This window comes from Enterococcus sp. DIV0660C (genome assembly GCF_017316125.1).
Lineage (GTDB): Bacteria > Bacillota > Bacilli > Lactobacillales > Enterococcaceae > Enterococcus_B.
The window spans coordinates 1-42,373 of record NZ_JAFLWA010000013.1; the positions used below are offsets into that span (position 1 = coordinate 1).

The following is a 42,373-nucleotide window of genomic DNA, read 5'->3' on the forward strand; positions in this document are numbered from 1 at the left end:
GTAAATGGTCAAAAAAAACTGTTTCTAGAAAAGTCTTGCGCCCCAACGGGTTAGCCCGCCTTTTTATTTTTTGTCATAAACAACTCATGAACATCTCAAGAACAAGTCATAGACAGGTCAAGAACACCTCAAGAACAGCTTATATCAGTTTTTTATTGTTGAAATTCCCACTAATTTCTCTTCTTTTTCTTCTCCGTTTTACTCGTTTCATCCAGGAAAATTATTCGTAATTTATCTGCTAATTTATGGTGCACTCATGGTAATTGAGTAGGTTCATTCCCCACCCAACTACCACTCTGACAATGTCTCAAGCGACTAATTCACTGGTAAATCACGTGTATTCTTACCATCATTTATCCCCCTTATACTGGGTTGCGGACATAGACTTTACGTATCGGTTCATGACTATTTTGTCCTTTTCTATAGAAGTAAAACTCACCTGTTCGTAAACTTTTTAGATCGTTCGGGTGGATATTGAACTTGTCAACCATGCGTTTTGTTCCACGTTCACCTGACCACGAAGTCCGATTCAAATTGTTAAAACCATCCGCTTGTTCAATCATTTCAGTGAGTTCTAAGTCACGATAAGTACCGAAAATTTCCGCCCAATAGCTTGCTTCGTCCTTCTCATTTACCTGTCCAACCATGTACGTATTGACGTTTCCGACGAGCTGTTTCATGAGTGATTCATCTATTTTAGCAATGTCTGTCATAGTTTGTGGACTGAAGATGGCGTGAACGCCTGCCCCACGTGCCTTGTTTGCAATCGCTATAAAGGACTCGTCCAGATAACTTGCTGGTTCATCAAATAGTGTGAGAATTTCCTTCTTTTTTTCGGCTCCTTTATATATCTCTGCTGTTAAATGTTTCAAGTCTCCAATGATAAAATGTGCCAATTGTTTGATAAATTCTTCATAGATTAACCCGTTCAATGATAAGTAAACTAACTGATTCTTACGATAAATTTCTTTGAAATCCAGTTCCAATTCACAATGTTTTGTATCGAATAACTGCCCCACTTCACTATCAATCAACATGTTTATATTGGTCTGAAGTGACTCTGAAGTCGCATACAAATAGAACGGACTTTCCTTATATTCGTACCGAATGAATAACTGATTGAATAGCTTGCGATGGGTTTCTGATAACTCGTCAAACTGTTTACGAACCAAAAAATAATAGTCTTCCAGTGATATTGCATCGGGATCGTGGACGATTCTTTCCCACACTTCTTCCATCGCAATTTCATCTGAATCGTTGTTTGAACCTTCGTCTGCATCAGTCATTTCTATATCTAGAAGCACTTCTTTTGTTGTACCTTCGTCCTTCTCTTTGGGTCTGATTGGCTGTTGACTCTTGTGATAAGTAACGAAAACTTCTACCTCATTTTCCTCTAATGCAGTCGCAAATAACCTCAACACATTCCGCGGTAAGGTATACTCTGACAGTGTCTCAAACGAGCGTTCAATACCAAAACAATCCATTAATTGTATGGTATTCATCAGTAAAGATTTGGCTGCACTTGAGTAAAATACACTCTCTGTTTCCGCGATTGTTACGAGTCGGTCCTTAATCTCTGTACTGTTTCCATACTTCAATGGGTTGTAGCCAACCTTGTGTTCGTCACTAAAAGCAACGACACTCTTGCCATACTTCTTGGCAATTCCTTCCATTGATTCGAGTGTTTCCTTCGCTCCTTTTCCGTCGATAAGCACACAAGGAATGTTAAATTTTAAGCAATGCTCCATGAAGATTTGTTGTAAAGTGGTCTTCCCACCACCTGTTGTCGCAGGCATTAAACCATGTTGATTCAGCTCTTTTAGCGGTAAAACATAGGACGAACCAAACTCATCAGTCCCTATAAGAATTGATTGTTTTAGTCGATTGAACTCCTTTTTGTATGCTTTATAGTCGGACATTTCTAACATTTTTTGGTACTCATCTTCATAGTTTTTCGTGTATTTTTGCGATTCTTTGAACTTATTCTTATGACGTTTTCGATACTCTTTTGAGTTCTTCACTTGGTTTCGCTCTTCTTCTTTACTCGTCACACGCAGTCGGTCAAAGAAGATAGACCCACTTAATAGTAAGAAGCAGACCCCTATTCCACCCATTAGTAAGGCAAGAATGGATTGGTAATTGAAGACTAAATCATTGGTAATGATATTGAAGGGAAACAGTAAATACGTAGCTAGATACCCTCTTGGTATATAGAAAAAAAGGATAACGTTTATAGGTATCCACATGATTCCGGCACTGATAAACCACCAACTTTTTCGATTCAAGAACCCTTCATAGTCCATATTTTCAATGTGTTGGTATCGGTCTTTCCTGTTCAAATAGCGGATAATTACAAACGGAATCGCACCACAAAGCACAAATGGGTATAGTAGCGTTAACCCCACTACAAGTAGTACGTTTAATACATTCCATAGAGTTCTTCGTCCTTGTTCTTCGGAAGAATTCTTGCTTTTCTTTGGACTAAATAGTCCTTCTTCCCATATATTTTTAGCCATTATTCTCCTCCCTCAGACAAAATAAAAAGCGAATACTACATCTGTATGAAGTAGTACACGCTTCTTTTTATTGGTTAATTTAGGTAGTTCGCTTAGTTCTTATTGTGACTTTGGGCGAAACTTTATTTGATCGTTTATGTCTACTTTCTGGTTTTGCTTGCCGTCTAATATTCACCGTAGACATATTTTTATTGTGTTTTATACGAGGCTTCTCTTCCCGTGGCTTACGAATATTAACCGCAGTTGGTGCTGTTCGTAGACCACTTCGAGTAGATACATTTGTTTGTTGAACTGTACGATTTTGTAGTTTATTCTGCATAGGTTCAGAAGTTCTCGATAGACTATTTTCTTCATTGGTTCTTACTACATTTATAGTTGATTGTACTTGTTCCCTTTGTGCAACTCCGCTATGCCCTTGCTTATGTCTAGGTGTCACCCTGCTTCGTCTTGGGCTCATCGGTACCTTTTCATCTGTTTGTTTATTTGGTAAACTCACTTTTTGCTTACGAATCTGTGGTGTTTGATACTGTTTTGGCACATTCACTTTTCGTGACATAGTTGGTCCATGAACGGCATTCGCTCCTGATTGTTTAGGTAAATCATTGCGTCGTTTTGAATGTATTGCTTCTTTTCCTTTGCGTTCTTTAATCAGATTTCCATTAGTTGATTCCTCTGGAGCTAAGTCGTTGCGTCGTTCGGACAACCGGCTTTCATGCGCATTTTTTGATATATTATGCGGAATATTTGATCCTTTCTCTGAAGCTTTCATCGGCTCTTTTTGCCTAGATAAATTATTTGAAGGGTTCTGTTCTTTATCTACTATATGTTTCTTCATGGAAGACGGATGTTTACTATTTGGAATAGCTGTATCTTTTCGTTTATCGGACAGCTTATTCTCTGAATTTTTCTCATTATTATTCTTCCTTAACCGATCATTTGATTCTGGTAAGTCAGACGGATCCTTATCATTCGTTTTGTCATCATTCTTCAAATTATGATTATCAGGCGAAATATCTTTTCTTCGCTGGCTCTCTTTAACATTCGGCTTCGTCTTTTTGAAGTCTGTTTTCTTCGTTCGCCCATTTTTCCGCTCTTCTTCTTGTTCTTCTTTTTTCCGTTGTTTTGCCTCTTCTTTTCGTTTTTGGCGTGATTCTTGTTGACTAGCACCTTTGTCTTTTCTAGTTTGTAAAAAGTCTTGGGAAGCTTTTCTAGGGTGCATTACCATACCTGGTAAATCTTTCATGCTTAATTGACCAGTGAATGCGGCAATAAAGATCCCTCGGAAAAGATAGACACCGATTGGAGACACTAAATAGACAAGAATCGTAATGATTTTTTGCCAAATATCGCCATTCATGGAAGCCTGTGTAAACCCAATCGATATATAACTTACGAACAAAATAAGAACAAATCCTATACTTGCTTTCGCAAACATGACAATGGCGAATGCCTTGGCATAGTTGAATAAGACATTATCCAATACTTGAAAGAGCGATAATATTAGTAGAATAGGCGCTAACGGAATTAAGAAAATTCCAATAACTGCCATAACTATTCGTACCACTCCTAAGACAAAGAATATGATTGTTTGAAAGAGATTGACGACTATATAAAACAATGCAAAAAAGGATTGCATCCAGTTGTTGTTATAGTGAATGGTGATATTATTAAACCCTTTTTTATCCTCTGTTTTTTCTTCTTTTTTTAGAACTTCTTCTTGTAAATCCTCATTATTTTCATTACCTAACACTGCACCAATGCGGTCATACTCTTTTTCCTTATACTCAATTGTTCCTTTGCCACGTATTTCTGATTGATTGGTTGTGCCGTAGTTCATCAATAAATAGGGTTCATAAACATTCGAGTAAAAGACAGTCGATGCCAAGGCATTTCCTGCATTTTGAATAAGCACTTTGCTATCTTTTTCTGCAGGTTGGTTTTCAACATTTTCGGTGGTGTAATTATCAATCACCGGATTCACATTGACAATGGCTGCGCTAATTGCCTGATCAACATCATATACCTTGTCGAATAAGGAGTTGCTGACTGTAGCATCTCGTAAAAAAGCGAGCCCAACAAAAATCATCACTGCCTTTAAAAAGACTTTTAATCCCGCTTTGATTTGTCCTGTGACGGCAAAACGAAAAATCATGACACCTGCCACGACACAAATACCGATAAGACTCGCCACGTTCGTTAAACTAGCCGCAAGAAAGCTCGCGATATTGACCATCGGTGTTTTTAAGCTCGTTGTCACATCTAAATTGAATAAAAATTTGACCATTTCCGCGTTAAAAGAACCCAACATACGGACTCCTGACCACATAAATTCTTTAATCGCAGTAGAGATACCCGGAACAATTTGTTTGAACTTTCCTAAACTATCCGTCCCACCTGTCATAAGTGGAAAGTTATTATCTTTGTAGGCTTTATAAATTTCTGTTGGGTCACTGATCACTTTCGTACCTGTTGTTTCAGCGTAAACTACCCAGCTTGTCCCCAAAAGCAGACACAAAAAAACACCTAGAACAACTAGGCGCCTTTTTTTTATTTCTTTCATCGATTCACCTTCCTAACACAATAAAAAAGACAACCACCTAAGCAGTTGCCTTCTCATACCTTTATTCTTCAATCTTTGTAAAAGTTTTATTTTCCCGATTTGCTTCGTATTTTCCTAAAATTTCATCCATTCTAGGCATATCCGCAGAGAAATAATCAGCGGACGGATTTTTTAAACTTAATTCTATATCATCTATGTCTTGCCCAGTATATCTAATACTGTTTATTTCATCTTCAACACTTTGCGATTCAATTAAATAATATGTTCGCCCTTCTGTTTTGTACTCTGTCACAGAATTTAATGCATACGGCTCATAATATTGTCCATCTTCAGCAAAAATCATCCACTCATCATACGTATAACCGAATGCTTCTTTTTCTTCTTTTGGAGAATTGCCACATCCTACCAACAAAAACACCAACATTGGGACAAATGCCCATAAAAATTTCTTTTTCATTGTTTCTCCTTTTATTCCTTCATAAATTTACTGATTATTTATAGGTAATACTATTACTTATTAGTATAACTTAAGTGATGACATATTGAAAACGCTAGCGTGAGTTATTATACATAATCAAATTCTTCTTCCATTTCAAGTGCGTCCATAGTCGCTTTATCCTGCTTACTCGTGGAAGAAATTGCGAGCATCCATGAATCAAATAGCACATCAATCGCAATAGGTTGATTTCGCCCTAAGTGATCTTGGAAAAGACAGGTTCCTGGTACTAAGGACTGAATCATTTCTAAATTAGCTTTATTGATATCCATACCGTAAAACTCCAAGACTTTCTCTTGTTCTTTCTTTTGTCGTGGTCGGAAGGCAAATTTATAAGAGATCAGTTCTTTTTTAGCTGGTGTATCATAATCAGAGAATGTCTGCGTAAGAATATAAATATCCGTATTATTTGCCCGTCCTTTACGCAAACTATCATCAATCAAGTACTCTCCTTGAGCTGTATCTTCAAACCCTTTTGCTTCATCAAAAATAATCGCGGCATCTTCTGATTTATCTGTGGAGAAAACATAGGTTAGTTTCATGACAGCCTCCATAATCATGACTGAAGCAATCTGTTCATTATTCATACGACCACTTGCTTCTGCTTTTTTAGACGGCAGATTAAGTCCCTGAAGTCCCAAAACATTAATTTGTGTATCGAACGATAACGGTTGACTCAAATCATTCCCGATTAAGATTTTACCTAGCCCATTTTGATACCCACTGATTAACTTCGCCAGTTCTTCATCTTGTTTTCTAATCTCCTCGATAACTTTGGTTAAATGTTTTTTACCACGTCCTTTTAGCACAGTTACGATTGCATCTGAAATGACTGCTTTTTTTGTAGCCATCGTTTGTGGGTTTACATTTACTTCTCCGAAGGTTTCTAAAATAGTTTTCGCTAAGGTAATCCCTTCTTCTTTAGGTAAAAACATTAGTGGATCTAACATTCCTCGATTTCGTTCGCTTTGAGAAAGTGATACAAAATTGATTCGTTCATACAATTGTTTGAATTCATCGTTCATGCCGTATTTATCAATTGCTTTTTTAAAAAACATTTCTGTCTCATTCTTTGGATCGACGTACAGTATTTTTTGACCTAAAAATGTTAACCATAAAAACAAATACTTCACTAGAACGGATTTACCTTGCCCTTGTGGTCCAGTAATTAAGGTATTCCCATTGGTATGTAAAGCCCCTTTAATCGCTTTTTTTGCCAAACTAGGGAAGAACCAAACGAGTTTTGAAGAAAACTCTAAAGCTTGTCGAACATCACGGTATTTTTTAGCGGTAATTACACGACCTAACGGTAATCCTACATGATTGCCAACTTCTTTATCTAAATCAAAACCAAAATCCATCAAATAACCTGTAGTTGTTTTTTGTTCAAATGCATGAAACGTATATGGACTACCAATCAAACACTGATTAAATAGAACCATTTGATCCGCAATGGGACGATACACTTTGTAGTCCCCATCTTCTAAAATAAATTCTAAATCACTTGCACGTTGTTCCATTTCTTTCTTACTTTTTCCAGAAATAACAAACATGATTGTCACGTTACATAACCGTTTTTCTCTTGATTTTAAGCGATTATTGAGGTCACGTAATCGCTCTTCTCCAAACAAAATAACTTCGTCATCATCCAAAATACCTGTGGCATCTTGTTGTTCATTATCTTGTTCAAAAATGCGTTTTCGCATTTTATGTGTATCTTTAATATCTTTTTTTCGGTGACTAAATCGGATTCTTGAATGGGTTTCTATCGGAAAAGACAAACTATCTTGTAAATTTTGAACAAATGCGCCACCTTCCATCGAGGCAGGCATACCGATTAAACAATAGGTTGTACTGTAATGGGTTCTCTCAAGCTGTTCAATTTCGATATATCCTTTGTGAGGCGTTACAATTCCCTCATTTAGCTCGTATGAATTTAGCTTTCTCGTCACAGGCTTTGGATTGGCACGATGGTAAAAGTAATAGAATAAACGACCGATTTTCTGTTCATTGATTCGACGTACTTGCTTAAAGTTTAAAAGATCACTGTAAACTTGTTTTTCTTCGCGTACATAAGAGCGAAGGATTTTGTTTGGCTGGTAATTCGTTCCCAATAGTTCATTTAATTTTCGTTCACCGACTTCCTTAAACAGCTCTATATATTCCATAGGATTATATACATCTCGAATCGTAGAGAAGCGTATAAATAAGAAAGTATCATATTGATCTTGTTGTACTTCTTCGTCTAAAATCTCCTTCGCTTCATTAAAATAATACTCGCCAATATCCGCATTATTTCCTTGCACTATTTTCTCAATCGTTTTCTCTACATGCTGATCTAACGGGAATTTCTTAGGAATGTTACAGATATGATATTCGTAGTTATCATTCCCCAAAACTCCTTCTCCATCCTGGAGATATTCTGTAAAAAATTCAAGGTCATTTAACGGGTACACTTGGTGTGAAATCTGATAGCCAGCCCATACTTCATTTGTATTCGTTAAGATAAAGTTTTTTGCAATCGCTGAAACTGGAAATTCAAATGTTTTTTCTTTTACTTTCACCTTCGTATCATCCTCCCTATTTTTTTGTATATCTTTCTAAAACTTGCGGCGTTGACTAAATTTTTTATAAGAAAAAGCACCTTTAGTTAAAGGTGCTTTCGCTGCGTGTTCAAACTGTTTGCCTTTGCTTTGTTGAAGTCTAACTCGTCCAGTCAAAAAACCAAGAAAGCTCTTTTTATCCCATGTCAAACTGAATAAAATCCAAGTGGCCAATCCAATACCAGATAAAATTAATCCCCAGTAGTGTGTTGTAAAAAAAGTTACTACGTTCCAGTTAAAGAAGAACGAAGCGAGTATTCCAAGCAGTGTAACCAAGCTTATCCCACTAAATACAATGACGTACTCTAAGCGTACCCCATCTGGAAAAAGAGGAATTGAGTGTCCCCCAAACCATGTATAAAACTTAATGGGTTGTTTGAATTCACGTGTATAATTATATTCCATTGTCCTACCTCAAAAAATGTGATAGAACAATTTGTCCTGAGTTACCAGTACTTACCAGTCCTTTGATCCATTCCCCAATTGCTTGAAGATTACCTAGCATGATAATAATCGCTGCAAATAAGAAAACTCCTGCTACAGCTCCTAATGTCCGACCGAACCCTTGGGTTAATACCCCTGCAATAATCAAAATAATCCCGATAATCGCTAAGATAATCAACGCTTGTTGGGAAATATTTGTCCATAATGGTTTTAAATCAATCATTTAACTTCCTCCTAGTTCATTTCGTCTACAAAATATGTGTTATTCATTTTAGATAGTTTTAATTGGTATGGACTACCTATCGTGCTACTTTCTCCAAATTTTATTTGATAACTTCCTGTTACAAGCACAGTATCTGTGTCTTGTTCAATAATTGAGTCAATCGTTTGACTGACTAATGTTGCGTTAGATAGCCCTTGTACCGCACTAATTAACTTTAATTTTTCGTCATTCGTCACGTATAGATCAAAATAGTTAGTGACAAAACTAGTTATTGCTTCTTTTTCTTCTTGTGAAACTGACTCGCCCGTTACTTTTTGAAGTGTCTCGTCATAAGTTGCTTCATTTTTTGTTTCAATTTCTTCTAACTGTGCAATTTGAGGAATACCAATCACTTTTAGTTGCCCTTTTTGATAGCTCACAGGGAAAGTTAGCGGTAATGACTGTTCTTCCTTATCCTCCGTATACGTTACTTCATAAGTTAATTGGAAGGTCTTTGCTTTTTTATCCAGCGTCTCCTGTTGAACAAATGTAACGCTATTTATTCGCCGTTCACCTGATGAAAAGCCTAATTGATCCACTGGATATTTCTTCGCTAAATAGGGCGCAATTGCCTCTTCCCATTCCTTTTGACCATCTGTTCCTTCTGTTCGACTGACAAGCGTTTGTACAAATCGGTTGCCCTGATAAAGCATCATATCCTGTGTTTCTAATGACTTTTGTACTTCTGAAACTACTTGTTTCTCATCAATACTCTGTGCGTGACTCGCACGCGCAATCGTATCTAATCGACCAAACAACATGATTAAGAAAAATAATAGACAGGCTAAGACAACATAAAAAAAGAGCGTCAACTTATTTTCGACTGATTTTTTCGCAAAACGAATCGTCCGAACTTGTCCTTCCAATTCTATTTGTTCGCGACTTGCTTTTTTCCCTTTTTTTAGAAAAGATTGCTGTGGCGCTTTTTGTTTGACCTTAACCGACACCTTACTCATGATTGATCCCATACCGTTCGATTAAATGTTTAGGCAACGTTTCTATGATAATGACCTCGTTAACAACCGCTCCTGCGCCTTCCAAAAATAGAAGTGCTTCTTTATAGTTTTGATCTTTCAACCTCAACACACTTATAATTTCTGACCTAAACAAACGACTGCCGATCACGTAATGCTTATTATAGATACGCCATAAAATAAAAAGCGCCACCTGAATTGCAGGGCGCTCTTGGCTGAAGTTTGTTGTGTATTCTTTTTTTGAGTTTAAATCTTGTTGGTGCTCTACCATTCTTACCCCTCTTTTCTTATTTTGCTTAAAAATTTTTGAATTTCTATTTTTTTCGTACCAGTATATCGTTGCTCTTGCTTCACAATAGTTGGTACTTCTGTTAACTGATACTCTTGAATGAAATGTCTATTTTGTACTTGATTCAGATTGACAAAAACAAGGTCATGATACCTAAGTTTTTGCCGAAACAGCATAGGAAATACTTGTTGACAATCTGAACAATCGTCTTTATAAAAGACGATGATCTTGCCATCTGTTTGTGCACTGGTAATGGTTATTTGTTCTTCTCTTATATGGCGCATGACTGCTTTTTCTCCAAAAGTAAAGCAAAACCCAAGTACTACTGCTCCTAAAATAAGTAAAAGTTTCTTAGTCTTATTCATCTTTAATTCCTACAATCACCGTTTCTAAAGAAACAATCTGTTTATCTTTCGTATTGTAGCTAACTCGAAGTAAATCAATCGCGCTATTCCACTCTCCTTCAGTTAACTTACTTTTATATTTAACGTGAACAAGTCCTTCTAGGATACTTTCTTCCTCTGTTCCTACGTAGATGTTAATATCTTCTATTTCAGACGTCACTCCGTTAGAATCTGTGTAATCACCTGTTTCATTAAAGAATTTATCCACTAGCTCTTTAGAAAAATGAGTGACTAACTCTTCTTGCCGATCCTTGAACGTTTTAGGCGTAAAATCGTACAGCGTAGTAAACACCTCTGTCACTACTTCTTGAAAATCGGTCGTAGTACTTACCTGATTGTCAGTTTCAGCTGTACTTTCGTGTTCTTTTACTTCTTGGTCACTTGAACGTTCACTACTCACTATTGATTCTTTTGTTTCTAATTCATTAATTTGCGTTTCTAAATCTCTTGATTGTGTTTCCAATTTTTGAACTTTCGTTTCATATGATTGAATGAGTTGATTTTGCTTCTTATTTTCGGCTGTTAATTGATAGTTTGTTGCCTTTTCTTGAAAATAAAGTCCGCCCATACCTGCTAAAGCAAGCAGACTAATTGTGACAATCAATGCACCTATGGTTTTGACTGATTTCATTTTTTACTTTCCACCTTTTTTACTGGTCTGGCATAACAAATATCTCCCCCACTGAGTAACGAGCCAAAAGAAAGGTTAATTTGGCCTTCTCCTACACCATTTTTTTGCATACCGCCTTGTTCAATAACTTTTGTCGTTTCGCCATGCCAATCCTCGGCTAAGACTGCTGTATGTCCGTTATTTCCTACACCAGCACCTTGGTTCACAATAATAATATCTCCTGCTTTCGCACTCGTTTCAGCCACTTCTTCTAACCATTCATGACTCCCTCTAGCATCTGCCGTCATACTACCAGTGAACCACCCTACATTTTCAGGCACACTGTAGCCTGCTTTAGCTAATACTAACCAAACAAAGCTAGAACAATCTGCATATCCATATTTATCTATATATTCTACCGTGCCAAATTGTGTGCGTTTTGGTTGAGAGTAAGTAAAGTAACCAATCAGGCTTTTGGCCACATCTAATACTTCCCCATCCGCAATAGTACTAGTCGTTCCACACGTTACCTCATTTGCCTCATTAGAAACCGCATTATCTAAAATTCCATTAGATATTAAATCACCCGAGCCAATGACTGAATACCAGTGATCTGCATAGGCATAACGTTGATCTAAGAACCACTGTTCTGGATTTTGAGACATTCCTTCAAACTTCATTAACCATTCTTTGGCAGCCTCATGCACATCTGTTAGTTGAAAGATCTCTTTACTACTCGCATAGTAACTACTTGCGAGTTCCTGATCCAAATATTCTAACTGCAAGCCCAAATTAGTGACTTCTTTTCCTTTTTCACTTGCTAGCGCTTCTAAATTTGTTTTACGGTTACCTAACCACTGCGCGATTCCTGTTGCACCAGAGCTTGCATTTACTGCAGCTGGATCTAATTGTGACTCCATTTGTAACGTTCCTAGAATGCCACTACCTGCTTGTGGTGTGGCATTATATTTCTCTTTCCAGTGCGCAAACATTGCCTTCGCATTTTCTTCCGTTGATTTTGAGTCAACATTCACAGTAATCGTTGATCCTGTATCAACACAACTCGTTTCGTCTTCTTGCCCTAAAATAGCGCCAATCGCACCACCAGCAAATATCGCAATGAATAGTACTAGTACTAGTGGCGAAAATAAACTGCTGAAGAACGAAAAAAAGACCACTTTCTTTTTCATTGTGGTCTCCTTACTTATTCGTTGTTAGTGCCATATTAGATACATTTATATCACTTGAAACTTGGTAACGACTAACTGCGGTTTCTTTTACTTTAAAGCTTATATTTTCAGTATTTCCTTTTGAATTTAAAACAAGATAGCTCATGTTGTATCCTGAATCTGATGGTTCACTAGACAATAAATAAAAATCTGTTGCATCGTTGTCAGGGGACTCTAATTTATCCAACGTGCCTTCTGCCACATAATTCGTTAATTGTTTCTTAAAGTCCTTCTCATTGTCTACTTTTGCATAATATTTTGATAAGAACACTTCAGAAAAAGCTTGTACTTCATTTTGTGTAGTCTGTGTAATTCGTTGACTAGGTTTAAAATTTTCTACTACCTGATAGATTGACGTCGCAGATACAAATGTAAGAATACATAGACACAAAACAGACACAAAAGAGACAAACATGGATCGCCATATTTCTATTTTTTCAAGAGATAATTGACCAAACTGTCCCTCAGGTAAACTTTTCTTCTCTTTTTTTGTTGACTCTAAGAGATTTTTCAATGTTTGTTTTTTCTTTTTTGAGGTAAGTAACGACTGATTCTGTGTCTTTTCCTCTTGTATCTTCTTTTTCTGTGTCTGAGATTTTCTTTCCCTTGTTTGGCTATTTTTATTTTTCGGAAAAGCTTCGTGAATAGAATCCAAAAACTCTTGTGCGCCTTCTTCTTCCATATCAACTTCTTGTCGAATTGTTTCATCAATTTCTTCAAGTAAATTAAACTCTTGTTTTGGAAGATCCGTTGATGATTCAACAATCACGTCACCTTCATCAATTAATTGATACTGAATTTCGCTTTCTAATCCTTCTTCTGTTAGTTCTGCATTTGCACGTTGAAATAGTTCTAATGCTTTATCAATGTTAAATTCTTTATCTAACGGTAAATCCACATTATCTGTAGTTATAAATTTAATCTTCATTGGTTAACTCCTTTATGATTGTAATTTAACCTTGTATACGACTTTGTATGGTTTTCGATTGGTTAATTTCACTAGATACTCTGTATCTTTCATTGATACAAGATACCCATTTTCATCGGGTATATACTCCAGGCTAAATTGATTTCTCTTTACTTGAAAGTTCTTTTCTATAGCCCGATAAATTAAATGATTTTTTCTAGATTCACTATTATTAATAAAGTTTGTTAGCAGACAACCTAACAATAATCCTATAAGTATTCCAATAACTAGCATTTTTCCACTCCTATTTATCTTTTGGTTGATCCTTTTTCAAATTTATTACCTCTCGAACATCTATTTCCACTCACTCTTCTTAAACATTACGTGGAATAATTAACTTATTCTTGGGGACTTTCTCTTCATCCGATACAAAAAACTCAAAAAAACCTTGTTGATAAACATTTTTATTGCCTTTTTTATCACGAGTTTTTTCTTGGCTAATCGATACTTTTTTATATTTCGTATCCCCATTGATTACCTGCTTTCCTCCAACTACACTAATATAAGTCTTAAAGTTGCTTTTAGTGATAAGCCCAATCACAGATACTTCAAATATGCTTTCTTCCGTCAATAGTTTATTGCTAAATAATTCTGCAATCTTATTTATAGATAAACGAATGCTATATAGATTATCTTGTGGATCAAAATTCAATTTGACTTCCTTGCCAATTGTCAAATAAAGAATTTTTGCCCTTCTGTCTTCTTTTTCCATATACTTTTTCCTTCCGATTAAAATTTGCATCTGCCTTTATTGACTTATTTTATTGCAATCAATCGACTAAAGAGCCTTGTACAACTACTCGATTAGTCGTGTCATAAATATTTTCACATGTAATTAATGTAACGACTGCCTCGTCTTGATCTTCTAAACATGACGTATCTTTATAGTTCACAATTTTTACAGACGTTGTTTGATAATGAAATGTTTTCCCTGATTCGTTATTTTTCAAATAAATATCATCGCCTTCGTTTACCTTGTATAACGAAGTAAACATTAGTCCTTCTTGACCCATGTTATGGCTCGCTAACGCATAGTTACCTTTACCCATTACTGAATCAGGAAAAATTGTTGTCGCCGCATACAACATTCTTTCGTATGTTGTACCTTCTAAAATATTGAGATCAAGGTTAATCGAAGGAATTTCAACAGTTCCAACATAAATTGCATTTAGATCATCTACGTGTGCTTGCGCTTCTTCAATTTCTTCTAACGTTGGGCGATTCATAGCTTCGTAATCAGCAAAGCCATTCTCATCCAACTCACTGACATCATTCGCTAATTGAATACGCTCATCTGTATTCATATCTTTTCTTGTTTTTAGTACTTCTACTGCTTCACTAGATACTGTTTCTTCTGTTACTTGAACGTTGTTAGAATCTGTTAGTGTTTGATAACCTAAAAAACTACTTACTGCAAAAATACTAATCAAAGCAATAAGTGTTAAAACTTTTCCCTTTTTTGTTTTTAAAAATTTTTTCATATATTCTCCTTAAAAATAGAAGAAGAAGAAGGAATAATTGCTCCTTCTTCTTCCTGTTTTATTTCATTGCTTTATTTCTTGAAGAATTTAGCAAAACCAAACAATGAAACTGTTGTACCAGCAATGGCTCCTAATGCTTTTGCAACACCTTTAGAATCTGATTCTTCTCGTACACCAGTTTTAGGTAATGTTGTTGGTAAGACTTTTGCTCCTGTATCTTCTTCAACAGGTTCTTTTGGTGTTTCAGAAGGCGTTGTATCTGGTTCTTTAGGCGTTTCTGGATCAACTGGAACCTCAGGTTCTTCCTCTTCTGGAACTAAACGATCTACTTCGTTTGTATCTTTGTCATTGTCACCAACTGTTTCAGTAGCCACATTTGGAACAATCGCATAGCCATCTTCTTGCTCTAATAATGTGTAATCCATATCTTCTTTCAGTGTGCCACTAAAGCTAAAACGATAGTGCTTGCCTGCTAACATAGAACTTTTTTCTTTCGATAACGTCCACTTGATTTTTCCTGTTTCTTTATCAGCGGTTAACGTACCTTCATCAGTAATATCTGTCCAAGTCGCATCTTTCACATCAACTGTTTCTTTGCTAGTAGACGTGTCTTTATCCTTATCAGAATCAACGTCTTCATCTAATACTTTGATTGCTGAAATCAACGCATCAATATCTGTTTGTAGAACTTTATCTGATACATCTTCTTTCGCTAAATCTTCTTTTGCTGTGTCTGTGAACTCTTGTAGTGTCGCAATTGCTGTTTCGTCATATTTCTCTGAATCAGCAAGATATTCTTCTGCTTTAACAATCCATTTGTTCAACGTAACTTTTAAGTCTTCATCTTCATCAGTAGACGTGCTGTTGTCTTTCCCTGTATTACTTTCAGTCACATTGTCATCAGTCACTTCGACCTTAGGAGAAGCAGGATCAATCTCAACATAATCTGAAACATTATCTGTTAATGAAAACTCTTTGCCTGCGATTGAATACGGTGCTTGATTACGAATAGAATAGCTTACGCTATCACCTTTTTTGCCTTTTAATGCATCAGTTGTTTCTTCACCATTTTCGTCAACATTATATTTTTGTGGATCAGAATCGTAGTCTTTCACGATTGTATCAGTTGGTGGTGTTGTCTTCTCTTCACCATCGATTACAGCTTTTGCTTCATTCGGAAAGTGATAGAAGCCATCTTCATTTAAATATTTAGACAAATCTGCACCAACTTTTACTTGTGCATCAAATTCAAAGCTGTATGTGTGAGCATAGAATTCCGAATCATTCATTGCATCGTCTTTTGCAACAACATGAATCTCATTTCCTTTTGATAGATCATTAAACCAGCTTGAACGATCTGTTCCTGTTTCATCTACAATAGTGACATCTGAAACACGTTCTAGTTCAGGAATGACTGAATCGAATAATTCATATGATTTGTGATAAAATTTTTCAAGCTCACCGGGAATAATTTGATTGATTTTATAGTGATACACTTCTTTCATTTCATCTAAAGTGTTACTCGTTACATCTAATTCATCTGAATCAGAAACTAATTTAGTTGGAGCTGGCACTTCTGACTGTGCAGGTTTGACTGCCGTATTTCCTTGCCAAGCATATTCCCAATCATTTTCCTCTGTCCATTCTTTCGATGGATCAGCATTTGTGCTGAATGTATAGCTGAAATCTGTCACATCTCGGAATAACACTGTGAACATCGCCCACGGGTCTAGATCATCACTACCTTCATTATTTACTTCTGCAAATTTTTTCGATCCATCTTCCAAAGTTTTCGTTTGTAACCAACTATCTGAAGAAACTAAAATACCATCTGACTTATCTAACATATCCTTATTGATCGTAACAGATTGTAACCAGTCAATGTCAGACCATGTATAGTAACCAGTAAGCGGAATTTGTTCGTTTGTACCAGCTTTTAAGAATTCCACATCAAACGTAATATCAACCATACGATTGATCCATGAACCGATTTGATCTTCTACATTGATCGCCAAAGTACCAATCTGTCCTTGATTATATCCAGTGAAATCTTTTACAGTCATTTTCATATCAACATCTTGTCCGTTAGCTGAAACGTGATGATAAATAACTCCTGTCTCCCCTTTTACAATGTCCTTTTCAGAAATATGAATTCCACGACTACTCAAAGACCCATCAGGTTGTCGTAAACCGTCTTCCCATCCAGCACCAATCGTTTCAACGGTTGTTTTTCCTTCAATGAATCCAGCAGAAAAATCATAATCAGAAGAAATGATTGTTTTATCATCTACAATCGTAGATTCTGGATCATCGAGTACAGAAACATAATCACTTGAAGCAAACGAACTGATTGCTTTTTTTGCATCTGATTTTCCTAGTGCTTTTTCATATTTTGTTGGACTTTCTACTTTTTGCTCATTGCCTTTTTCTGCAAGTACAATGGTACTTGTTGTCGCAACTCCCGCAATCGTTGCACCTAACATCATTGTTGCAGCAAGTCTTTTTTTCCATACCTTTTTTTGTTTATTGCTTAATTTACTCATTTTCCATCCTCTTTCTAAACCAAATTATTTTTATCTATATAAAAAAGGACATGAAATTCATGCCCCTTGTGTTTTACCTATTTATTTTTTGATTCATGGATCACCACGAATACGAATGTTACACTCATCTATCATGTGTTCCTCCTTACAAATAAAAAAGCAGTGAATGATTGATTCTCCGCCTTTTTTCTTAGTAATATTTTTATTTCACCTCTACGCAAATTCATTATTTAGAGTAAATAAAGTGAGCATAGAGTTCGATACCTAATTCAACTAGTAACCCAATAACCAAAAGACACATTATAACGAAAATAACGCCAACAATTTTATCGCATACACAAAGAATTTTTTTTCTCCTGTTTGACTCCTGAAAAAAATTAGCCAGGACGATAACTAAGACGGCATACATAAGTATTATCAACATTACAATTAATATTATCCCTATCAATTCCATCTATTTACCTCATCTAAGTTAGACTCATCAAATCGTCTATGCTGACAATCAAGTTCTAAAATTCTCTTCACTTCTTCTGCATTTGATTTACTATTAAATATCATATGTGGATAGAGTTCACTATCTATAAAAATTCCCCAATCACATACAATTTCTTTTACTTCGTAGTTCATACTATTCTTCTTTCTTCATTTAATTGCAGTACCTCGCTTATTTTTCACTAAACCTCTCCTTGTTCTGTCATCGTTGTTACAAGTTCAAAAAAGTGTTCTGCTTGTTCTTTTAGTTCAAAATATTTATAAAGCTGATTACAATAGTAAGGCTTTTGAAGTTTAGTAATACAGATACTCACTACAAATTCCTTCCCTTGTTGCATGAATAGAACCTCTGTATCTTTTCCAATCGCTTTTCTTGCCAGTAACATTGGTGTTTCTTTCATCTTACCCTCCTTGAATATGACTAAACATCAGATTTATTTTTTATTCGATTCGTTTATGGTAAACTCATTGGATAATGAATGTATACATTCATTACCATATACAAGCGGAGTTGCTTGACGGAAACAGGCAACTCCATTCTTCAATATTCTGTGAGGTAGCGAGTGGTCTGCTATCTCTTTTTTATTTTTGCAAATAAAAAAAGCAGTGAATTATTCAATTCTCTGCTTAATAAAAATTATTTTTGTGTATTAAACGTTAATTTACTACGAGTTGACGATCAATTGTGGCTTTTCCTGTTGCATAATCAAATATTACTTTAGGCTGTACGTTAAACTCATAGACGTTAAAGTCCAGTGTTTCGTTTGTATCTTTTGCTTGTAACCAATATCCTCGAGGCATTAACTCGTCTTCTCGAAAGATTGTAGTAATTTGATAAACAATTTTGTTTTCATTCAATTTTTGTGCGTTACGAACCATTTCTTCATACTTTGTTTGTACTTTTTGATTTGAATAAGCTGTTTGTGTTGCTAAATTTTTAGGATTATCTTCGCTGCCATCTTCGCCTTGTACATAGTTTCCATCTAAATCAAAATTGAAGCTAGACGTATACGCAAGTAAATGTCCTCGATTATGAATGGTCTCACCATCAATTGTTTTTTGATTCCAACCTGTTGGTTGCCATACTTGACGTGAACGGCCCTCTGACTTCCCAAGGTTATTCTTATCAATATAGGCAGTAACTGTGGTTGTTCTGTTTAAATAGTCTAAATCACCATAATAAACACGATTTTCTGTCCATTCATTCGTATCTAGCGTACTCTGTCCATTGTTAACCTCAATAACTGCTGAATCACCACTAGAAAAATCAAGATCTGAAAGCTGTTCATAGATGCCTAAATCTATTTCATTTCCTGTATCGCTATTAAATTGGTCACTCACTAATTCTAGTGTCTGATTTGTAGAATTTGAGTCATCCGTCAATAGTCCATCGTTTGAAACATATTCATAACCACCAAGAGCAAGTACAGCAATAGCTGTTATTAGTGCAGGAATTTTCTTATTTCTTTTTTTCTTCTTATTCATGATCTCCTCCAACTGATAGTCTAAAATTCTATTTTAACTTTTTTTATAGACACTAGAGATTAGCAATTCTTTCTAAAACCATTTCTATTTTACCTGCCTCATCTTTCACGTAATTACGCTGAATTGCTTTTGGATCTTTTAATCCGCTAATTATTTGAAACTCGGTGATTTTTAAACTCTCTGAACACTCTTTGACACTTAATTTCTTTCTATGATTTTCTTGCATTAGCTCTAAAATCTTCGTTTCCATACTGTTGACTTTTTTCATACTCATTTTTTTATTCCTCTCAATTTTTTGATTGTGTTTTTCTATGTCTAACTGATTGCAATTCTGTCATTCTATTTCATCGAAGCATCGATATACTATTTAATTTAGTACATATTTGATCCTTTTGTTTGTTAGCTTTTAAGCTACTTTTTTCTACAGGTTATTTTTTCGCAAGGTTTCTAGCGTCAGCAACCTCAAACTCTCGAAAAGTAACACGGCTCCCTTGAAATCGATTAGACAATAAAATTGTCATTTTAAATTTTCTAAAATCTGATCGTCGCACCTGTTCTTTTCTGTGTGTGCCATACCCATCAACATACCGCAAACTTCTACAAGCTCTAGCCGTACTTTTGTAGGTGATTTATCCTTACTAAGCCCTTGTTAGACACGCTGATTAACTTAGTAAGTCCTGTAGTTATCCAATTTTCAATGTTCTCCCGAAAACTTCAAATTAGTTGACGTGTATTGTTCAGGGTTCGAAAACTACTTCCTTCACCAGCAACATAAGGCACATTATACTTTATGCTGTTTCGTGTCCGTGTTCTAATTTTGTCTTTTTCTTCGGTAGCTTTTAACCAGCTACTAGAATTTGCTAGTAAAAACTAACAAACAAAAGGATCAAGTATTTAACTAAAAATTTAACTGACAACTTTTTTTATATGCTGAATCATATCCTTATTCCAGTTATACAATTCTTTTTGTTCTAACTTTCGATAACTTTTCTCAGATTCTACTAAGAGTAATTTTCGTTTTTTTAATTTGGCAAAATCATGATTTGAAATTTGTAAAGGTAAGTCAGAACAACCTCTGCAAGCAACTGTTTTCCCATCAACATAGATACTTTTTATTTGATCGAAAAATTTTTTAAGCTCGTGATTATTCGTTATTTCTTTAGTGCTTATGACTGTGACTTTCCCAGAATAATCGACGACTATTCTTTTCACTGTTTGATTTGAATATTTAACATGCTGTCGATTGAATAAAACAAATTCACACGTAATTCTTTTTAGATCCATTGGTTTTAACTCCATTTTTGATCATCCTTTCTTTTTTGCATTGCTGATCATTTGGAAACCAAGCAAACAAAAAAGAGGGGGCAATCACACATAAAGTGTAATTGCCCCCTCTTTAATTACAAATTTACTGCTCTCTTACGAGATACAGACAAAAACATCATAGCAAGGAATTTTAGATTCACATAACAGATTATAAGCAACAAATCAGTTGTGGAATAATAAAAATTCTTGTAAAAAGAATCGCATTAACATAAAAACATGTTAATTTCTTAATAAATCTATGTTAGAATATGCCTGTTGCAGTTAAATCTGCAACCAAAAAAGGGCGTTTACCTCTCAGCGTGTGTGTTACGTTGATTGGACGGCTGTAATTCTATGACCTTCGTTAAGAGCGCCAACTCTTAACTTAGCGAGAATTGCAGACGGTCGCCTTTTTTGTTGTTTTGTTGCTTGGTTTCCAAATGACCAGCAGTGCTAACTGCTGAGTCAACGAATTATTTTAAATTGATAATTTCTACAAATTCACAGTAGCATAACTTAAATTTTAAGACAAGCTTTTTCTTGAATGATTGTTAATTATTGAACAAATAAATAGTCAGCATTCCATTTTCTATCTTGTAGAAATCCTTTATCTAATAAGACTTATTCATTACATAAAGCTTGCGAATAAAATTGACAAAGAAGTTGTCATATGGTGAATTCTTGACATCATTTTTACCTCACCTCCGATTGAAAAATTCTTAGAAGTACTTCTGAAATAATTATATCAGAAAAAAAAGCTTTTTTTCTTCATTTGCAGAATACGCAAAAAAAAAACGGTTTTCGGACTGTTTTTATTCATGTTTTAATAAAAAGGCTTTTTTTTTTGCAAAATACGCAAAAAGTTTTTCTTGTATTACGTTTGTGAGTGTGTTAGAAAATAGCTTTTTTAATCAGCCGGCATTTTTTCTTGAGCTAATTTTAAATCTTTATCTACGATCATACTTTCTAACTGTGCTTCAATTCCTTTAGCGAATACATCCTCACCTAGATTTTTCAATGCATTGATATACAGTTCTGTCTCCGTAATAATTTTTCTATCTAATTTTTTTGAAAGAACTAAAAAATTTTCATTTATTTTTGTATTTAAGCCGAATCGTAAATTAGGAAAACAGTTAAGATAAGCGGTTAATTCGTTTAATGAATCTTTAGCTAGATCCAAATCACCATGATCAATAAATTCATCAAAAGAATTTGAAATAAATTCTCTAACAGCCGCTCTATCATCAGCACTTATCCCAAATATATAATCATATTGTAATGGAACCACCTTTTGATAGATTTCTTTCAAGAAATCATAAGGGACTTCTCTCGCAGTGCCTGCAAGAATATATAATTCTGTGGCTGTTACCAACTCACCATTTCCAACATTTTTGACGATAAATTCAATACAATCATCTGGTAATCCACTAAATGCTCTTTTTTCCAATTTGGGAATAATAAAGTTTTCAACCCGCACATATTGTAAAAAAGTACTTAAATTAGCAAAGCGTTTTTTTTTGTAGTAATTCACCATTTCTTTTGCATCAGTTTCATCACCATCTGACAATGATTTAATATATTTTCGGTATTTAAGTAGCATTTTCTCTTCTTCAGTATTCTTATTCAAAAAATAGCTAAATTCAGACATAGTAATCCCACAATAATCACAGAACAGACTAATTTCTCTAAAATCAGGAATGGATTTCCCGTTTAGTATTCTAGATAATCTCGAAGAAGAAAAAATATTCTCAGCTACAAATTCTTTTCCAGAGATATTTTTTATAGTCATCACGCGCTTACATGCTAATCCAATATTCTTAGAATTCATAGTCAAAAACTCCTTTTTAAACAACTTTGTTTACAATGACATCCTAACATTACAGCCTGCATTATTCTGTGCAAAAAGTGGAACTTAAAAGTGCTAATTGTGTTAATAACATGAATTTGTGAATGAACTATTTTAGTCACTCTTCTAGCCAGTTAGTCATCAAGACTGGATCTCCGTTTTTTTGTGTATCTTGCTGTTTTTTAGCAGCAATCGGATGTTCAATAAACCAGTTTTTTACATAAACAAAAATTAGATTTTGGATATTTTGAACTTTTTCTGTTCGTTGTTTTTGATAAGCTTTTAGTAATGTTGTGTATAGAGCTTGTTCTGCATTTATGCCGTAACTATCGATTTCCTCGAATACAACGATCGTATTCATTTCTTTTTCAGCTTTTGCTTTTGCATTGTGTATGGTTTTCACTGTTTGTTGTGCTTCTTCGTAACTAGAAGAAAAAGTTTTGATTAAGCCTAGCACATGTTCAGGAACGAATGTTCCAATGCTCGATTCCTGCATGATGGTTTCAAACTCATTGAGCAACAATTGATCTTGTAGCTGGTCTTTTTCAGTGTCTATATTGTGTCTATTAGTGTCTAAGTTATTATTATTAAGTTCTTTGGCAAATTTTGCTAGTCCGCTATTATCAAGGGATTGAGAGCCTTTCGAGTGGGTAGCAAATTCTGCTAGTCCACTATTATCAAGGGATTCGGAAGTTTTTGCTTCTTTAGACTGGGTAGCAAATTCTGCTAGTCCGCTATTATCAAGGGTTTGATCATAATTTTCTCTTTTCTGCATTAAATATACGTCTTGATTTGATACTTCTAGTTCAGCTAAATAGAGTCTATTTTTTTCATTTTTACCAGTAGTTTTGTTGAATCCCATAGGCACTTGTTTTAGAAGGCAAAAATCTTCTAATTCTTTTTTTATGCTTGTAATACGTCGCTCGCTGCAATTCATCATATTGGCTAATTCTTTTCCAGTAAATTCGAAATAGAGATTCCCTTGCTCGTCAATTTGATTTTTTATTATAGCAAGTTCACTTCTTGCTTTTAATAGCATGTATGCAATTTTTGCACCTTCCGACAATTCTTTATAAGTATCACTTTCAATAAAGACTTTTGGGTATTGATAGTATAATTCGTTATAAGCACGATTTGCTTTTAAATAATTAAAAGTACTCATTATTTGCCTTCTTTCTTAAAAATTTATATATCAATTCTCGATTTTCAACAATTGAACTATATCATGTATTTAGACTTAATAAAACAACTACCGCATTTAAGGTATAAGTTATACATTAAAAAAATAAGTATAAGTTATACTTTAAATGCAAATAATGTATAACTTATACTTTAAATATAATTATGATAATGCTGATTTAATAGCTAATATATTGGTAGATAATTAACTTATACTTTAAATATATAATGTATAACTTATACTTTAATTGCTATTTTCATGGTATAAGTTATACTTTAATTTGATGTTACAAGAAGAAAACTTATTTTGGTAGCTTATCAAATTCTTCTTGTATTTCTTCTTTTATATGTTCTTCTTTTGCGACTCCTAGTCTATGCTGGATATACGAATCTGCTAATGTGTTTACGATTTTTTCAAAAGAAATTCGTCCTTTTTCACTTTGCAACTCTGTCATATAATCTTGTAAAATTGATAGTTTACTATTTAATGCTGGAGAGATTTTCTTAGGAACTGATACTTTATTCCTTGTATCAGTAATTGAAACTGGTCTCCCTCTTTTTTTGAAGGATATATTTTTTGTGTTACTCAATGCACTATTGCTAAAGTTAAATTCACCGGATATATTTACGTCTTGTCGTTTGTTATTTGGTAATAATGGTTCAAACTCACCATTTTTCATTGTTTTAGGAATATCAAAGTCTTTAGGCATTACCTATACAACTCCTTTTATTTATTTAAAAACTCTTGTCTGGCATCTAGTTCTGCCAAAATATTTATAAATACTTGGTGTGCTTTATAATCCCATTGATCAAAATTTCCATTTTTATATTTCCTTAATTGTATGCCAATTTTAGAGTATCTTCTCAATCTCTTTTGATAGTGAATGAGATTTTTGGATACCACAGTTCCGTATTTTTCGATTGCTTCTTCTAATATTTCTTTATCAAAATCATCATTTGGTTCTACCATACAAGGTACAATATCTATAATTTGTAAATTAAGATTATATCTATCGACCATAAATTTTTGATAATTTACATATTTATTAACTCCTTCCAAAGATTCTTCGGCTGTCTGAAATGAAATTATCGAATAGTCTGAAGCTGCCATAGCATTATCGGAGAACTCGCTAATTGTCGGCGGAACATCAATAAATATTTCTTGATAGTTGTTCTTTATTGGTTGAAGTAATTTTTTTAAGACTGTAACTTGATCTAATTCATTTTCATGTTTGTTCGCAAAAGAAGAGAACGATCGAAAACTTGTGTCACATGCTAGTAGATCAAGGTTTTCATTTATATTAATAATACTACTTGCTAATTCTCCCTTTGCAATACCAGTTGTTATAGTAGTGTTGATAGTGGTTATACCAAAAGTTCTTGCAATAACTTGTGTTAAGTTTGCTTGTGGATCTAAATCTATAATGAGTGTTTTTCTATTTCTTATAATTGCATTGTCATAAGCAAGCATGCTGACAATCTTAGTTTTACCAACGCCGCCTTTGAAATTGCCAACTGTAAATGTAGTTCCCTGAAAATTATCCATATAAATCCTCCTAAGCTTTAATTGATATTTAAAGTATAACTTAAATATCAATGATGGTCAATAATAAAAGTATAAGTTAAATATTGCTCTATAAAAACGTTGGAATATAAGCAAAAAAAAAGTATAAACTATACTTTTTTAAAGGTATAAGTTATACTTTTAATCATTAAGGTATAAGTTATACCTTAATGATTTGTTAAAAAAATTTTTAATCTATTTGTGTCTTTAATTTTCGCTGCTGATTTGAAGTAAATTGATCGTATTCATTTTCTAGTATCAATAATTTTTCATAGAGATTAGACATGTTTAAGCTCGCCGCAAGCCCTAAGTCATAAATGAAACCTACAGGTAGTGATTCAACTCGTCGATTCCGTGTGATCCAACTGGCGACAGTCCCTTGACTATAGCCATAAGATTCACAAAATTGATCGACAGTAACTCCTAGATACTTGATAATAAATACATTGATTGGGTGGGAATAAACAAAAGTATTTCGAGACATGGTGGGTGAGCCTACCTCTCTTATTATTATTGCGTTCGCAATAATAGTTTAACGTTTATAACACGCTATTGTCTACTTCTTTTATTCACTGGGACTAATCCTTAATATCGGCATCAAAAAAATAAGCTTAACCCTTCTTGCTTTTCTATTCTTGCTTCATCCATACTAATGATTCGTCTTCTACAAAATATTCGCTAAATTCTTGTTCACTAATGACCATAAACGTGCCTGGAAAGAGCTTCAGAAGGACTTGTCCGTACTCTAATGCAATCATGCCATGCGCTGTTTCAAAAGCTACTTTCCCATTTTTTGAGAATTTCTTTGTTTTTTTAATCTCCGTATTCCCGCAAAAATTTATCAAACAGCTGTATTGTTCTTTAGTATACTTCAAATATTCAAATGGTTTTTCATTAAAACAATTCCCTGTTGCTTTTATTCTCGTTTGCTGTTTTTCTGCTAATAACCAACTTTTCTTAGTCGAATGCTCTCGCAAGCGTGCTTCTACTGAAATAATCGATCCATCTTCCTGTTCTAAATAAATGGAAGAATAATACTCCTTAGAGATAGGAGCTGCCTTACTTAATTCTGAAATCTGTCTCCCTAATAATCGACAACCAGTTTCCTGGGCGAACGTATAAACCAAATATTCTGAACCATCTTTGAACAAGAGAGAATAGACTTGATACACTTTTTTTGGCTTCGCTTTTTCCTTTTTGGGGACTGCGGCCAACTGTTGAATCACTGGTTGTTTCACTTCGTGTGTTTTTTCATACTGCATTAATTTTTTTACAGTAGGCTGTAGCTTATCTTGGATTTCTTGATACTTTTCACAGTATAGACAATAACGATCCTTACCAATCGGATGAAACAAATCCGGATCAGACATATGTTTCTTTTTGATTTCTTGCAATTTCTCCTCGTAAAAATATTTCATTGTCAGCATTTGTTTGTACTCTGATCGATTCAATTCTTTTACTCCTTTTGTATATTATCTACACATAATAAATTTTTCTTCAAATAGCTTTCTATTTATTCTATCACACATCAATTCTTTTTATTTTCAGTAGAAAAGGGATCACTAAAACAACTAAACAAAAAATAGTGTTAGATTTTGGAAAGGTTGATTTAGCATCTATTCGACTTTCCTTATCGCTATTTTTTGTACGGATGTTTCAGTGACCCCTAAATCCCAGTACTTATCTAACCTTCTTAATACGGCGCAATATAATAGTAGAAACTATGATACCCTGCGCTAGCTTCCACATAAAAGGTAAAGCATTCAACACTAACCTCGTTAATCAATTGTTGCCCATAACCCCAAATTTCCTCTAGTAATTCTTCATAGCAAATATAGCGCCATTCGTACTGCTGAATGATATTCATAGCTGACTCCATTTATCTAACTCCTGGATTTCAATGTAGCGAATTTCATCGTAATGGACCTTATGCTCTCCAATAAAAATACCTAGTTCATCATAACCATGAATTTCTCCCTTAATATCATCCGGATAGTAGCCTTCAGTATCACGTTCTTCCTTTTGGATACAAACAACTTTTCTTTTTTAGGACAGCAGCGTTCAATACTTCCGTAATCTCTTCAGTCGTCATTTGTTCTTTTGCAGTATTGATATTTGCCCGTTCTTTAGTGTCATTATCGATTTTTTCTGTATGATCTGATAAATAGAACCCATTCCATTTCATTACACCTCGGTCGTGATAATTGTCCATTATGTTAAGCCTCCATTTCCTCCAGCATGTCCACCAACCAATGAACTTCGAGCAATACTTCTTGCTCCTTCAAGATAAGAAGAAGCGTGGACGATTGAACTAAAACCATATTTACCACGAATTTTATCAATAATAAGATCTAAATTTTCTTCTTTTATTTGTTTTTCTGGATCACTGAATAAGTTTAACTGAGTTGTATCAGTATAAACAAGTTTACTGTAGCTGATAGAAACATGTCTTACTTCTTGGCCATCATAAAATTTGTTGAATAAGTACAAGCAATACATTTGAAGTTCTTTCGTGTTGTTTGTTAAAGGTATTTTCATTTGACGTGAGAATCCATCTTTTGTTTCTAGTATCGACGTGCCAATACCAACATGAACACAGCTGGTTTTACAGCCATGTTTTCTAATTCTTGCTGCTACTTGTTCCGCCATTTCCTTCACCACTATTTCTTAAAGAAAACAGGTTACCTTGAAGATACAAGTTTTTTAGATGAGTAAAAAGTTCAAGTAGTAAAAAACAAAGCTTAATAACAGAGTACGATTCATCCTTTCAAGAGCTTGTTCATAAATGATTATTCACATTTTTAAAAAGTGGTAATGATAAGTCGTCTATTATCTATTAATTGTATTTTTTAGAAGATATGGTATAATTGTTTTAACGAAAAGGTAATTCATGATACACCAAAAACCACTAGCTGGCGGGCTAGTGGTTTTCTTTTACGTTCTATTCAGATTAACGGGTAGGCTTACTGTCTTTTTTGGCAATAATTTTACAATCAAGCCATTTACAGATGTAATGCGCGGTTACTTCTGCTACGATTGCAAAAAACATATCGAAAAGGTAATTCATAATACAACCTCCTCCCCTTGCCAAAATAGGCCGGGGCAGCAGACAGCATAAATATTATACCATAACTGAAAATCTCATTTTAGTACATTTCTATATGTATTGATAACCATCACAAGAAAACACATCATGACTAAAAGAAAAACTCTTATTAAACTTAATATAACTTATAAAACATCCAACTATATAGAAAACACAAAATTTCTATATAGTTGGATGCTATCAAAGCTCTTCTTCAGTTAATTTTTTAAAAAGAAACCTCCTCGCTTCTTCTAGATTATATCTTGAAACAGATATGATTTCTGCTGTAAAATTATCTAAAATAGATTTTATGATTAATGATTCTTCACATAAAATAATTTGCTTCCAATCTCTTTTATATATTTTCACGTCAGCTAAAGAGTAATAAAGGCATTCATCTATTTTAACTTTATCACTCGGCATATAATCTAATACGTATTTTTTGAAGATCATATGAGAAATAGCATTTCTACCAACTACTGTGATAAAAATAGGTTTTCTTGCTTCTTCTTGTAACACAAAATATAAATCAAAACTCATTTGTTTTAACAATTCATTTGTTACTCGGTATTTATTGGTTTCTAAAGGAAAATTCTTTTTCCATTCTAACGTAATCTTCTTTAAAGTATTACACAAGACTTTTTGTTTGTTATTGAGAATCACATGCGGTTCAACTAAATAACTTTGCACATTGTAGTAAGAACATAATATAAAGTGTAAGATCGTTTTTAAAAAAACACTATTATCTGCTAACCTGATGCCAAAATAACTCTCACAAGAATAAATGTAATACTCAATTTCTGGAAATTGAAGAAAAATTCTTTTTTGTATTTCTAAATCCATGCTCATAATAGAATAGCTTGTATAGTTTGTTGGAATAAGATAGAACAGTACTGAAATATATCTAAATTCATCTTCATTTATCTCTATTTTATTAGAAATAAGATCAAATACTTCTTTTAACAGTGAACCAAAAGAAGTTTCTTTCAATTTCTTTTTAGACAAGTCATCTAATTTAGAACCAAATAACATTAAAGCAATTCCTTTAGTTAACATATCTTTTTCTCTAGAATTAACTTTTTTATCAGAGTAATTTAAAATATCTGTCGCTACATTTTCTGCTAAAACACAATATTCCTTATTTATATATTTTTCCATTAGCGAATTTCTCATCCATACAGACAATAAAACCAATCTTTTTTTAAACTCATTTTCTACCTTATTTCCGTTAGAATCAATTAAATTCATATCTTTTAAAAATGACTCGACATCATTTCGAATGTTAAAAGCTTTACTAACTGAAATAAACTCTTCTTCAACATACACCGAATAATCTTTTTCACCCATCAAATAGCGACAACATGTTTTAAGAAATAGCGAACTATCATATATTTCTCTAGCAAGTTGAATACTACTTTTTTCCTCTAATAGATAAAAATAGTAGATCCCTTTATTTCTCTTTTCAAAAGAGATCGTATCACCAAGAAGTTGTTCAAATTTAGAAAAATCTTTTAAAATAGTTTTTTCACTGACATTCAAATCATTTGAAAGCTCACGTGTTGTTAATTCCCTACATTCATAGAAATACTCTAAAATTTTAACTTGCCTTAGAATATCCTTTTCTATATATTTTTCTATCATATATTCGTCTCCTAAAACGTTTTTTTAGAATCAACAAAAATCGGTGACACTAGAGCTAATCTTTATGTAAATTCGGCTATTGAAGCCTATTAAAATTTATATAATTGAAAAATATAAAGAATGCGGAATAATATTATCTCCAATATCAAACGATTCTTTGATAAATTTTCTATAATCTTTTCTTGAAAATTCTATTACCTCTTCTTCTGTAAGAGATGATAAAATATCATCATTGTCAGATGGTAATAATGCAATTATAATTTGTAAGCGAGCATCTAGGCCCATCAATTCTGAATGAATGATAAAGAAATTTTGTGAATTTACTAGTTCAATTTTTTTCTTCATTTGATCACAAATTGATTTTACCTCTGCTACAATTAATGGATACTTGTTATAAAAAAATTTATCATTACATTTTTGTTCAAAATATAAGAAATAATCTTCTTCGTTTAAAAAATAAGTTGTATATGTCATTATTATATCACCTCTCTAAATAATAATTCTACTATTTATATCTTCAGTCTAATCGGTTAAAAAATAACCTTTTTTTTTAATTCTTCTTTTTTTACTACTTCTCTAGTATAAAAAGTTCTAATAATAACCACATTACACAAAATTTTCTCTATTTCTCCAGTTACTTCTTCCCCTGAAACATTATTTGCAGTTATTAAAGAATTAATCTTAACATTCAACCTTTTGTACCTCACTAATCCTATTTTTCCCGCTACTCAAAACAGCTAAAAGATTACTTCTACTTTCTTTCATGTTATACCTTGAAATAGGAATGATCTCACTACCTATATTTTGGATGACCTTTTCAGATATTAACGACTCTTCGCATACGATGACGTGCCTCCACTTTCTTGGATAACACTTAACATCTGATAACGAATAATACAAAACATCATCAATAGTAATTTTTGTACAATTCATACATTCAATAATATATTCGCGAAATAAAATATGTGAGATATCATTTTTTGCTACGATCGTGAGCAATATCGGTTTCTTTTGATGTTCGGATAAAAAGAAATCCATATCTAAAGTCATTCTTTTTAATAAACTTTCTGTTACGTTGTATTTGCTTGTTTCAATAGGATAGCTTTTTTTCCATTCTAAGGTTAAACCTTTTATTTTATTGAATGTTTCTTTCTGTTCGTGAGTAATTATTATATGTGGTTCTAGTAAACAACTCTGTATATCATAATAAGAACACAATACAAAGTATAGCATTACCTTAATGAAAACATTTTTATCAGATAATCTGACTTTGAAGTATTTTTCAAACAACTGAATATATTCAAATATTTCTTTGTGTTTTAATAGATAATTTTCTTGTATTTTTAGATCCATTGTTATTACTGAGTAATTACTGAAATTACTAGGTAATAAATAGAATAGAATCATTAAATATTTGATTTCTACTTTTTCTATAAAAATGATATCCTCAAGTAACAAACTTAAATCTTCTAGTATCGGATCATCTTCATCAATCTCGAGTACTTGCCTCGAGATCGTATCTAGACCCGAACTGTTAAGCATCAAATAAATACCTTTGATAAATAAATCTTTCTCTCTTAAATTCGTGACCTTATTAAAGTATTTCAAAATTTTAGTTGCTATTTCTGTAGCCATTAAATATTTTTCATTTAAAATATATTTATCTAATAAATTAGAACGCATCCATATCGAAAGGAGAAAAAATCTTTTTTTTAATTCATTTTTTGTCTCCCTGTCTTCTTCATTTAGATAGCCACTCACTTTTAAAAAATTTTGCACTTCTTTTCGCAGTTTAAAAGCTTTGCTAACTGAAATATACTCTTCTTCTACGTAAGTAATATACTTTTTTTCTCCAATTAAATATCTGCAACATGTTCTAAGAAATAATGATCGATTGTAAATTTTTTTCACTAACTCAAGGCTACTTTTATCTTCCATCAAGTAAAAATTTATTTTGCCTTTATCAGTTACTTTAAAACAAGCCATATTTTCAATACTTTGCTCAATTTTACTGAAATCTTTAATAATAGTCTTTTTATTGACATTAAGCTCATCAATTAATTCCTGCATGGTTAATTGACGTCTCTCATAAAAATACTCTAGTATCTTCACTTGCCTTAAAATATCTTTTTCAATATATTTTTCTAACACTTGTGAATTCGCTCCTAGTTACCAATAAGTCTCTTTCTATAACTGATTTTGAATATTTACATACAGCATCACAGCTACTATAAGAATTGCAAAAGAAAATAACATGGCCATTATTGAAGTTAGAAGACTTTTCTTTGTAATTTTTTGTTGTACATAAAATTTTATACGTTTAAAAAATAAATATCCATTGATTGTTAAAGCCAATATTCCTAATAGCAGAGTACAAATGGGATAGATATACATATTAGATTTCCTTTCTTTTAATGAATAAAACAATAGAATAAACGGATAATATTAAGAATAATCCAATCACAGCAATTGTTTGATTAAATATATCTCCTGTTTTAGGAAGAAACTTAAAGTTATTATTACTACTTGTGACTTTACCTGTATTTAGATTTGACTCTAAAGAATTAACATTACCTATATATCCTGGCAATTTATTTGGTTCCCTAGTTCTGTAAAAGTTGACGTTAACTGTAGTTTGTTCACTCATACTATCATTTGCGTAAGAATCGATAGTAAATGAGCCTATTCCAATTAAGCAAATGATTAAATAAAATATTTTTCTCATAATTTTAATTCCCCTCTGTATTTATAGAAATGTACTGTTGTTAATATTAAGGTTATTATTATTATGCAAAAATTTAGTGTCGCTAAGTATGAAGGTATTTCTACTTTGAAAACTGATTTTTCATTAATACTTTTTGCCTCTTCAGCCTTAATTACAAAATTTTTCTCAAATTTCCATTCTTTTCCATCTGTATCAATCAAATTGCCTTTAAAAATATAATTTCCTGATTTCAGATCAGCCTTTCCCCAATCAAATTGTACAGGAAGTGAAGAATGAGGAGCTATGCTTATATTTTTTAGAGAAATTTCATTTACCAAATCATTATTTTCTTGACTATATATTTTTGCTTTTAAACTCTTTCCAGAAAAAATATATGGATTATCGTTCAAAATATTTGCTTCGACCGTCTTTTTACCATCAAACAATTTTGGAGAAACTTCTTCTAGTATTAACGATATATTTTTTTTAATTACATTATCATCCTGATTAGTTAGCACTACGCCCATAGTATATTTATATTCGTTATTTAATGACAGACTCTGATCGTCTGTTTTTGATTCATTTTTTTCTGCTACAACAATACCTCCAATAATAACTCCATCAAATTTTTCAGAAGGCATGCTAATATCAAATTGTTGATTGACTGAACTCTTAGCAGGTACCTTTACTATTTTCTCTTTACAAGTAAGTATAGAAGTTAGTGGTATTTTTAAAGAGGCATGATCTGCTCTAGTTCCCGTATAATCCATAAGTCCGTTTAAATTGGTATTTGCATTTGTTATAGAAGTTTCAAGCGAAATCTCTCTATCAGAATTATTTATCAGCTTAATAGTTATTTGATCTTTCTCACCTGGCTCCTCTTTTAAATGATAGTAAGGAACATTTTCATCGATTTGCTTATCATTAGGTAATCCTTCTATTGTAAAACTTATATTTGAATCATTTTCGTCTGCGTTCACATCTACATTTATAAAACACAAATAGCTAATGATAAGTGAAAAACACAAAATTATTTTTTTCATTTAATATCATCTTCCTCCGCTAGAATGAAACTAAAAGGAGAGTGCTAAACGCATCCCTCCTCTTTCTATATAAATGAACGTTTATTCTGGAGTAGCTGTTAAGTTCCAAACAACTTTTCCGTTATAAGATTTACCTTCTACTTTACCAGCATCTGCAAGGTGTAATGAAACATCACCTAAATCATAATCATATACACTATTGTGACGTACACCATCTGCCCCTGTCATAATAAGTGATTCTGATCCAGATTTAATTTCCACGTTAGATTGTCCAGTAACTTCATCAGTAACTGGTTCTAACACATCCTCACCCTTATTGATGTTTACAGTACCATCACCAGTAGTAGTAATTTTTGCTCCCTCAATTGCATCACCTTGCCATTGTAAAGAAGCTTTTAAAGTCCAACCTTTAGTACCTCTTGTTTTATCTTTTACCCCGACATTAAAACTTGATTTTTTAGTAGCTGGGACAACTTGCTCTCCACTCTCTTTTAATTGAGTAGTTCCAAAATTAAAAGTCGTTGGTTGATAAGCAATACCCCATTCAGTTGGAAGTTCATTGTCTGTATTATCTCCATCTCCGCCTCCTGGAGGGGTTGGGTTAGTACCACCACCGTCAGGTAAAGTAAATGTAGCTGTCACAGGTGTTTCTGATTGTGTTGCATTGTTTGAATCTGTTGCTGCAAATGCATTAGCTCCTCCTAATAATGCTGCAGAAGATACAGCAACTGCACTTAGTAATGCTAGTTTTTTCATAGTGTATTAGTCCCCTTCTTTCAAAAAATATTGTTATATTTCGAAATGTTAAATGGATTAACACTTCACGAATAAAAATTAACATATCTACTTATTTTTATCTTCCACAATAATTCTCGAAAAATTATTTCAACGAGATTTTTTTGAGAATTTTAGATATACAACCATCGAAAAAAGAGATTAATAAAATTACTACTAAAATAAAAAGTCCAAAGAATTTAATGACTCTATCCTTATTAGCATGACTTACTTGCCTAGATCGACTATTTTTTTGCACTTCTACATTTTGTTCGAAATTCCATTTATTATTTTTTGCATCTGATACTTCAACTTTAACTTGATAAATACCTTTTGGGATTTTTTGCTCTTCTAAATTAAATTCCATTTCATACAATGATTCGGGCGCAATTTGTAAATCTTTAAATTCTTTATTATATACAGTTTTATTATCTTTTGTATTTACCATTGTGATTTTATATTTTAAACTTCCGTAAGATTCCATTTCCGGATTATGAAATGTAATTAATAATTTATCTTGTTGGGAAATTTCTTTTGCTTCTACTTTTTCCAAAGTTAAGTTTCGTTTCACTTGTTGATCATTTTGCGTTAACCTCAAACCAATGATATATCCATAAGAATTATTAATACCGCTTTGATCGTTATCTTCTTTTTTTATTTGAAAAGCTGATAAAATTTCTCCTACAAATGATTTGTCGGGAATTTTTAAACTAATAGGAACTTTTTTTGATTGATTTGCTGGGACAGTTACTTTATCTGGTACATCTACAATCTCCTCTATAGGAAATTTATATTGATTTTTTTCTGACTCAGCTTTTAATGCATAGTCAATAAAGCCTTGTTTATTTGTATAAGCTTGGTTAATAGAAATATCATAAACTTCTTCTTTATTCGATGTATTTGTAATAAGAAGCTCTATCTCTTGCTTTTGATTAGGTGATACTCTTAAATCAAAAAAACTATTTTCTTTATTCAACTGATTTTCAGGTAGAATTGCTTTTACGTTAAATCCAACAGAATCATTTGATTTTGTTTCTTCTGAATAAACAGCTTGACTATTTCCTACCATCAATAAAAAAAATACAGAAATTAAATATAAAAATATATTCTTTTTCACTTCAATCCTCCTATACACAGTAAACTCGAAGTCCAAAAATATGACTTCGAGTTACGTAATTATTTAACTAATAATGTATCATATAAAAAATATTGAATTGAACCTTTAACGGTATCATCTTCATTTAGAATATTATCCGCATCAACAAATCTCATCGAAACATTTTTGATTGGTTTACTTAATAATCCAGTATTTTCTTTTCCATTTGAACTAGCTTGAAATATAATTCCTGAATTTCCTATTTCTTTAAGATCAATTCCATCGATATTAAACGATGTTACAGGAAACTTTATTTCTTTATTCCTATCTAGTATTAAGAAATCAGAAACGCTAGCTTTAACTACCCAATTTCTACTGCCACGATCATTCACTACTTTAACAAATTGATTTGAAAGTTGGGCTTCTAGCTCATAATTTCTATTCTCAAGCAATGAACGAAACGCGTATTCCATTGGTACTTCCTCTAAAATTAAATTATCTTGAGAAGAATCTCCTACATCACTAGCATCCGATATAATAATATTAGAGTCTGTTTCTTTTCTTGCATCAGCTGCAACAGATGTATCAGTAACAGCTAATGCTAATAAGCTAGCTAAACAAACAACTATACTATATGGTTTCCATGCCATCTATTTACATTCCCTTCTTCCAGAATTTATTACCTTATTTTGGTATAGCTGTATCACACAAATTCCATACAAATTTTGTGTTATGACTATAATCCCCTATCGAAATATATTCTTTACTTTTAAGAAGTATACCTTCTTGAGAATTCCATTCATTAGAATAATGGTAATTATCTTTTACTGCAGAATTTGCGTCCATAACTTTCAGACTATTAGTTCTTAAATCAATCAGCTCACTATTTGTTGAAGGTTTCCATACATATTCAAAGAAATCTTCTTTTTCTTTGAATAAAGAAAGGACTAAAAACCAATTCTTATCTTGATCTGGAACATTTCTACTATCTCGTACTGACAATTGAATGCTATTATCTTTATCCCTAGATAGAATTCCTTTTGTCTGACTAGGAACTCTGTTAGTCCAATTAACATCTGCAGGTGCTGTTTCAAAGTATAAACTCCCTGCAACTTCTACGTTGAGAATCAGTTTATCTAAAACTTCATCACTTCCATTAGGATTAAGTTTTTTTACTTGTATCGTAAAATTATTTTGCCCATAACTTAATTTATTTTTTGGAATTATTAGTTCCTCTAAATTAAATTTATTTTCTCCGCTTGTTGTAACGTCTTTTTTGATCAATTGCTCTTTATCTTTGAATAAAGTAAATTCTAAAAGATCACTTGTATCCACATCTTTCCAAAAGAACTCTGTATTCAATCCTTCATCTGAAATATCTGCCATATCGATTTGTTGATTTTTCGTTTTTTCTATACTACTTTCATTCCACGATAGCTCTGTTACAGAATCCTTCTTTGTAATCCAAAAATATACAGGATTACTTGAAAATGATTTTTTCTCTGCTGGAACAGAATTATCTGTCCCATTCACCACACTGTAAAACTGTACATGTGTATCTTGTTGAATATCTTGTTTTGTTTTTATAGTAAGAGAAAAATCAAGCGTTTCTTCTGGATTAATAGTCACATCCCGATCAAAAGTAATATTTAATTTACCATCTTCTACTTTTGGTGTTCCTTTAGCAAGAACATCCCCTGAAGGAGCCTTAATAACTATGTCTTTTATTGTTGAGGAGTCATATACTTCGCTTTCTGAAAATACGTTCCATGAATCAACTGTAAAACTATTTTCTCCCTTATCAATATATAGCTTACTCTTTAATGTTACTTCGCTTCCTGGGGAGATACTTTTTTCTTTTGCTGTATCATCTTCAGAAACTGTAATTGACTCATTTTTGTCATTCAGAACATCATTTTTTAAAGTTGCATCTAAGTTAACAGGAACTTCAGTAAATACAATTTTAGTTTGTCCAGATTCCCGACCATTAGCAGCCGTGAATCCCCAATACGCTTTATTATCATTATTAGCTAGGTCTAATTCTTCGTTTAAATCTGACCAAGGAATTGTAATAACTTCTGTTTGCTGATTAGTCACTGGATTTTTTAAATAGTAACTAAACACTTTCGTATCTGCATTAAAGCCAAATCTGAATTCATACCATGTTCCGTCTTGAACATTTTGAGAAACCGTCTCATTTAATTTCTGTTTTCCTCTATGAATAATTCTAGCTTCTCTTGCTTGTAAAGAACCCAAAATTCCAAACCATTGATCTGCATCTGTTTCATTTTCATGTAGTGGAACATAAGTCTTATTCAAATTTCCAGGGAAAGAATAAGCCATATGAGGAGCCTTAAAGACCTTATCAGGTTCAGAAGGGTCTAAGTCATAAAGCGTTTCTCCCAAATAACCTCTTTTATTAGTGTATAAGTCAAACTCTACTGCTACTGATTTTTGAACAGCATCTTTTTCTGGAGTCACTTTAGTTGAGATTCCTTTTGTATAAGCTTCTTTTGCACCATAAACTGCTAGGTTTTGTCCATCACTCGAAGATTGTGCATTAGTTATAGCTGTTACTTTTCTAGGATCATTTTGCATAACAAAAGCAAAACCGTCTGCTTTTTTTGTACCAAAGTTTACATAAGTTCTACCTCTGAATGAATGTGAAAAATCCAATCGATTAGATCTTTTAGACCATAGCGCTGTCCAATTGGTCATTCCAGATAGAGAAACTTCAGAATATGGTCTACCTTCATTATCGTATGGATTTCGCATGTACTCTACTTTTGCAGGACCAATAGGGACAGAAAACAAATCCCAAATAGTTATTGCACCAGGAGGCACATTAACTGATCCATACTTGCCAGATCCTCTAATTTCAGGATGCTCATCTGCTACAACTTTTTCAGACGTGCTGTCTTGACTCTTCTCTTCGCTTTTATCTTCACTTTCATTCGTTGAACTTGAACTATTTGTGGACTCTTCAGTCATATTTGAATCAGACTCACTTGTATCTGTTGATGATGTTTCAGTGTTAGACTCTGAAGAGGCTGTTTCTTCTGAAACATCAGTATCAGCTACTTCAGTAGATTCTTGTACTCCTGTTGATTCTTCTGTCACTGAAGAATTTCCTTCATATATGATTTTTTCTTCATCTATCATTGGCAAATAATTACCATCTTTGCTATAACTAGCGCTAACTGACACTTTTTTATCTAGATCGGTGAAGAAAACATAAGTATTCTTGCTATCTACCGGAATAGTCAGATCTCCATTTTCATCCGCAGAAATAATTTCTTTTGTAACTTCACTTTCTAATTCCGTTACAATCTTTGATTCACCATCTTTTACTTGTGATATATGAATCTTCACATTAGAACATTCCTGTTTACCACTGATGTTTAGATACCAAGCTATTTTATTTTCTTTTATTTGTTTTTTAAATGACAAGATAGCATAATCATTTTCAATTTTTTGTATTTCTTCATTGGTATCAATCATTTGTATACTATCTTGCGTATTCGCGAAAACTTGATCTTTATTTTGAAGATCAAAAGCATATGGTGCCAACAATATACCTGCTGACATACACAGTAAAAATTTTTTAGTCTTTTTCACCAGTAAAAAGCTCCCTTCTAAATTATTTCATTATCCAATATATATTAGAAAAAAGATAAACGGATGTTTATTTTTTCATCAAATTTTATGTTAGGCGGAATAATAATAGAATGCGATTGTATTTAATTGTTTTAAAATTCATATCTATAAATCTAAAAAGAGTATCTATATCATAGAATAAAAAAATCTATGATATAAATACTCTAATCTGTTTTATGCTCTTAAAAGCTACACTATCCAATAGAAAAAAATAAAATAATAAAATATATAACAGGGAATATATTAATAATAGCAGCTACAATGGAAATTATTCTAAATAATGAAGAAGAACAATTATTTATGTTAATAATAGAAGCAATTGCTCCAAATCCACCTAAAAATAATCCAAATAACGTTTGCCATTCAAAAATATAAATATTAGAAAGTAAAATAATATTGACTCCTACACCTAGCAACAAAACTAATACTGATACATACTTTGCCATTGACATCACCTCCATTTATTTAACATGTTATATTAAATAAATGACATACATCAATAATCAAATCAATATTTTTTTCGACTTCAAAATATATATTGAGGAATTAATATACATAATAAACAAATATTAGGAACTACAAATCATATCTATATAATACTTTTTACCATTTTTATAAAATTATAGACAAAGAAGTTCATTGCTTTAGTAAAAGTTAAGACTACTATGTTCCATAATATATATTCACTTTATTTCTAGGAAATATATTGATTTAAGAAATATTACTATTTTTAACCCTACTGTAAAGCCAATTGATTCTAAATGATCTTAGAATCATCATATGAGTACTAAATACCGTACTATTTTCCACATTCTACATAAATTTTTTTATCCAGATTAAACTAATACCAAAAATTTCATTTTTGTAAACCAATATATAACAAAAAACTTCTGTTCTATGTAGAACAGAAGTCTGCAAAAAATATTTAAATGATTAGGAGTAGGAACAACGACAGAATCTCGTTGGTAATTAAAGTATATAAAAAAAGACGTTTCAATATTTCTTACATAAAATCAAACACTTTTTAAATTTTCTCCATTTCTTTCTCATCATATTTATCTACTTCATGCAAAAAGTGTTTGATTTCATGAATAGCTTTTTTCTCTGCAAACCATTTTTAAATTCGTGCTTCTTATCTTTCTCTTCATTCTTATCAAAACTTATCATAAAAAACACTCCTTTTATCAAGTACAAATACATCATAAAATCAAATAAGTGTTTATTTTGAGTGTACCCTAAATAGACATTATCCGATCATTGTCACTTTTCTTTTTAAATGGCAAAAATTTCAAGCTTTAAATGGCGAAAAACAAAGAGCGTGAGACCCTATCCTTATCTCACGCTCTTTGTCTATTTTTCTAACAAATCAAGTATTTCTTGAGGAGAATCAATAATTATATCTACACTTTGAAAATTTTCTATATTTTTGGCTCCCCATTTAGCTAAACCAAATGCTATCCCACAAGCTTTCGCACTTTGCATGTCATATAATGAATCACCAATATAAATCGTTTCTTCTTTTTTTATGCCCAATTCATCAATTGCCTTTTGTATGGGGTCCGGAAAAGGTTTATGCAACTTAGTATCTGAAGCTGTAATTTGTATATCAAAATATTGATTTAAATTAAATCGATCAAACTCATTTTTCATTTCTTCTTTTGTTTTAGATGTGACAAGTCCTAATTGAATCCCTTTTACATGCAATGTCTGTAATGTTTCTTCTATATGCGGAAAAACTTGAGCATTGTCTGCTAATAAAAGTACGTTTTCACCCCATTTTGATAAGAGAGTTTCCTCTTCTTCTTCAGTATTTACAAACTTTTTAATAGCTTCTCTTCCAGGAATACCTAAAATATAATGTAATTCTTTAATCGGGATTTCCTTCTCTAATTCTTCACGCAATGTTTTTTGCAGAGAATGTGTCATAACATATTCTGTATCAATAATCGTTCCATCAACATCAAATAATATCGTTTTAATCATAGCTACTCTCCTTTGTGTAGATGATTTTGCTCTTTCCTATTCTAACGACTAATTCTTCAGGAATTTTTTTATCAGTTATCAAATAGTCAATTTCTTCAAACGAGTAGACAAGGTAATTGTGTGATAAATTAATTTTTGTATGATCACATAGTAATACGATTTTATTACTTTTCTCTCTAACTGCCTGTTTCATTGCGATGTCTTCTTCATGGGCATAATAGATTCCCTGATTATTTATACCCGCACAACTTAAGAAAGAACTATCAAACCGATACTTAGTTAATTCCCAGATTGGGTATCCACCAGTAACTGAACGGCTTTCTCTATTTAAAGTTCCTCCAAGAATCGTAGTAGGTATTGAAGTGGTCTTTAAGAATTGATCGGCAATGTCAATCGAGTTTGTCACAGCTAAGTTTATATTTCTATTCGCTAAATATTGAGGCAAAAGTGAGATTGTGGTCGACACATCTAAATATACGGTTTGCTTTTCAAGTAATAGTTTACTTGCTTCTTTAGCAATTTGCTTTTTCACTTGAAGTTCTTGATCTGTTCTTCCTAAATATCCATCTATTTTATTAAACGAATTTGCTAAACTAATACCTCCATAAGTTCGGATCACAAGGTTACTATCCGTTAACTTTATTGTATCTCGCCTAGCCGTGTCTCTAGAAACACCTGTGAGTTGCATAATGTCTTGTAAAGTCAATGATTTTTCTTTTTCCAGTCTTTCCATAATTATCATCAATCTTTTTTGTTGATTCACCTATTCAATCCCCTTCGTAAAAAAATAAGCAATTTTAAGTATATAAATATAATAACTTAAAATAACTTAAATGTACACTAGTATATAGTGTACAGAAAATCAGGCGTTTCTGGACACTTCATTTTTTTACCTCAAATTTAAATTTTTCTATACTTTTAGTGTACACAAACCCATCACAAAATCTATGTTCATTTATACCGTTGGTATAAAGTTATGTTACAATGAAATTAATGAAGGAGTGATTTTTTTGAAAATAGGATACGCCCGAGTATCTACTGGTTTACAAAATTTGGATTTACAAGAAGACAGCCTAAATAAATTTGGTTGTGAAAAAATTTTTACTGATCATATGAGTGGAGCAAAAAGTAATCGACCAGG

The 42,373-nt window shown here is 32.7% G+C and carries 42 protein-coding genes and 2 pseudogenes; 1 reads left to right on the plus strand and 43 read right to left on the minus strand.

Going from position 1 to position 42,373, the window contains the following annotated elements; genetic code table 11:
* Positions 1-362 precede the first annotated feature (362 nt).
* From DOK81_RS03725 to DOK81_RS03935, 43 genes and pseudogenes are all read right to left on the minus strand, one after another.
* Positions 363-2,516 carry a TraM recognition domain-containing protein gene (locus tag DOK81_RS03725; RefSeq protein WP_206908279.1) on the minus strand — a complete coding sequence of 718 codons (2,154 nt, stop codon included), beginning with the start codon at positions 2,514-2,516 and terminating at the stop codon, positions 363-365.
* Positions 2,517-2,595: 79 nt separating this feature from the next.
* Positions 2,596-5,076 (minus strand): hypothetical protein, encoded by a 2,481-nt coding sequence (locus DOK81_RS03730; RefSeq protein WP_206908281.1) that lies wholly within the window; start codon positions 5,074-5,076, stop codon positions 2,596-2,598.
* 61 nt (positions 5,077-5,137) lie between these two features.
* Entirely contained in the window at positions 5,138-5,533 is a 396-nt protein-coding gene (locus DOK81_RS03735; protein ID WP_206908284.1) for a hypothetical protein, read from the minus strand.
* Positions 5,534-5,640: 107 nt separating this feature from the next.
* Positions 5,641-8,136: an ATP-binding protein gene (locus tag DOK81_RS03740; RefSeq protein WP_206908286.1), complete on the minus strand. Its 2,496-nt coding sequence runs from the start codon at positions 8,134-8,136 to the stop codon at positions 5,641-5,643.
* Between the two features lie 36 nt (positions 8,137-8,172).
* Positions 8,173-8,580 carry a TcpE family conjugal transfer membrane protein gene (locus tag DOK81_RS03745; protein WP_206908288.1) on the minus strand — a complete coding sequence of 136 codons (408 nt, stop codon included), beginning with the start codon at positions 8,578-8,580 and terminating at the stop codon, positions 8,173-8,175.
* Positions 8,581-8,584: 4 nt separating this feature from the next.
* Entirely contained in the window at positions 8,585-8,842 is a 258-nt protein-coding gene (locus tag DOK81_RS03750; protein WP_206908291.1) for a hypothetical protein, read from the minus strand.
* 11 nt (positions 8,843-8,853) lie between these two features.
* Entirely contained in the window at positions 8,854-9,837 is a 984-nt protein-coding gene (locus DOK81_RS03755; RefSeq protein WP_206908294.1) for a conjugal transfer protein, read from the minus strand.
* Positions 9,830-10,126, minus strand: coding sequence for a hypothetical protein (locus DOK81_RS03760; RefSeq protein WP_206908297.1), 297 nt, complete (start codon positions 10,124-10,126; stop codon positions 9,830-9,832). Before DOK81_RS03760 ends, DOK81_RS03755 begins: the two co-directional genes overlap by 8 nt.
* Positions 10,127-10,128: 2 nt before the next feature.
* Positions 10,129-10,509 carry a thioredoxin domain-containing protein gene (locus DOK81_RS03765; RefSeq protein ID WP_206908300.1) on the minus strand — a complete coding sequence of 127 codons (381 nt, stop codon included), beginning with the start codon at positions 10,507-10,509 and terminating at the stop codon, positions 10,129-10,131.
* The gene (locus DOK81_RS03770; RefSeq protein WP_206908304.1) at positions 10,502-11,179 is read right to left on the minus strand and encodes a hypothetical protein; all 678 of its coding nucleotides are present in this window, start codon (positions 11,177-11,179) and stop codon (positions 10,502-10,504) included. Before DOK81_RS03770 ends, DOK81_RS03765 begins: the two co-directional genes overlap by 8 nt.
* On the minus strand, positions 11,176-12,348 hold the full coding sequence (locus tag DOK81_RS03775; RefSeq protein WP_206908320.1) for a phage tail tip lysozyme: 1,173 nt from the start codon (positions 12,346-12,348) through the stop codon (positions 11,176-11,178). The genes DOK81_RS03770 and DOK81_RS03775 overlap by 4 nt, the downstream gene beginning before the upstream one ends.
* A gap of 10 nt (positions 12,349-12,358) precedes the next feature.
* Positions 12,359-13,315: a hypothetical protein gene (locus tag DOK81_RS03780; protein ID WP_206908324.1), complete on the minus strand. Its 957-nt coding sequence runs from the start codon at positions 13,313-13,315 to the stop codon at positions 12,359-12,361.
* Between the two features lie 12 nt (positions 13,316-13,327).
* Complete coding sequence (locus DOK81_RS03785; RefSeq protein WP_206908327.1) at positions 13,328-13,588, minus strand: hypothetical protein; 261 nt, start codon at positions 13,586-13,588, stop codon at positions 13,328-13,330.
* A 79-nt stretch (positions 13,589-13,667) separates the two neighbouring features.
* The gene (locus DOK81_RS03790) at positions 13,668-14,066 is read right to left on the minus strand and encodes a hypothetical protein (protein WP_206908328.1); all 399 of its coding nucleotides are present in this window, start codon (positions 14,064-14,066) and stop codon (positions 13,668-13,670) included.
* Between the two features lie 58 nt (positions 14,067-14,124).
* Positions 14,125-14,835, minus strand: coding sequence for a class A sortase (locus DOK81_RS03795; protein ID WP_206908331.1), 711 nt, complete (start codon positions 14,833-14,835; stop codon positions 14,125-14,127).
* A gap of 71 nt (positions 14,836-14,906) precedes the next feature.
* Positions 14,907-17,378 (minus strand): isopeptide-forming domain-containing fimbrial protein, encoded by a 2,472-nt coding sequence (locus tag DOK81_RS03800; protein ID WP_206908346.1) that lies wholly within the window; start codon positions 17,376-17,378, stop codon positions 14,907-14,909.
* A 444-nt stretch (positions 17,379-17,822) separates the two neighbouring features.
* Positions 17,823-18,005 carry a hypothetical protein gene (locus tag DOK81_RS03805; protein WP_206908349.1) on the minus strand — a complete coding sequence of 61 codons (183 nt, stop codon included), beginning with the start codon at positions 18,003-18,005 and terminating at the stop codon, positions 17,823-17,825.
* 47 nt (positions 18,006-18,052) lie between these two features.
* A complete protein-coding gene (locus tag DOK81_RS03810; protein WP_206908352.1) occupies positions 18,053-18,271 on the minus strand; it encodes a hypothetical protein in 219 nt (72 codons plus the stop codon).
* Positions 18,272-18,527: 256 nt separating this feature from the next.
* A complete protein-coding gene (locus DOK81_RS03815; protein WP_206908355.1) occupies positions 18,528-19,355 on the minus strand; it encodes a DNA/RNA non-specific endonuclease in 828 nt (275 codons plus the stop codon).
* 52 nt (positions 19,356-19,407) lie between these two features.
* On the minus strand, positions 19,408-19,629 hold the full coding sequence (locus DOK81_RS03820; protein ID WP_206908358.1) for a hypothetical protein: 222 nt from the start codon (positions 19,627-19,629) through the stop codon (positions 19,408-19,410).
* A gap of 632 nt (positions 19,630-20,261) precedes the next feature.
* On the minus strand, positions 20,262-20,654 hold the full coding sequence (locus DOK81_RS03825) for a type III secretion system protein PrgR (protein WP_206908361.1): 393 nt from the start codon (positions 20,652-20,654) through the stop codon (positions 20,262-20,264).
* A 913-nt stretch (positions 20,655-21,567) separates the two neighbouring features.
* A complete protein-coding gene (locus DOK81_RS03830; RefSeq protein ID WP_206908364.1) occupies positions 21,568-22,488 on the minus strand; it encodes a helix-turn-helix transcriptional regulator in 921 nt (306 codons plus the stop codon).
* Between the two features lie 136 nt (positions 22,489-22,624).
* Positions 22,625-23,668, minus strand: a complete 1,044-nt coding sequence (locus tag DOK81_RS03835) for a replication initiator protein A (RefSeq protein ID WP_206908366.1) — start codon at positions 23,666-23,668, stop codon at positions 22,625-22,627.
* 319 nt (positions 23,669-23,987) lie between these two features.
* Entirely contained in the window at positions 23,988-24,395 is a 408-nt protein-coding gene (locus DOK81_RS03840; RefSeq protein WP_142433693.1) for a hypothetical protein, read from the minus strand.
* A gap of 17 nt (positions 24,396-24,412) precedes the next feature.
* On the minus strand, positions 24,413-25,231 hold the full coding sequence (locus DOK81_RS03845) for a ParA family protein (RefSeq protein ID WP_206908368.1): 819 nt from the start codon (positions 25,229-25,231) through the stop codon (positions 24,413-24,415).
* Positions 25,232-25,439: 208 nt separating this feature from the next.
* The gene (locus DOK81_RS03850) at positions 25,440-25,733 is read right to left on the minus strand and encodes a type III secretion system protein PrgN (RefSeq protein ID WP_206908370.1); all 294 of its coding nucleotides are present in this window, start codon (positions 25,731-25,733) and stop codon (positions 25,440-25,442) included.
* Positions 25,734-25,878: 145 nt separating this feature from the next.
* The gene (locus DOK81_RS03855) at positions 25,879-26,700 is read right to left on the minus strand and encodes a hypothetical protein (RefSeq protein ID WP_206908372.1); all 822 of its coding nucleotides are present in this window, start codon (positions 26,698-26,700) and stop codon (positions 25,879-25,881) included.
* Between the two features lie 242 nt (positions 26,701-26,942).
* Positions 26,943-27,128, minus strand: coding sequence for a hypothetical protein (locus DOK81_RS03860; RefSeq protein ID WP_206908429.1), 186 nt, complete (start codon positions 27,126-27,128; stop codon positions 26,943-26,945).
* Positions 27,113-27,461: pseudogene (locus DOK81_RS03865) on the minus strand (hypothetical protein). The gene DOK81_RS03860 and the pseudogene DOK81_RS03865 overlap by 16 nt, the downstream one beginning before the upstream one ends.
* Positions 27,461-27,916: pseudogene (locus tag DOK81_RS03870) on the minus strand (type VI secretion protein ImpB); the annotation flags it as partial. The pseudogenes DOK81_RS03870 and DOK81_RS03865, both read right to left, overlap by 1 nt.
* 619 nt (positions 27,917-28,535) lie before the next feature.
* On the minus strand, positions 28,536-29,975 hold the full coding sequence (locus DOK81_RS03875) for a helix-turn-helix domain-containing protein (protein WP_206908375.1): 1,440 nt from the start codon (positions 29,973-29,975) through the stop codon (positions 28,536-28,538).
* Between the two features lie 96 nt (positions 29,976-30,071).
* Positions 30,072-30,449, minus strand: coding sequence for a hypothetical protein (locus DOK81_RS03880; protein WP_206908377.1), 378 nt, complete (start codon positions 30,447-30,449; stop codon positions 30,072-30,074).
* 56 nt (positions 30,450-30,505) lie between these two features.
* On the minus strand, positions 30,506-30,667 hold the full coding sequence (locus DOK81_RS03885; protein WP_206908380.1) for a hypothetical protein: 162 nt from the start codon (positions 30,665-30,667) through the stop codon (positions 30,506-30,508).
* Complete coding sequence (locus DOK81_RS03890; protein ID WP_206908382.1) at positions 30,657-32,126, minus strand: HTH domain-containing protein; 1,470 nt, start codon at positions 32,124-32,126, stop codon at positions 30,657-30,659. The genes DOK81_RS03885 and DOK81_RS03890 overlap by 11 nt, the downstream gene beginning before the upstream one ends.
* A 244-nt stretch (positions 32,127-32,370) precedes the next feature.
* Positions 32,371-32,700 (minus strand): LPXTG cell wall anchor domain-containing protein, encoded by a 330-nt coding sequence (locus DOK81_RS03895; RefSeq protein ID WP_206908384.1) that lies wholly within the window; start codon positions 32,698-32,700, stop codon positions 32,371-32,373.
* A complete protein-coding gene (locus tag DOK81_RS03900) occupies positions 32,697-33,722 on the minus strand; it encodes a DUF916 and DUF3324 domain-containing protein (RefSeq protein ID WP_206908387.1) in 1,026 nt (341 codons plus the stop codon). Before DOK81_RS03900 ends, DOK81_RS03895 begins: the two co-directional genes overlap by 4 nt.
* An 81-nt stretch (positions 33,723-33,803) precedes the next feature.
* The gene (locus DOK81_RS03905; protein ID WP_206908405.1) at positions 33,804-34,478 is read right to left on the minus strand and encodes a WxL domain-containing protein; all 675 of its coding nucleotides are present in this window, start codon (positions 34,476-34,478) and stop codon (positions 33,804-33,806) included.
* A 124-nt stretch (positions 34,479-34,602) separates the two neighbouring features.
* Positions 34,603-35,613: a DUF916 domain-containing protein gene (locus DOK81_RS03910; protein WP_206908408.1), complete on the minus strand. Its 1,011-nt coding sequence runs from the start codon at positions 35,611-35,613 to the stop codon at positions 34,603-34,605.
* Between the two features lie 59 nt (positions 35,614-35,672).
* Positions 35,673-36,242 (minus strand): hypothetical protein, encoded by a 570-nt coding sequence (locus DOK81_RS03915; RefSeq protein WP_206908410.1) that lies wholly within the window; start codon positions 36,240-36,242, stop codon positions 35,673-35,675.
* A 34-nt stretch (positions 36,243-36,276) separates the two neighbouring features.
* Positions 36,277-39,210, minus strand: a complete 2,934-nt coding sequence (locus DOK81_RS03920) for a hypothetical protein (RefSeq protein WP_206908413.1) — start codon at positions 39,208-39,210, stop codon at positions 36,277-36,279.
* 233 nt (positions 39,211-39,443) lie between these two features.
* A complete protein-coding gene (locus tag DOK81_RS03925) occupies positions 39,444-39,695 on the minus strand; it encodes a hypothetical protein (protein ID WP_206908415.1) in 252 nt (83 codons plus the stop codon).
* 904 nt (positions 39,696-40,599) lie between these two features.
* Positions 40,600-41,232 carry an HAD family hydrolase gene (locus DOK81_RS03930; RefSeq protein WP_206908418.1) on the minus strand — a complete coding sequence of 211 codons (633 nt, stop codon included), beginning with the start codon at positions 41,230-41,232 and terminating at the stop codon, positions 40,600-40,602.
* Positions 41,225-41,995 (minus strand): DeoR/GlpR family DNA-binding transcription regulator, encoded by a 771-nt coding sequence (locus DOK81_RS03935; protein WP_206908423.1) that lies wholly within the window; start codon positions 41,993-41,995, stop codon positions 41,225-41,227. The genes DOK81_RS03930 and DOK81_RS03935 overlap by 8 nt, the downstream gene beginning before the upstream one ends.
* A 238-nt stretch (positions 41,996-42,233) precedes the next feature.
* Between DOK81_RS03935 and DOK81_RS03940 the strand changes: the two genes are divergently transcribed.
* Positions 42,234-42,373: recombinase family protein (locus DOK81_RS03940; RefSeq protein ID WP_206908426.1), on the plus strand; the 140-nt coding region annotated here is incomplete at its 3' end.

What these genes read in the sequence shown, in the direction of transcription:
- DOK81_RS03730 (WP_206908281.1), bottom strand. Translation starts at nt 5,076, where the DNA reads ATGAAAGAAATAAAAAAAAGGCGCCTAGTTGTTCTAGGTGTTTTTTTG.
- DOK81_RS03930 (WP_206908418.1), bottom strand. Translation starts at nt 41,232, where the DNA reads ATGATTAAAACGATATTATTTGATGTTGATGGAACGATTATTGATACA.
- DOK81_RS03880 (WP_206908377.1), bottom strand. Translation starts at nt 30,449, where the DNA reads ATGACATATACAACTTATTTTTTAAACGAAGAAGATTATTTCTTATAT.
- DOK81_RS03845 (WP_206908368.1), bottom strand. Translation starts at nt 25,231, where the DNA reads ATGGATAATTTTCAGGGAACTACATTTACAGTTGGCAATTTCAAAGGC.
- DOK81_RS03785 (WP_206908327.1), bottom strand. Translation starts at nt 13,588, where the DNA reads ATGCTAGTTATTGGAATACTTATAGGATTATTGTTAGGTTGTCTGCTA.
- DOK81_RS03795 (WP_206908331.1), bottom strand. Translation starts at nt 14,835, where the DNA reads ATGAAAAAATTTTTAAAAACAAAAAAGGGAAAAGTTTTAACACTTATT.
- DOK81_RS03900 (WP_206908387.1), bottom strand. Translation starts at nt 33,722, where the DNA reads ATGAAAAAAATAATTTTGTGTTTTTCACTTATCATTAGCTATTTGTGT.
- DOK81_RS03735 (WP_206908284.1), bottom strand. Translation starts at nt 5,533, where the DNA reads ATGAAAAAGAAATTTTTATGGGCATTTGTCCCAATGTTGGTGTTTTTG.
- DOK81_RS03860 (WP_206908429.1), bottom strand. Translation starts at nt 27,128, where the DNA reads ATGGAGTCAGCTATGAATATCATTCAGCAGTACGAATGGCGCTATATT.
- DOK81_RS03805 (WP_206908349.1), bottom strand. Translation starts at nt 18,005, where the DNA reads ATGAACTACGAAGTAAAAGAAATTGTATGTGATTGGGGAATTTTTATA.
- DOK81_RS03800 (WP_206908346.1), bottom strand. Translation starts at nt 17,378, where the DNA reads ATGAGTAAATTAAGCAATAAACAAAAAAAGGTATGGAAAAAAAGACTT.
- DOK81_RS03830 (WP_206908364.1), bottom strand. Translation starts at nt 22,488, where the DNA reads ATGAATTCTAAGAATATTGGATTAGCATGTAAGCGCGTGATGACTATA.
- DOK81_RS03765 (WP_206908300.1), bottom strand. Translation starts at nt 10,509, where the DNA reads ATGAATAAGACTAAGAAACTTTTACTTATTTTAGGAGCAGTAGTACTT.
- DOK81_RS03820 (WP_206908358.1), bottom strand. Translation starts at nt 19,629, where the DNA reads ATGAGTATGAAAAAAGTCAACAGTATGGAAACGAAGATTTTAGAGCTA.
- DOK81_RS03810 (WP_206908352.1), bottom strand. Translation starts at nt 18,271, where the DNA reads ATGAAAGAAACACCAATGTTACTGGCAAGAAAAGCGATTGGAAAAGAT.
- DOK81_RS03770 (WP_206908304.1), bottom strand. Translation starts at nt 11,179, where the DNA reads ATGAAATCAGTCAAAACCATAGGTGCATTGATTGTCACAATTAGTCTG.
- DOK81_RS03835 (WP_206908366.1), bottom strand. Translation starts at nt 23,668, where the DNA reads ATGAGTACTTTTAATTATTTAAAAGCAAATCGTGCTTATAACGAATTA.
- DOK81_RS03725 (WP_206908279.1), bottom strand. Translation starts at nt 2,516, where the DNA reads ATGGCTAAAAATATATGGGAAGAAGGACTATTTAGTCCAAAGAAAAGC.
- DOK81_RS03760 (WP_206908297.1), bottom strand. Translation starts at nt 10,126, where the DNA reads ATGGTAGAGCACCAACAAGATTTAAACTCAAAAAAAGAATACACAACA.
- DOK81_RS03825 (WP_206908361.1), bottom strand. Translation starts at nt 20,654, where the DNA reads ATGGAGTTAAAACCAATGGATCTAAAAAGAATTACGTGTGAATTTGTT.
- DOK81_RS03895 (WP_206908384.1), bottom strand. Translation starts at nt 32,700, where the DNA reads ATGAGAAAAATATTTTATTTAATCATTTGCTTAATTGGAATAGGCTCA.
- DOK81_RS03905 (WP_206908405.1), bottom strand. Translation starts at nt 34,478, where the DNA reads ATGAAAAAACTAGCATTACTAAGTGCAGTTGCTGTATCTTCTGCAGCA.
- DOK81_RS03755 (WP_206908294.1), bottom strand. Translation starts at nt 9,837, where the DNA reads ATGAGTAAGGTGTCGGTTAAGGTCAAACAAAAAGCGCCACAGCAATCT.
- DOK81_RS03780 (WP_206908324.1), bottom strand. Translation starts at nt 13,315, where the DNA reads ATGAAGATTAAATTTATAACTACAGATAATGTGGATTTACCGTTAGAT.
- DOK81_RS03925 (WP_206908415.1), bottom strand. Translation starts at nt 39,695, where the DNA reads ATGGCAAAGTATGTATCAGTATTAGTTTTGTTGCTAGGTGTAGGAGTC.
- DOK81_RS03840 (WP_142433693.1), bottom strand. Translation starts at nt 24,395, where the DNA reads ATGCCTAAAGACTTTGATATTCCTAAAACAATGAAAAATGGTGAGTTT.
- DOK81_RS03875 (WP_206908375.1), bottom strand. Translation starts at nt 29,975, where the DNA reads ATGATAGAAAAATATATAGAAAAGGATATTCTAAGGCAAGTTAAAATT.
- DOK81_RS03850 (WP_206908370.1), bottom strand. Translation starts at nt 25,733, where the DNA reads ATGTCTCGAAATACTTTTGTTTATTCCCACCCAATCAATGTATTTATT.
- DOK81_RS03790 (WP_206908328.1), bottom strand. Translation starts at nt 14,066, where the DNA reads ATGGAAAAAGAAGACAGAAGGGCAAAAATTCTTTATTTGACAATTGGC.
- DOK81_RS03775 (WP_206908320.1), bottom strand. Translation starts at nt 12,348, where the DNA reads ATGAAAAAGAAAGTGGTCTTTTTTTCGTTCTTCAGCAGTTTATTTTCG.
- DOK81_RS03745 (WP_206908288.1), bottom strand. Translation starts at nt 8,580, where the DNA reads ATGGAATATAATTATACACGTGAATTCAAACAACCCATTAAGTTTTAT.
- DOK81_RS03915 (WP_206908410.1), bottom strand. Translation starts at nt 36,242, where the DNA reads ATGGCATGGAAACCATATAGTATAGTTGTTTGTTTAGCTAGCTTATTA.
- DOK81_RS03750 (WP_206908291.1), bottom strand. Translation starts at nt 8,842, where the DNA reads ATGATTGATTTAAAACCATTATGGACAAATATTTCCCAACAAGCGTTG.
- DOK81_RS03815 (WP_206908355.1), bottom strand. Translation starts at nt 19,355, where the DNA reads ATGAATAAGAAGAAAAAAAGAAATAAGAAAATTCCTGCACTAATAACA.